At 64.5% G+C, this 57671-nt stretch carries 49 protein-coding genes and 1 pseudogene (2 of these 50 only partly in view); 20 read left to right on the forward strand and 30 right to left on the reverse strand.

What is annotated here, in order from left to right; genetic code table 11:
* On the forward strand, nucleotides 1-299 hold the 3' end of the coding sequence (locus ACPVPU_RS13315) for a TauD/TfdA dioxygenase family protein (protein ID WP_448658437.1). Its footprint begins 514 nt before the window's first position; the window shows 299 of its 813 coding nt (coding positions 515-813); its start codon lies beyond the left edge, outside the window; it ends in the stop codon at nucleotides 297-299.
* A 25-nt stretch (nucleotides 300-324) separates the two neighbouring features.
* On the forward strand, nucleotides 325-927 hold the full coding sequence (locus ACPVPU_RS13320; RefSeq protein ID WP_448658438.1) for a nitroreductase family protein: 603 nt from the start codon (nucleotides 325-327) through the stop codon (nucleotides 925-927).
* 23 nt (nucleotides 928-950) lie between these two features.
* On the opposite strand, the gene ACPVPU_RS13325 is transcribed toward ACPVPU_RS13320, so the two are convergent.
* Both ACPVPU_RS13325 and chrA read right to left on the reverse strand, forming a co-directional pair.
* On the reverse strand, nucleotides 951-2030 hold the full coding sequence (locus ACPVPU_RS13325; RefSeq protein ID WP_448658439.1) for a TauD/TfdA family dioxygenase: 1080 nt from the start codon (nucleotides 2028-2030) through the stop codon (nucleotides 951-953).
* Nucleotides 2031-2166: 136 nt separating this feature from the next.
* Nucleotides 2167-3363 (reverse strand): chromate efflux transporter, encoded by a 1197-nt coding sequence (gene chrA / locus ACPVPU_RS13330; protein ID WP_448658440.1) that lies wholly within the window; start codon nucleotides 3361-3363, stop codon nucleotides 2167-2169.
* A 267-nt stretch (nucleotides 3364-3630) separates the two neighbouring features.
* Here chrA and ACPVPU_RS13335 point away from each other — a divergent pair, with 267 nt between their 5' ends.
* Nucleotides 3631-4602, forward strand: coding sequence for a 3-keto-disaccharide hydrolase (locus tag ACPVPU_RS13335; RefSeq protein ID WP_448658441.1), 972 nt, complete (start codon nucleotides 3631-3633; stop codon nucleotides 4600-4602).
* A gap of 6 nt (nucleotides 4603-4608) precedes the next feature.
* On the opposite strand, the gene ACPVPU_RS13340 is transcribed toward ACPVPU_RS13335, so the two are convergent.
* From ACPVPU_RS13340 to ACPVPU_RS13380, 9 genes are all read right to left on the reverse strand, one after another.
* Nucleotides 4609-5538: an electron transfer flavoprotein subunit alpha/FixB family protein gene (locus ACPVPU_RS13340; RefSeq protein WP_448658443.1), complete on the reverse strand. Its 930-nt coding sequence runs from the start codon at nucleotides 5536-5538 to the stop codon at nucleotides 4609-4611.
* The gene (locus ACPVPU_RS13345) at nucleotides 5535-6302 is read right to left on the reverse strand and encodes an electron transfer flavoprotein subunit beta/FixA family protein (protein ID WP_448658444.1); all 768 of its coding nucleotides are present in this window, start codon (nucleotides 6300-6302) and stop codon (nucleotides 5535-5537) included. Before ACPVPU_RS13345 ends, ACPVPU_RS13340 begins: the two co-directional genes overlap by 4 nt.
* A gap of 29 nt (nucleotides 6303-6331) precedes the next feature.
* Nucleotides 6332-7423, reverse strand: a complete 1092-nt coding sequence (locus ACPVPU_RS13350) for an NAD-dependent epimerase/dehydratase family protein (RefSeq protein ID WP_448658445.1) — start codon at nucleotides 7421-7423, stop codon at nucleotides 6332-6334.
* Nucleotides 7420-8127, reverse strand: a complete 708-nt coding sequence (locus ACPVPU_RS13355) for a fumarylacetoacetate hydrolase family protein (RefSeq protein ID WP_448658447.1) — start codon at nucleotides 8125-8127, stop codon at nucleotides 7420-7422. Before ACPVPU_RS13355 ends, ACPVPU_RS13350 begins: the two co-directional genes overlap by 4 nt.
* Before the next feature lie 60 nt (nucleotides 8128-8187).
* Entirely contained in the window at nucleotides 8188-10566 is a 2379-nt protein-coding gene (locus tag ACPVPU_RS13360; protein ID WP_448658448.1) for a TonB-dependent receptor, read from the reverse strand.
* A gap of 154 nt (nucleotides 10567-10720) precedes the next feature.
* Nucleotides 10721-11281, reverse strand: a complete 561-nt coding sequence (locus ACPVPU_RS13365; RefSeq protein ID WP_448658449.1) for a TetR/AcrR family transcriptional regulator — start codon at nucleotides 11279-11281, stop codon at nucleotides 10721-10723.
* A gap of 137 nt (nucleotides 11282-11418) precedes the next feature.
* The gene (locus ACPVPU_RS13370) at nucleotides 11419-13113 is read right to left on the reverse strand and encodes an FAD-dependent oxidoreductase (protein WP_448658450.1); all 1695 of its coding nucleotides are present in this window, start codon (nucleotides 13111-13113) and stop codon (nucleotides 11419-11421) included.
* Nucleotides 13110-13508, reverse strand: coding sequence for a cupin domain-containing protein (locus ACPVPU_RS13375; protein ID WP_448658451.1), 399 nt, complete (start codon nucleotides 13506-13508; stop codon nucleotides 13110-13112). Before ACPVPU_RS13375 ends, ACPVPU_RS13370 begins: the two co-directional genes overlap by 4 nt.
* Before the next feature lie 16 nt (nucleotides 13509-13524).
* Nucleotides 13525-14391, reverse strand: coding sequence for a hypothetical protein (locus tag ACPVPU_RS13380; protein ID WP_448658452.1), 867 nt, complete (start codon nucleotides 14389-14391; stop codon nucleotides 13525-13527).
* A gap of 69 nt (nucleotides 14392-14460) precedes the next feature.
* On the opposite strand from ACPVPU_RS13380, the gene ACPVPU_RS13385 reads away from it, so the two are divergent.
* Nucleotides 14461-14787 (forward strand): NIPSNAP family protein, encoded by a 327-nt coding sequence (locus tag ACPVPU_RS13385; protein WP_448658453.1) that lies wholly within the window; start codon nucleotides 14461-14463, stop codon nucleotides 14785-14787.
* On the opposite strand, the gene ACPVPU_RS13390 is transcribed toward ACPVPU_RS13385, so the two are convergent.
* The 3 genes from ACPVPU_RS13390 to ACPVPU_RS13400 form a co-directional block, all read right to left on the reverse strand.
* Entirely contained in the window at nucleotides 14760-17105 is a 2346-nt protein-coding gene (locus ACPVPU_RS13390) for a membrane-bound PQQ-dependent dehydrogenase, glucose/quinate/shikimate family (RefSeq protein ID WP_448658454.1), read from the reverse strand. The genes ACPVPU_RS13385 and ACPVPU_RS13390 overlap by 28 nt on opposite strands.
* Before the next feature lie 5 nt (nucleotides 17106-17110).
* A complete protein-coding gene (locus ACPVPU_RS13395; RefSeq protein ID WP_448658455.1) occupies nucleotides 17111-18703 on the reverse strand; it encodes a class I adenylate-forming enzyme family protein in 1593 nt (530 codons plus the stop codon).
* A gap of 86 nt (nucleotides 18704-18789) precedes the next feature.
* The gene (locus ACPVPU_RS13400) at nucleotides 18790-19698 is read right to left on the reverse strand and encodes an SDR family NAD(P)-dependent oxidoreductase (RefSeq protein ID WP_448658457.1); all 909 of its coding nucleotides are present in this window, start codon (nucleotides 19696-19698) and stop codon (nucleotides 18790-18792) included.
* A gap of 96 nt (nucleotides 19699-19794) precedes the next feature.
* On the opposite strand from ACPVPU_RS13400, the gene ACPVPU_RS13405 reads away from it, so the two are divergent.
* Both ACPVPU_RS13405 and ACPVPU_RS13410 read left to right on the forward strand, forming a co-directional pair.
* The gene (locus ACPVPU_RS13405; protein ID WP_448658458.1) at nucleotides 19795-21609 is read left to right on the forward strand and encodes an acyl-CoA dehydrogenase; all 1815 of its coding nucleotides are present in this window, start codon (nucleotides 19795-19797) and stop codon (nucleotides 21607-21609) included.
* On the forward strand, nucleotides 21600-22451 hold the full coding sequence (locus tag ACPVPU_RS13410) for a MaoC/PaaZ C-terminal domain-containing protein (RefSeq protein ID WP_448658459.1): 852 nt from the start codon (nucleotides 21600-21602) through the stop codon (nucleotides 22449-22451). The genes ACPVPU_RS13405 and ACPVPU_RS13410 overlap by 10 nt, the downstream gene beginning before the upstream one ends.
* Nucleotides 22452-22638: 187 nt before the next feature.
* On the opposite strand, the gene ACPVPU_RS13415 is transcribed toward ACPVPU_RS13410, so the two are convergent.
* Nucleotides 22639-23037: a Zn-ribbon domain-containing OB-fold protein gene (locus ACPVPU_RS13415; protein WP_448658460.1), complete on the reverse strand. Its 399-nt coding sequence runs from the start codon at nucleotides 23035-23037 to the stop codon at nucleotides 22639-22641.
* Between the two features lie 4 nt (nucleotides 23038-23041).
* Nucleotides 23042-24202 carry a thiolase domain-containing protein gene (locus ACPVPU_RS13420; RefSeq protein ID WP_448658461.1) on the reverse strand — a complete coding sequence of 387 codons (1161 nt, stop codon included), beginning with the start codon at nucleotides 24200-24202 and terminating at the stop codon, nucleotides 23042-23044.
* A gap of 140 nt (nucleotides 24203-24342) precedes the next feature.
* Here ACPVPU_RS13420 and ACPVPU_RS13425 point away from each other — a divergent pair, with 140 nt between their 5' ends.
* Both ACPVPU_RS13425 and ACPVPU_RS13430 read left to right on the forward strand, forming a co-directional pair.
* Entirely contained in the window at nucleotides 24343-25314 is a 972-nt protein-coding gene (locus tag ACPVPU_RS13425; RefSeq protein WP_448658462.1) for a cyclase family protein, read from the forward strand.
* 252 nt (nucleotides 25315-25566) lie between these two features.
* On the forward strand, nucleotides 25567-26607 hold the full coding sequence (locus ACPVPU_RS13430; RefSeq protein WP_448658463.1) for a LacI family DNA-binding transcriptional regulator: 1041 nt from the start codon (nucleotides 25567-25569) through the stop codon (nucleotides 26605-26607).
* A gap of 19 nt (nucleotides 26608-26626) precedes the next feature.
* Here the strand turns inward: ACPVPU_RS13430 and ACPVPU_RS13435 are convergent, their stop codons facing one another.
* On the reverse strand, nucleotides 26627-28048 hold the full coding sequence (locus ACPVPU_RS13435; RefSeq protein WP_448658464.1) for a carboxylesterase/lipase family protein: 1422 nt from the start codon (nucleotides 28046-28048) through the stop codon (nucleotides 26627-26629).
* A gap of 478 nt (nucleotides 28049-28526) precedes the next feature.
* On the opposite strand from ACPVPU_RS13435, the gene ACPVPU_RS13440 reads away from it, so the two are divergent.
* Nucleotides 28527-29147, forward strand: coding sequence for a hypothetical protein (locus ACPVPU_RS13440; RefSeq protein ID WP_448658465.1), 621 nt, complete (start codon nucleotides 28527-28529; stop codon nucleotides 29145-29147).
* A gap of 73 nt (nucleotides 29148-29220) precedes the next feature.
* Here the strand turns inward: ACPVPU_RS13440 and ACPVPU_RS13445 are convergent, their stop codons facing one another.
* The 6 genes from ACPVPU_RS13445 to ACPVPU_RS13470 are packed head-to-tail and all read right to left on the reverse strand — an operon-like array spanning nucleotide 29221 to nucleotide 35349.
* Complete coding sequence (locus tag ACPVPU_RS13445; protein WP_448658466.1) at nucleotides 29221-29967, reverse strand: restriction endonuclease; 747 nt, start codon at nucleotides 29965-29967, stop codon at nucleotides 29221-29223.
* On the reverse strand, nucleotides 29964-30134 hold the full coding sequence (locus ACPVPU_RS13450) for a hypothetical protein (RefSeq protein WP_448658467.1): 171 nt from the start codon (nucleotides 30132-30134) through the stop codon (nucleotides 29964-29966). The genes ACPVPU_RS13445 and ACPVPU_RS13450 overlap by 4 nt, the downstream gene beginning before the upstream one ends.
* Before the next feature lie 3 nt (nucleotides 30135-30137).
* Complete coding sequence (locus tag ACPVPU_RS13455; protein ID WP_448658469.1) at nucleotides 30138-31955, reverse strand: ATP-dependent helicase; 1818 nt, start codon at nucleotides 31953-31955, stop codon at nucleotides 30138-30140.
* Nucleotides 31942-33711, reverse strand: a complete 1770-nt coding sequence (locus tag ACPVPU_RS13460) for an ATP-dependent nuclease (protein ID WP_448658470.1) — start codon at nucleotides 33709-33711, stop codon at nucleotides 31942-31944. The genes ACPVPU_RS13455 and ACPVPU_RS13460 overlap by 14 nt, the downstream gene beginning before the upstream one ends.
* Before the next feature lie 35 nt (nucleotides 33712-33746).
* A complete protein-coding gene (locus ACPVPU_RS13465) occupies nucleotides 33747-34763 on the reverse strand; it encodes a nucleotidyl transferase AbiEii/AbiGii toxin family protein (protein WP_448658471.1) in 1017 nt (338 codons plus the stop codon).
* On the reverse strand, nucleotides 34756-35349 hold the full coding sequence (locus ACPVPU_RS13470; RefSeq protein ID WP_448658472.1) for a DUF6088 family protein: 594 nt from the start codon (nucleotides 35347-35349) through the stop codon (nucleotides 34756-34758). The genes ACPVPU_RS13465 and ACPVPU_RS13470 overlap by 8 nt, the downstream gene beginning before the upstream one ends.
* A gap of 241 nt (nucleotides 35350-35590) precedes the next feature.
* Here ACPVPU_RS13470 and ACPVPU_RS13475 point away from each other — a divergent pair, with 241 nt between their 5' ends.
* The 9 genes and pseudogenes from ACPVPU_RS13475 to ACPVPU_RS13515 all read left to right on the forward strand — a co-directional run bounded on the left by ACPVPU_RS13475 (nucleotide 35591) and on the right by ACPVPU_RS13515 (nucleotide 47794).
* A complete protein-coding gene (locus ACPVPU_RS13475) occupies nucleotides 35591-36541 on the forward strand; it encodes an ArdC family protein (RefSeq protein WP_448658473.1) in 951 nt (316 codons plus the stop codon).
* A 160-nt stretch (nucleotides 36542-36701) separates the two neighbouring features.
* Nucleotides 36702-37508: pseudogene (locus ACPVPU_RS13480) on the forward strand (ParB/RepB/Spo0J family partition protein); the annotation flags it as partial.
* A 243-nt stretch (nucleotides 37509-37751) separates the two neighbouring features.
* On the forward strand, nucleotides 37752-37973 hold the full coding sequence (locus tag ACPVPU_RS13485) for a hypothetical protein (RefSeq protein ID WP_448658474.1): 222 nt from the start codon (nucleotides 37752-37754) through the stop codon (nucleotides 37971-37973).
* Between the two features lie 66 nt (nucleotides 37974-38039).
* A complete protein-coding gene (locus tag ACPVPU_RS13490) occupies nucleotides 38040-38168 on the forward strand; it encodes a hypothetical protein (protein WP_448658475.1) in 129 nt (42 codons plus the stop codon).
* Nucleotides 38165-38314 carry a hypothetical protein gene (locus ACPVPU_RS13495; RefSeq protein ID WP_448658476.1) on the forward strand — a complete coding sequence of 50 codons (150 nt, stop codon included), beginning with the start codon at nucleotides 38165-38167 and terminating at the stop codon, nucleotides 38312-38314. The genes ACPVPU_RS13490 and ACPVPU_RS13495 overlap by 4 nt, the downstream gene beginning before the upstream one ends.
* Before the next feature lie 14 nt (nucleotides 38315-38328).
* On the forward strand, nucleotides 38329-41670 hold the full coding sequence (locus ACPVPU_RS13500) for a DEAD/DEAH box helicase (protein ID WP_448658477.1): 3342 nt from the start codon (nucleotides 38329-38331) through the stop codon (nucleotides 41668-41670).
* Nucleotides 41671-41733: 63 nt separating this feature from the next.
* Nucleotides 41734-42987, forward strand: coding sequence for a DUF6361 family protein (locus tag ACPVPU_RS13505; protein WP_448658478.1), 1254 nt, complete (start codon nucleotides 41734-41736; stop codon nucleotides 42985-42987).
* On the forward strand, nucleotides 42984-44789 hold the full coding sequence (locus tag ACPVPU_RS13510; RefSeq protein ID WP_448658479.1) for a phospholipase D family protein: 1806 nt from the start codon (nucleotides 42984-42986) through the stop codon (nucleotides 44787-44789). The genes ACPVPU_RS13505 and ACPVPU_RS13510 overlap by 4 nt, the downstream gene beginning before the upstream one ends.
* Complete coding sequence (locus ACPVPU_RS13515; RefSeq protein ID WP_448658480.1) at nucleotides 44786-47794, forward strand: helicase; 3009 nt, start codon at nucleotides 44786-44788, stop codon at nucleotides 47792-47794. Before ACPVPU_RS13510 ends, ACPVPU_RS13515 begins: the two co-directional genes overlap by 4 nt.
* Before the next feature lie 201 nt (nucleotides 47795-47995).
* Here the strand turns inward: ACPVPU_RS13515 and ACPVPU_RS13520 are convergent, their stop codons facing one another.
* Genes ACPVPU_RS13520 through ACPVPU_RS13530 form a run of 3 tightly spaced genes read right to left on the reverse strand, consistent with a single transcriptional unit; the run spans nucleotide 47996 to nucleotide 51397 of the window.
* Nucleotides 47996-48931, reverse strand: a complete 936-nt coding sequence (locus ACPVPU_RS13520) for a plasmid partitioning protein RepB C-terminal domain-containing protein (RefSeq protein ID WP_448658481.1) — start codon at nucleotides 48929-48931, stop codon at nucleotides 47996-47998.
* A complete protein-coding gene (locus ACPVPU_RS13525; RefSeq protein ID WP_448658482.1) occupies nucleotides 48924-49796 on the reverse strand; it encodes a plasmid partitioning protein RepB C-terminal domain-containing protein in 873 nt (290 codons plus the stop codon). Before ACPVPU_RS13525 ends, ACPVPU_RS13520 begins: the two co-directional genes overlap by 8 nt.
* A 29-nt stretch (nucleotides 49797-49825) precedes the next feature.
* Complete coding sequence (locus tag ACPVPU_RS13530) at nucleotides 49826-51397, reverse strand: recombinase family protein (RefSeq protein WP_448658483.1); 1572 nt, start codon at nucleotides 51395-51397, stop codon at nucleotides 49826-49828.
* A gap of 115 nt (nucleotides 51398-51512) precedes the next feature.
* Here ACPVPU_RS13530 and ACPVPU_RS13535 point away from each other — a divergent pair, with 115 nt between their 5' ends.
* Nucleotides 51513-52142: a hypothetical protein gene (locus ACPVPU_RS13535; RefSeq protein ID WP_448658484.1), complete on the forward strand. Its 630-nt coding sequence runs from the start codon at nucleotides 51513-51515 to the stop codon at nucleotides 52140-52142.
* A 210-nt stretch (nucleotides 52143-52352) separates the two neighbouring features.
* Entirely contained in the window at nucleotides 52353-52613 is a 261-nt protein-coding gene (locus ACPVPU_RS13540; protein ID WP_066652196.1) for a helix-turn-helix transcriptional regulator, read from the forward strand.
* Here ACPVPU_RS13540 and ACPVPU_RS13545 read toward each other — a convergent pair.
* The 4 genes from ACPVPU_RS13545 to ACPVPU_RS13560 all read right to left on the reverse strand — a co-directional run.
* The gene (locus ACPVPU_RS13545; protein WP_448658485.1) at nucleotides 52591-53847 is read right to left on the reverse strand and encodes a tyrosine-type recombinase/integrase; all 1257 of its coding nucleotides are present in this window, start codon (nucleotides 53845-53847) and stop codon (nucleotides 52591-52593) included. The genes ACPVPU_RS13540 and ACPVPU_RS13545 overlap by 23 nt on opposite strands.
* 318 nt (nucleotides 53848-54165) lie before the next feature.
* A complete protein-coding gene (gene guaA / locus ACPVPU_RS13550; RefSeq protein WP_448658486.1) occupies nucleotides 54166-55722 on the reverse strand; it encodes a glutamine-hydrolyzing GMP synthase in 1557 nt (518 codons plus the stop codon).
* A gap of 50 nt (nucleotides 55723-55772) precedes the next feature.
* Nucleotides 55773-56375, reverse strand: coding sequence for a hypothetical protein (locus ACPVPU_RS13555; protein ID WP_448658488.1), 603 nt, complete (start codon nucleotides 56373-56375; stop codon nucleotides 55773-55775).
* A 219-nt stretch (nucleotides 56376-56594) separates the two neighbouring features.
* On the reverse strand, nucleotides 56595-57671 hold the final stretch of the coding sequence (locus ACPVPU_RS13560; protein WP_448658489.1) for a prolyl oligopeptidase family serine peptidase. Its footprint extends 1083 nt past the window's final position; 1077 of the gene's 2160 nt are visible here — the last part of the coding sequence; the start codon falls outside the window, past its right edge; the stop codon is at nucleotides 56595-56597.

The raw sequence follows: 57671 nt of genomic DNA on the forward strand, positions 1-57671 counted from the left end.
TCAACGTCTCTTCGCACCCCGTCATCCGCACGCACCCGGTCAGCGGCCGCAAGGCGATTTTCGTGAACAAGCAGTTCACGGCCAGGATCGACGGATTGCCCAAGGATGAGGGCGACGCGCTGCTGCAGTTCCTGGTGCGGCATGTCCAGCGCCCGGAATATCAGTGCCGGTTCCGCTGGCGGCCCAATTCCATCGCATTCTGGGACAACCGGGCCGTCCAGCATTCGGCGATCTGGGACTATTTCCCCCAGACCCGCTCCGGCTATCGCGTGACGATCAAGGGCGACCGGCCGGTCTGATGGCTTATCCTGTTGGAGAACACGCATGAGCGGCTTTGGCGCGCGCGCCCCCGACTATCCCATCGAGACGCTGTTTCTGGACCGATGGTCGCCCCGCGCATTCGATGGCAGCGCGATCGGCGTCAGCGAGCTGATGACCCTGTTCGAGGCCGCACGCTGGGCGCCATCGGCCTATAATATGCAACCGTGGCGGTTCATCTATGCGGTGCGCGATACCCCGGAATGGGACCAATTTCTGGCGACGCTGATCCCGTTCAACCGGGGTTGGGCGGCAAGTGCGTCGGCGCTCGTCTATATCGTGTCCGATGCCTGGACGCGGGATGCGGACGGCGCAGCCAAGGCCCCCGCCTACAGCCATTCCTTCGACGCCGGCGCTGCCTGGTGCCAGCTTGCGCTGCAGGCCGTCCGGTCCGGGCTGTTCGCGCATGGCATGACGGGGTTCGACCAGGAACAGGCACGCACGGTGCTGGGCGTGCCGGATGAATACCGGATCGAGGCGGCGGTGGCGATCGGCCGGATCGGCGATCCTGCCACCCTGCCCGAGAACCTGAGGAACCGCGAGATGCCGAGCGGTCGACGGCCGCTGACTGAACTGGTCTATCACGGCAGCTTTGGCGGGGGCGGCTGAACGGCCTTCCTCCGCCCGTATCCTCACGAAATCAGGCGCGGCACTGCTGCGGTGACGATGTCGAAGCGCGCCTCGGGATGTTCCGCTGCCCCATCGCGCGGCGCACTGCGATGCTGCACGACGCCGTTCTTGCCAAAGTTCGGGACGACCGGCCGATCGGTCTTGCTGCTGAGCCAGAGGCGGAGCAGGTGACGGCGGCGCTGCGGCTCCGGCCAGTCGCTGAACGACGTACGGGCATGAAGCGCGGCGTAATTGGACAGCCACTGGATGTCCCCGGGACGGAAGTCCATCTCGATCGCCATGCCCGGTTCATAGGTGATCTCGTCGAACAGGCGCAGCACCTCGATCTGGTCGGCGGTCAATTGCGGCACGCCCGGATATTCCTGTGCCGTCAGGATATAGAGCGACCCGGCATACATGCTGAACACGCCCTCCGTCATCGAAATGACCGGAGAGGTATAGGTCAGCTCGGGCGATTCCGAATCCTGCCGCCGCCAGTCCCAGTGGAACGGCTCCAGCAACAATGGCGCGAGATCGGGACGGCGGCGGAGGATCTCGTTATAGATCTCGGCCCCCGATACCAGGCAGGACAGGCCGCCCTCCCGCGCGGGGCGCAGGCACATCAGCGCCACGATGTCCGAGCTGTCCGAATGATAGACCAGCTTGTCGCGCACCTTTGACGACCGGGCGGTCGGGTCGTCCATGGTCTTGTCCGAGGTCGCATAGACATGGTCGATCACGTCGCCCATCTCGTTCTGGCGAATGGGATCGCCCATGTGCAGGCCCAGGATGTAGTAGATCGCGGCGGACAGCGCATCGGAATACAGGTGCGTCCGCAAGCCGCGCACCAGCACGAACCCGCGACCGAAGTCGACGGTTTCCCGCCAGCCATCGACGGCATCCGCCGTGGCGACCAGCGGATAGTCGGACGCCTGCACCGTGCGCAGGTCGGGGCTGAGTTCCACAAAGCGGCTGCCGAGCGTTTCCAGTTCCTCGATCTGATCGGGCGACAAGAGGTAGATCCAGTCGGATCCCCCGGCCAGGTGATCGCCGCGCCACGCCGCATCGCCGGACACGGGTTTCAACAGATCGGTGACGGACATGGCGTAACTCCCTTGGGCATCGTTGCCATCGTCATAGCCGAACGCGTGGCGTGCGACTTGTCGGCAAATGCACGATCACTGTGTAAGCGACGCTGTATCGCTCTGCCCGACCCGAGTGCGGGCCTGCGGACACGCGCTAGCCGATGCCGGCCATGTCCACGCCCCAGCCGATCAGGGCGGCAGCGGCGATCACCAGGGGCGCGACGACCGCCCCCTTCACCCGCCAGACGGCGATGGCCGATGCGATGAGGATCATCGCCGCCGCCACCGGCTGGGCCACGGTACCAAAGGTCTGGATGGCCAAATCGACCAGCGTGGCGGCGATGATGCCCACCACCCCGGCCGCCACGCCGTCGAGCAGGCGATGCAGTGCAGGATTGTCGATCAGCGATTCCAGCCGTTCATAGAGGATCATGGAAAAGGCGAATGCCGGCAGGAACATGCCCGCCGTGATGGCCAGCGCGCCGGGCAGCCCGCCAGCGACATAGCCGGCAAAGGTGGCAAAGATCACCAGCGGCGCGGGCAACACGTTGGCAATCGCCACCCCGTCCAGAAACTGCCCGTCGGTCAGGAATCCCCGTCCCACGGTATCGCTGCGGACATAGGGGATGGCGGTGTATGCGCCGCCGAACGTCAGCAGCCCGCCCTTCAGCCCGGCCACGAACAGTGCGATGATCGTCGCCTGGGTCGCAATGGGCAAGCCATCGGCAACTGGCCCCGCCCCGAAATCCATTCCCCAGCGCCAATAGGCAGCCATCGACAGCGCGGCGATGCTCAGGCGCAGCAGCGTCAGCCGCTCTGTCAGCTGAACGAACAACGCAGCGATCAGCGCCATCCAGAACGGCAGCCCGGCAAGGGTCGCCAGAAAGCCCAGCGCCGCGAGCGCCCATGCCATGCCACCCACCAGGATATGTCCGCCGATCCGTTGCACCGCGCGAGCGATGATCGCCAGAATGGCGATCTGCGCCCCCAGCAATGCGTCGTCGATCCCCGGACGCGTTGCGATCAATTTGGTATAGGCCCAGCCACAAGCCACCATCAGCGCAAATCCGGGCAGCATGAAGCCGAGCCCGGCGACAAGGCCGCCGATGCGACCCTGTTTGACCATGCCCAGATGGACGCAAAGCTCATGCGCCTCCGGCCCGGGCAGCACCTGCATCACCGCGAGCAAGCGATTGAACCGTTCGCGGCTGATCCAGCCTTCCTGTTCCACCAGCGCTTCGCGAACCATGGCGATCTGCGCCACCGGACCGCCAAAGGCCCGACACCCGAACCCAAGAAAGCGCAGGAACAGAGACGGTATGGAATAGTCGACGGGACGTGCATCGGTCATGGCCAACAAAGCTCCTCGCCGCAAATGCGACGTTCAAGGAGCGGAGCTTGGGCACGACGCTGCGCCTTTCCGGGCGTCCGCCTTTGCCCGGTTGGCGGGGCCTAGCATATCGAAGCAAGCGACTTAAGCCGGTTTCGAACGACACCAACCCGCCCACGGCGAAGCTTTGTCGACATTCGCATGCCGTTGAAGGACAGCGATTTTTCGCGTCGTGCCAGGTGCGACAATGCGCTAAGGCCATACCGATAGATCGGGATGGGGGATGCGATGACGGTTTGGAAGATCACGCTGGCGGCGGCCCTGCTGGCAAGCGGTGGCTGTGCCGGGACGCAGACCATGCCGACGGACGCGGGGACCGAGGCCACATCGATCGATCGGGCGCGAGCGGTCAGCGGTGGCATCGCAGCCACGCCGCAGCGCCTTCGCCTGGTCGACCTGCCGACCCCGACTGGCCCTGCCCGCAATCTGTTCAACGGCCGCGACCTGAACAATTGGCAGGGCTGGCTGGGCTATCCTGATCCGGCAGTCACCTATCGCAGCGATCCCGGCGCAGCGCCGATCGGCACCGGGCGCGACATGAGCGGCGATTTTGCGGTGCGGATGGTCGACGGCCAACCGGCGATGTGGGTCAAGGGCGAAACCTGGGGCAGCCTGGTCCACAGCGATGTCCTCAGCAATTATCACCTGCGGATGCAGTTCAAATGGGGCGAGGCGACCTATGCCCCGCGCACCACGCTGCCGCGCAACAACGGCCTGCTCTATCACACCCATGGCCAGCCGGGCACCGTCTGGGGCACCTGGTCGCCATCGATGGAGTTCGAGATCATGGAAGGGTCCACCGGGATGCTGGTGGCGGTGGGAACGGCCCTGCGCGGGCGCACGACCGTCGCCCATGACGCCAGCCTGATCGAGCCGCACCTGCGCTTTCAACTGGGCGGCCGCGAAATCGATCTGGTCAACGGTACCCCGACCTGGAATGTCGAGGCGGCGCGCGATGCCGAATTGCCGCGGGGACAGTGGAACACGCTCGACCTGTATGTCGTCGGCGATCGTGCGGTGCACGTCGTCAACGGCGTTCCGGTCGCGCAGATCGGGGACATGGCGACGATCGCCGCAGACGGATCGCGCCAGCCGCTGACCCAGGGCCGCATCCAGCTTCAGTCCGAGGGCGCGGAAACCTGGTTCCGCAACATCACCGTCGAACCGATCGCCAGCCTGCCCCGCATCCTCGCGGAGTGAGCGGGATCACAGTTTTTCGGTGAGTTCGGGGACGATGGTGAACAGGTCTCCGACCAGTCCGATGTCTGCGACCTGGAAGATGGGGGCGTCCTCGTCCTTGTTGATGGCAATGATGGTCTTGCTGTCCTTCATCCCGGCCAGGTGCTGGATGGCGCCGGAGATGCCGATGGCGAGATAGACCTCCGGTGCCACGATCTTGCCCGTTTGCCCGACCTGATAGTCGTTGGGGACATAGCCTGCATCCACCGCCGCGCGGGACGCGCCGACCGCGGCACCCAGCTTGTCGGCGAGCGGCTCGATCAGCGCCTGGAACTGCTCGCCGGAGCCGAGCGCCCGGCCGCCGGACACGATGATCTTCGCGCTGGTCAGCTCGGGCCGCTCCGACTGGGCAAGCTCGGCGGACACGAAGCTGGACAGGCCCGCATCGCCCGTGGCGGCGGCGGGCACCACCTCGGCCGAGCCGCCGTCCCGCGCCGCCTTGTCGAACGCGGTGCCGCGCACCGTGATCACCTTCTTCGCATCGCTCGACTGGACGGTGGCGATGGCGTTGCCGGCATAGATCGGCCGGGTGAACGTGTCGGCACTCTCCACCGACAGCACGTCGCTGATCTGCATGACGTCCAGCAGGGCTGCGACCCGCGGCGCGATGTTCCGGCCCGTCGTGGTCGCAGGGGCCACGAACGCATCGAACCCGCTCATCAGCCCGGCGATCAGCGGCGCGACATTCTCGGCCAGCGCATGGCCATAGGCCGCGTCATCGGCCAGATGCACCCTGGCAACGCCCGCGATCTTCGCCGCTTCGTCCGCGACCGCAGCACAGCCCTCGCCCGCGACCAACAGATGCACCTCGCCCAGCTTCGACGCGGCAGTGACCGCACTCAGCGTCGCATCCTTCACGACCTGACCGTCATGCTCGACCCATACCAGCACGCTCATGCCGCAACTCCCATCGCCTTCAGCTTCTCGACCAGTTCATCGACGCTCGCCACCTTGATCCCCGCAGTCCGCTTCGGCGGCTCGGCAACGCTCAGCGTGGTCAGCCGCGGGGTCACGTCGACGCCGTAGTCCTCGGGGGTCTTGCTGGCCAAGGGCTTGGACTTGGCCTTCATGATGTTGGGCAGGCTCGCATAGCGCGGCTCGTTGAGGCGCAGGTCCGTGGTCACGATCGCAGGCAGCGTGAGCCGCACCGTCTCCAGCCCGCCATCCACCTCGCGGGTCACGGTGACGGCCCCTGCCCCGGCCTCCGAGCCGGGGTCCACCTCGACCTTGCTGGCGAACGTCCCCTGGCCCCAGCCGGTCAGCGCCGCCAGCATCTGGCCCGTCTGGCCCATGTCGCCGTCGATCGCTTGCTTGCCCAGGATCACCAGACCCGGCTGCTCCTCCTTCACGATCCCGGCCAGGATCTTCGCCACAGCCAGCGGCTCCACCACCGTCTCGCTCAGCACATGGATCGCCCGGTCCGCCCCCATCGCCAGCGCCGTGCGCAGCGTCTCAACGCACTTCGCCTCGCCGATCGAGACCACCACCACCTCGGTCGCCGCACCCCGCTCCCGCAGCCGGATCGCCTCCTCGACCGCAATCTCGCAAAACGGGTTCATGCTCATCTTCACATTCGACAGATCCACACCAGACCCGTCAGCCCGCACCCGAGGCTTCACATTGTAATCAAGCACACGCTTGACCGGTACCAGCACCTTCATCGTCATTTCCCTGGATCAGTCGCCAAATCTCAGTCGATCGGCGGCAGCAACCGGTCGGCGCGCAGCCGGGCGAACCATTTGTCGAACATTTCCTCGGTATCGATCGCGCCGCTGAACCCGGCGCGGCGCAGCTTCACCGTCGAGACGATGGAGTCTTCCCAAGCGACGGTGCGGCCATAGCCGAGCGCGAAATCGGCATATTGGAAGGACGATCCGACGAACTTGTCGATGGCGGGCGCGGTCAGGCCGTGACGCTGGCGGATCGCATCCCATTCGGCGGCGGCGGCGGGCATGGCGGTGCTGAGTTCCATCGCCCGGTCCTCGCCCGGCTCCATCCCCAGCGATTGCGCGAGTGCGGGCCACAAGTTTTTCCACAGGAAGATGTCGCCATTGGTGATGTTGAACACCTCGTTCCGCGCAGTCTCCGCGCCGTGCGACCAGTCGATCGCCTCAGCAATCAGGTCGGCATCGACCGCCTCCAGGATACCCATCGGGCCGCCGGGATAGTGCAGCGGCTCGCCCCGCTCGCGCAGGATCGCGGCATAGACACCGAGCGCCGGGATCAGGTTCATCGGCGCGCCGAGCGAATGTCCGAACACGAATTGCGGGCGCAATACGGTGAAGTGCCAGCCGCGCATTCCGGCCAGTTCGGTCAGATAATCCTGCTGTTCCCAATAGAAATTAGGATGCTCCCGCATTTCCGACCGGTTTTCCCGGGCGGGCAGCACCATCGGGCGGATGTGGACGCCGTATGCCTTGGTGCCCTGAAGCAGGGTCACGTGACGGAGCGCCGCGTGATCGGTGATGCCGATTTCCATCAGGTTGCGGAGCATTTCGGCATTGATGCGAATCTGGTCCTGATCCGACCATCCCGCGACCAGGCTGGGCGCTTCGTAGAGCGCGGCATAGATCAGGTGGGTGACGCCGCTCAGCGTCGCGGACGCCGCCGCGACCGATGCCGGATCGCGCAGGTCGGTGGAGACGAATTCGGCGCCGTGCAGGTGAAAGGGCGGGCGGCGCGAAACGCCGATGACTTCGGTGTCCGGCTGAGCGGCGAAATGCGCGATGCAGGACTGGCCGATCAGGCCCGACGCACCGATGACGGCAATCTTGCGCTTCATTGCTCTCCTCCCCTGGCCGGGGCGATGTCGATCGTGACCGCCCCTATTCCCTCGACCGAACAGACGACCCGGTCGCCAGGCACCAGCGGCCCCACCCCCTCCGGCGTGCCGGTGTAAATGAGGTCGCCGGGCCGCAGCGCCATGCTCTGCGAGATCAGCGACACAATGTCTCGCACGCCCCAGATCATGTCGGCAAGGTCCGCCGACTGGCGCGTCTCGCCATTGACGGACAGGTGGATCGCCCCCGCCTCCGGCACACCCGCCAGGCGGTCCGCAGGCAGGATCGGGCCGCAGGGCGCCGACCGGTCGAACGCCTTGCCCCAGTCCCAGGGGCGGCCCATGTCGCGTGCCTTGAGTTGCAGGTCGCGGCGGGTAAGGTCGATGCCGGCGGCATAGCCGAAGATCACGTCCTGCACCGCGTCGGGCGCGATGTTTTCCGCCGCCGCGCCGATAGCGACGACCAGTTCCGCCTCGTAATGAAAATTGGCGGTTTGCGGCGGATACGGGACGGATGCGCCGTCATCGACCACGGCATCGGCAGGTTTGGTGAAGAAGAAGGGTGGATCCTTGACCGGGTCCATGCCCATTTCGCGCGCATGGGCGGCGTAGTTGCGGCCAACGCAGAAGATGCGGCGGACCGGAAACCGGCGATCGTCCCCGACGACCGCAACCGAGCTGACGGGAAGATCGAACAGCAATGACATGCAGCAGTACACCCCGAAAAAATGCGCCCGAACCTGATGGCCCGGGCGCGAGGAGGAATATCAGAAGTCGTAGTTCAACCGGACGCCGTAAGTGGCGGGCCGTCCGACATAGGCCTTGATCGTATCGAACTGCGGCAGGACGTTGTTGAAGTAATAGCTGTTGGTCAGGTTTTCGCCCCAGAAGGTCAGCCGCCAACCCGCCGCTTCATCGCCGAACCCGGCGCGCAGGCCCAGCAGGTCGTAGGAGGGCAGATCGAGCCGCGGATCTTCGCCGAACACCGCCGATGCGGTCGAACGATAGGACCAGCTGGCACCGGCGAAAAAGCCCAGATTGCCCATATCCCAGTCATACTGGCCATCGAAATCCAGCGACCATTTCGGCGCGAAGCTCAGCACCCCGCCTTCATAATCGGTCAGCACACCATTGACGTCCAGCCCGACATATTCGTCGATACGAGTGTCGAGGTAAGCGGCGGCACCGGTCAACTTCAGGCCGGGCGTCGGGACGATCGTCGTATCGACCTCGAACCCGATGATATGCGATTTCGGGATGTTGATCAGCAGGCTGAGCGGGCCGAATACCTCGTCGAGGAAGGTGCCGCGCAGCTGCTTGTCGGTATAGTCGTAATAGAAGACAGCGGCATTCGCCTGAGCCGTGCGACCGAAACTGGCCTTCACCCCGGCTTCATAGGCAAGCAGCTTTTCCTGGGTCGCCGGTTCGTACTGGCGAAAGCCGGTGGCGGCGACGTTGGGGAAGCTGCCCGATTTATAGCCCTGGCTGGCGGAAACATAGAAGAGCAGGTCGTCGACCGGCTTGTAGTTGAGCGCGGCGCGCCACGACACATTGTCCTCGGCCAGCGTGTTGACGCTGAGGCCCGGGGTCGCGGTGAGGTTGATGTCGCCGCGCGGATCGATGAATGTCGTGCAGTTGCCGTTGCTGAGCAGGCCCGGCTGGAACTGGCTGGCCGGCAGCGGGTCGAGGCCCGCCCCTTCGCGGATCAGCCCGCTGACGAACTGGATGATGGGGCTGAGCGTATTGTCGCCCGTGTCGCCGCTGCATCCCTGAAAATCGACCTTGAAATCGGTGTAGCGAGCGGCGGTGGTCAGCGTCAGCTGGTCCGACAGCTGCCAGTCGATCGAGGCGAATACCGCCTTTGACGTCAGGGTCTGGTCGGTGAAGTTCTCCGCCGACTGCACGCCGGAAATCCGGTTGGAACTGGTCTGTCCGGTGCGATAGGTCTGTTCCGCATAGACGGTGCTATGGGAATAATTGCCGCCGACGACCCAGTCGGCCACCCCCTCGAACGATCCGGTCAGGCGCAATTCCTGCTGGAACGAGTTGATCCGGCCAAAGGTGTTGAAGTCGAAGACGGTGACGGGCGTGCCGTCATATTCGTTGAAGCTCTCGTCCTTGAACCGCGCATAGGCGGTGATCGAGGACAGGGTGACGTCGGGGCTGAGGTCCCAGTCGACGCGGCCCGACGTCTGCCAGAACCAGTTGTCGCGGGCGAAATCCGATCCGGCATCCCAGTCGGCGGCGCGCACATCGCCCTCCGGCGCGATCGGATAGGCGGCAAGATCGGGATTGACCGCCTCTGGAAACACCGGATCGACCTGACGGATCTGGGGTACTTGCGTGTCGCTGCGGTCCAGCCAGCCGCTCATGACCAGCGTGGTGCGCAGGGTGGGCGCCGGTTCCCATTCCAGCGTCAATCGACCGCTCTGCCGGTTGACCTGGCCCGCACCGTCGCCGGGGCGAAGCTGGCTGCGCTGCCAGTCATCGGCATTGTCGGTGCGGACGGCCAGCCGCGCCTTCAGATTGCCGGTGATCGGGCCACTCAGATAGCCTGCGGTTTCCACCGCGTTGAACCGGCCGAAGCCGAAGGTCACGCCGCCCTCGACCGTGTCGGTCGGCTTGGCCGCGATATAGTTGATCGCGCCGCCCGTGGTGTTCTGGCCATACAGGGTTCCCTGCGGCCCCTTCACCACCTCGACCCGCTCCAGATCGAGGGTCGCGCCCAGCGTCATCGCTGGAAAGGGGATCGCCACTTCGTCGACATAGACGCTGACCGTGCTGGTGGCCGACAGGCTGGATTCGTTGAAGCCGATGCCGCGCAGGGTATAGATCGGCGTGTTCAGGCCCGATTCCGCCGCCTGAAAACCGGGCACGACGCGGGCCAGATCACTGACATTGGCGATACCGCGCGTCTGCAGATCCTCGGTACCGAAGGCGGTGATCGAGATGGGAACGTCCTGAAGGCTTTCGGAACGGCGCTGGGCGGTGACGATGATGTCGCCCAGCCCGTCCTGCTCCTCCGCCTGCGTCGACTCTGCGGCCTGCGCCGTGGCATCCTGTGCCTGGGCAGTGCCGATGCCGGCGACCGTCAATGCGGAGATGGCAACGCATTGATGCAGCGAACGGATCACGCTCTTCTTCATGGAAATCCCCTCTCCTGTGCGTGGTCGGCTATCCTGCCGATCCATCGCATATATATGAACGTTCGTTAGTTTATAATGCAAGCGCAATGACGCTGCAATAGACTTACAAACGTTCGTCTAATTTTTCTGTTGGGTCGGAGAGGATTGAAAAGGTTCAGCTTTCCTGCGGGATACCGGCCATGCGATGGATCAGGTCGACAAAGCCCTGGGCGATGGCGTCGCTCTTCATCGGGCCTTTTCGGCTGTACCAGCTGGCGACTCCGTTCATCATCGAGAACGCGGCGCGAGTCATGAACCGGACATCGTCGATGCCGACCCCGTGATGGCGGGCGGCATCCAGCATCGCTTCGCTGAACCGCACTTCATAGGCGCGGCGCATGTCGAGGATCTGGTCCAGATGTTCCGGCTCCAGATTGCGAAGTTCCATATTGCCGATGAACACCGCTTCCTTGTTGATCGCATGGAAATGCACATGGGTGCGAATGAACGCATCCAGCCGCTCGGGCGGGGTGGTTGCGCGGTCGACCGCCGCCTGCACCTCGGCCTGCAATTCGTCCATGATCGACCGTAACAGCAGGAACAGAAACTCCTGCTTGTTGGTGATGTGATTGTAGATCGATCCGGCCTGGATCCCGATATGCTGCGCCAGCATCCTCAGGCTGACATTCTGATAGCCATGCTTTGCAAACAGCGTGATTGCAGCATGGCGCAGCATTTCGCGGGTTTCCCGACCCTTCTCCCGCGACGGGCGATCAGTCGATTTGAAAATGCTGTCGCTTTTCGTTGCGGGCATAAGCTGCATTCAACCTTGTTCTTGCGGAAATCGTCGCAACAGTGCTGCCCCAACCGGGTTCAGTTTTCCAGTCCCGCCGCATCCGCAATGGTCCGGGCGGCGATATAGCCGAACGTCATCGCCGGACCCAGCGTGATGCCGCCGCCGGGATAGGCGCCGCCCATCACGCTGGCGGCATCGTTGCCGGCGGCGTACAGGCCGGGCACGGGCAGTCCGGACCGGTCCAGCACCCGCGCCCGTGCATCGGTCGCCAGTCCGGCAAAGGTGCCAAGATCGCCCATTTCCAACCGGACAGCATAATAGGGCGGATCGTCGAGCGGCGCGACGCAGGGGTTGGGCCGGTGCTCCGGATCGCCAAGATACCGGTTATAGGGTGTCGTGCCCTTGCCGAACTGCGGGTCATGGCCCGATTCGGCCGGTCCGTTGAACTCGGCAAGCGTCAGGTTCAGTACCGACGGATCGCAGCCGATCGCCTTCGCCAGATCGCGCACGGTGCGCCCGCGCTTCAGGTAACCGGAGCGGATCCAGCCGCCAAACGGGATGGGAAAGGGTTTGACGATGCCCAGGCCATAGCGCCGCAGCGCCCGGTGATCGGCGATCAGCCAGGCGTGGACGCCGCCCTGGTGCCGGCACCGCTCCAGCATCGCCTGCCCGAAATCATGATAGCTGTTGGCTTCGTTCACGAACCGCCGACCCTTTGGGTCGACCGCGATGATGCCGGGTTTGTATCGGTCGATCAGGTGGGGAAACACGCCCGGCGGACCATCGCGGCGCGGGACCGACGAGACGGGAATCCAGGCGGCGGCATTAGGTAGATCGTCGGCGACACGCGCACCCGCCAACTCGGCCGCCGAAAGGGTGTCGCCGCGGTTCGTTTCCGGCGCTGGCGACAGATGCGCGCCACCGGCCGCTACATGGGGGAACAGCCGCTGTTGGCGGGCAAGCCCGCGGGGGAACCCGCCGGCCGCCAGGACGACGGCATGGCGGGCGAGCAGTCTCTCTCCGCCATCGGTCAGCACACCGGCGATCCGCCCGTCCCGCTCGATCAGTTCGGCCAGGCCGGTGCCCGTGCGGACCTTCACGCCCAGGTCGAGTGCGCTGGCGAACAGGCGGGCGGCCAGCGCATTGCCGTTGGTCAGCCGCATGGCCCGGCCATGGCGCAGCATTTCCCAGCCATGCAGCGCCAGCCGCCGAGCGACATAGACGGCGCTGGTCAAGGATCGGGTGGCGCGAAAGAAATGCTGCACCTCCTGACTGGCGTTGAACATCATGCCGACAAAGGTGATTTCCTTGAGCGGCGGCCGCAGACGGCGGATGTCGCGGCCCAGTTCGCGCCCGTCCATCGGCGCGGCGACGATCGAGCGTCCCCCTGCAGAAGCACCGGGCCGATCGGCATTGTAATCGGGAAAGCCGGGCTGGGCGACGAAGGCGACGCGGGTTTCGCGCTCGAAAAACTCGACCATTTCAGGCCCGGTCGCCAGAAAGGCATCCACCCGTTCGGCATCAAAGCAGTTGCCCGCCATCGCCTGTATATAGGTCCGGGCCGCCGCCACATCGTCGGTGACGCCTGCCCGCGCCGCGACCGGGTTGCCGGGCAGCCACAGCACCCCGCCCGACCGCGCGGTGGTGCCACCGACCAGATCCGATTTCTCGATGACGAGGACCGACAGGCCGAGCCGCGCGGCCGTGACCGCCGCCGACATGCCCCCCGCCCCCGATCCGACGACGATGACGTCGGCATCCGGCTGGCTCACTTCAGCTCCTGGCCGTCATATTCCCCGCCGATGAAGCGGTTGGGCTTCAGGAAGAAGCTGAGCACCAGCGCGCCGTCCGGCGACCGCGCCAGATGCCGGTTGCCGCGCGGACGCCAGACGAAATCCCCGGCGCGCACCTCACCCTCGTCATCGACGATGCTGCCTTCCAGCACATAGGTCTGCTCGACCTCGACATGCTCGTGCAGCGGTAGGGTGGTGCCCGGCTGCCAGCGGAACAGGGCGGTCAGCAGGCCGGTTTCGGGAAAGGCCATCAGCACCTTCATGTCGATGCCGGGCGTCGGCGTCGGCTTCCACGGCAGCGATGCGACATCGACATAGCGCGATGCGAGCGGGCCGAGGCCGTCCGCGGCCAGTTCGGTTTCGGTGGCGGTCATGGCGACGTCTCCCTCTTCAGCCTTCCAGCATCCGGTGCACGGCGTCGCGCGCGCTCATGCCCGGCACGATGCCCATGGCGGCGGCGGTTTCGTTCACCGCCGAGATGATGCCATGCTCATAGGTACTGGTCGGATCGCCGATCCGCGCGCTGTCGGTGCCGACCGAAGCCGCCGCGATCCCGTCCGGGTCCAGCATCGCCAGCCCCTCGATCCCCAGATCGTCCAGACCGCGCCCGGCATCGTTGCAGATCAGCCCCTTTGGCCGGATGCGAAGCGCATAGAGGGCCATCAGTCGCGCACCGTGCGAGGCGACGCAGAACACGTCGTCGGGCGTCGATTCGCCAACGCGGGAGAAGGACCAGCAGGAAAAGATGCGCCCCCCATTCGGCGCGCGGTGGACGATCCGTGTTTCCTCGTCGACCAGCGCATCGACATCGGCGGGCGCACCGTCCGGTCCGTTGGCAAGCATCACCCGTGCAGCCTCCAGCCCGGTCATGCCCGGCACGACGCCGATGGCGGTGGCTGCGGCATTGGCGCGCGATACTCGCCCGGTCAGCAGCGAATCGCCATCGGACAACCGCGCCTCCATGGTGGCGATGGCGGCGGCGGGCACGCCGAACCGGTCGGACAGCGGCAGGCCGGCGATGCCCGCCTCGTCCATGCCCGGCCCGCCTTCATGCGCGATCCAGCCGCGCGCACCGCGCCGAAGCGGAATTGCCCCCGTCGGCGCTCCGGCAAACGATGCGCCCAGCAGCACGTCGCTCCGCCATTCCCCCTCGTCGAAAGAGGTCAGCGAATTGCCGACGACGATACGGCCGCGTCCGGCCTGGCTTTCAAGGATATAGGGGTGAAGGTCGCTGTCGCTGACCATGGTTGCTGCCATTGCATCCTCCGTTTATACGAACGTATGTTTGTATAAAAACAGTTTGCCTGTCAATCACGGAGCGGATGCATGATCGTCGAGGAACGCACCTATCGCCTGTCGCCCGTCCATTCTCTCGCCGACTATATGGAGCCGTATGAACGGATCGGCCTGCCGGTGCAGCGGGCGATCCTGGGCGGGCTGATCGGTGCCTATACGGTCGAGGTGGGCGGGCTGCACAGCCTCGTCCATCTCTGGGCCTATCCTTCGTTCGAGGAGCGGCAGGCGCGACGCGCCCGGCTGGCGGCGGACCCACGCTGGCAGGAATGCCTGGCGATCATCCGCCCGATGATCGCCAGCATGGACAGCCGGTTGCTGGTGCCGACCAGCTATTCGCCGCCGCCCGGCAGCGCATAAGCAATCAGATAGTCGCCCTTGACCGGCGACCGACGTGCCCCGCCCGCTGAAACGACGACATATTGGCGGCCCGATTTAGGCGAGATATAAGTCATCGGCGTCGCCTGCGATCCGACCGGCAGGCGACCGCGCCACAATTCGCGCCCGTCGCTGACCGACAGGGCGCGCAGATAGAAGTCCTGCGTGCCCGCAAAGAAGATCAGGCCCGATCCCGTCGTCACCGAACCGCCGATCGACGGCATACCGATAGGCACGTCCAGCCCGGTGGCAATGCCCAGCGGCCCGGTGTCGCGCAGCGTGCCCAGCGGCCTTTGCCAGACGACCTTCCGCGTCTTGAGGTCGATGGCGGTCATCGTGCCATAGGGTGGTTCCTGGCACGGCACGGCGAGCGGCGAGACGAAGCTTTCGCGATTGATCGCATAGGGCGCACCGGTCTGCGGTCCGATGCCGTCATGGTCGCCCTGGCGCGGGGTCACCCGGTCCACCTCTGCCTGAGGAACCAGTTTCAACAGGATGCCCATGCGCAGATCGTTGACGATCAGCGTATCGTTCGCCTTGTTGATCGCGGCGCTGCCCCAGTTCATGCCGCCATAATATCCGGGAAATTGCAGCGTCCATTCGCGGGTGGTGATGGGCGTGAACAGCCCCTGGTACCGCGCCTGGCGAAAGGCGAGGCGACAGGCGAGCTGATCGAGCGGGGTTGCGCCCCACATGTCCCCTTCGGTCAGCGTCCGGTTGCCGATCTGCGGCATGGCGAGCGAGCGCGGCTGGACGGGCGAGAGCGTCTCTCCAGCCTGAGCGTCCTGCGGCACCGGCTGCATCGTCACCGGGGCGACGGGCTGGCCCGTCCGCCGGTCGAGCATGAAGATGTCGCCCTGTTTCGTCACCTGCACCAGAACGGGGATCGTCCCGCCCCTGCCGTCGGGCAGGTCGTGCAGCACCGGCTGGGCGGGCACGTCATAATCCCACAGGTCGTGAATGACGGTGCGATAGACCCAGCGCGGGCGGCCATCGGCGATGTTCAGCGCGACCACGGCGGCGGAATATTTCTCGGCCGCCTCGGTCCGGTCCGCGCCCCAGAAGTCCGGCGTCTGGTTGCCCATCGGCAGATAGACCAGGCCGAGTGCCGCATCGAAACTGGGCACGGACCACATGTTCGGCGTGCCGGGGGTATAGATCTGCCCTTCCGGCGGGGCGCCGATCCGGTCGGGCGCGCCCATGTCCCACGCCCAGGCGAGTTCGCCGGTGCGGACATCGTACGCGCGCACCACGCCCGACGGTTCGTTCACCTCCTGATTGTCGAACACCCAGGCGCCGACGATGGCGATGTCGCCGATGACGGTCGGGCCGGACGAGGGGATCAGATAGCCGGGCTTGAGCGGCCCCATCTGAACGGAGAGGTCGACCGTACCGTCCGTGCCGAACCCGGCACAGGGGCGACCATTGGCGGCATCGAGCGCGATCAGGCGATTGTCGATGGTGGTCAGCAGGATGCGGCGTTGGCACTGGCCAGCGGGATCGCCCGCCGGCAAAGGCTCTGCCGCCTCATGATAGCCAAGGCTGCGGCAGCGACGCCACAGCGGCGGCGGCACCGGCTTGGGATCGAACGACCATCGTACCGCGCCGCTATCGGCATCCAGCGCATAAACCCGGTTGTTGCGGGTGCAGGCATAGAGCGTGTCGCCAACCTGAAGCGGGGTATTCTGATCCTCCGACAACAGTTCGCCCGCGCCGCTGTCGCCGGTGCGGAACGTCCAGGCGACCTTCAGCCCGGAAACATTGTCGGGCGTGATCTGGCCCGCCGGGGCATAGCGGCTGCCATCGCCGGTGCGGCCATAATGGCGCCAGTCGCCGGGCGCGGTGGTCGCGGTCGTGAACCGGGCGGAGTCGGCCGGGCGGATGCCCCCATGTTCCCAGAACATCGCACCGAACAATGCCGCCGCCCCCACCCCGCCGATCAACAAGGTGGCACCGGCGCCTGCCCGGCTCCGGTTCGGCAGGGCCAGCGCCGCCAGCCCGCCCAGCGCCAGCAGCACCAGCGGCGCGAACATCCGGGCGAACAACGCCCAGAAATCCCATCCCCCTTCCCAGATCGCCCAGGGGAGGGTCAGCGTCACCACCGCCGCCAGCACGGATAATCCGGCATATCGGCGCATCAGGAACAGGAGCGCCGCGACCAGCAATCCGATACCGGCCAGCAGATAATAGGCCGAACCGCCCGCCCCGATCAGAAGCGCCCCGCCCCATGCCAGCAGGCCGCCGACGACGAGCAGCAACAGGCCGAACAGCACGACAGGCACCAAACGCAACTTCGACATGGGACTCAGGCCTCCGCCCGTTCGATCAGGGTATCGCGCAGCTCGCGCTTCAACAGCTTGCCGTTGGAATTGCGCGGCAATGGATCATGGCCGATCGTCCACCCCTCCGGGCATTTGTAATCGGACAATCGCTCGCGCGCGAACTGCGCCATGATTTCCGCATCGGCTGCAGCATCGGCTTTCAGGCAGACAAAGGCATGCGCCCGTTCGCCAAGCACCGAATCGGGACGGCCGACCACCGCGACTTCGGCCACCGCCGGATGTTCGGCCAGTGCGGCCTCCACCTCGGCGCTGTAGATCTTGTATCCGCCGCGATTGACCACGTCCTTCTTGCGGTCGTGCAGGCGGATCAGGCCATCCGCGCCCATCGTCACCACATCGCCCGACCGCCAGTACCCGCCGACAAAGGCCGCACGGGTCGCATCGGGGTTGTTCCAGTAACCGCGCGCGACCATCGGCCCGGCGACCCAGAGTTCGCCCGGCGTCCCCGGCGGCACTTCCCGGCCATCCTCGTCCACCACCCGTACATCGGCACAGGGCAACGGCGCCCCGACCGCATCGGGATTGTCCGGCGTCAGGGCAGCGGGCAACAGCGCAACGGGCGAAGCCGTCTCCGTCGCGCCATAGCCGTTGGACAGGCTGAGTGCCGGCAACCGCTCGCGCAGCTCGGCGATGAAAGCCGCCGGCATTGGCGCGCCGCCGAACGACCCCAGCCGCCAGGACGACAGGTCGTGCAGGGCCAGCGCATCGTTCATCAGGCACAATTTATATTGCGCTGGCACCATGAAGGCATGGTCGATCCGGTGCCTGGCCGCTTCCTCGATAAAGGTCGCCGCCCGGAACGGCGGCATCAGCACGACCGCCCCGCCAAGCCGGAAAAAAGTCAGAAACTCGGTGATCAGCCCGGTCACATTGCAACCCGGAATCGCCAGCAAGGTGCGGCTTCCGCGGGGCAGGCCCCAGCTCCCCTCGAAATGCAGCACCGAATGGATGATGTTGACATGGGCCAGCATCACGCCCTTCGGCGCGCCGGTCGTGCCACTGGTGTAGAGGATGGCGGCCAGCGCCTCCTCGTCGGCCGCATGCGGGGGCAGCACCGGGCGCGGGCCATTGTCGATCCAGGCTGCCATATCCTCGGCCAGCACGACGCGGCGCAGGTCGGGCAGTTCGTCCGAAGCAGGCAGCTTGTCCGCCATCGCCGCTTCGCTCAGCAGCAGGACAGCGCCCGAATGGTCGAGCAGATAGGTCGCCTCCTTGGTGCTCAGCCGGGTGTCCATCGGCACCAGCACCGCGCCCAGCCGCCAACAGGCGAGAAACCAGACCGGATATTCGGGCCGATTGGACAGCCAGGTCGCCAGCCGGTCCCCGCGCCTGACCCCTTCCGCCGACAACCGCTGTGCCAGCGCCTCGGCCCGCGCGATCAGTTGGGCATATTCCAGCCGCCCGTCATCGCCCCAGAGCAGCGCCGGCGCATCCGGCGCATCGGCGGCGCTTTCGGCCGCCATCGCCCAGACATCCGCCGGGCGATCCGCAAAGCACCGCACCAGCCGTTCGCCGAACAACAGTTCGTGGCGCAGTGCCGGATCATTCCTCTCCATCGTCCCCGTCCCCTCTTCGCTTTGCGTTTTTCGGAGGCTCTGTCTTTTGCGACCCGAAACGACCTTCGGGCTATTCCGTCATCGGTTCAATCCGCAGTCGCCGCAGCCTTCATCGTGCGTTCGGCGACATAGGCGACCTCATCCCCCGCGCTGTCGAACAGCACCGGATTGCTGAGGTCGCCGATCCGGTCCCATGCGCCCAGCACCTCTTCCGGGGTGACGGCATCCGCGGTGAACTGGACTCCCGGCGCGCTGACGATGCGGACCTTGGCATAATGACCGGCTGCGGCGGACAGGATGGTGCCGCTTTCGGCAAAGCCCTCGCTCGCCAGCACGGCCATGCCGGCCGAGGCGAAGGCAGGGTCGAACCGGGCAAGCATTTCGGGCGTCATCGTCGCCTCGGTCATTGCCGTTGCCGCCATCGGGGCAAGAGCGTTGACCAGGATGTTATATTTGCGGCCCTCGATCTTCAGCACGTTCATCAGGCCGATCAGCCCGGCCTTGGCCGCGCCGTAATTGGCCTGGCCGAAATTGCCGTACAGCCCGGTGTTCGAAAGGGTCATGACGATGCGGCCATATCCGGCCTGCTGCATCACTGGCCAGGCGGCGCGGCTGCAATAGGCGGAACCGAGCAAGTGGACGCCGACGACCAGGTCGAAATCGGCCATCTCGCTCTTGGCAAAGCTCCTGTCGCGCAGGATGCCGGCATTATTCACGAGGACGTGGAGGCCGCCGAACGTTTCGACCGCCTGATCCACCAGCCGCTGCGCGCCATCGACCAATGCGACCGATTCGTGATTGGCCGCCGCCTGGCCGCCCGCCGCGACGATCTCTTCGACCACCGCATCGGCCAGCCAGTCGCCGGACGCGGTCTTGCCCGGATCGTTCACGATCACTTTCGCACCCCGGCCCGCAAGCATCAGTGCATGCGCACGGCCCAGCCCGCTGCCCGCCCCGGTCACGATCGCCGTCCGGTCGTCAAAACGGATCGCCACGCCAACTCTCCTCTCTTGCAAACTAACGTTCGTTTGTTTAAGTCCGTTGCAACGGCCCCGTCAAGAGCCGTCGACGGATTTCAAAGGGAGCAGGTCATGGCGGCGCAGACGCCCACTTCACCGATCAGCCGCGACGATTTCAATTTTCAGCTTTTCGAGGTGCTGCCGACCATCGGTCTGGCGGATCGCCCACTATTCGCTGACCATGACCGTTCGACGCTGGACGCGACGCTCGATCTGGCGGAGCGTGTGGCCGTCGATCATTTCCTGCCCGGCTATCGCAAGAGCGACCTCAACGAACCCTATGTCGAGGACGGGAAGGTCGTGCTGGTCCCCGAAATCGGCGAGGCGATCCGCGCCTTTACCGAGGCCGGGTTCATGTCGGCCCATCTGCCCTATGAAGAGGGCGGGCAACAGCTGCCCTGGACGGTGCTGCAAAGCTGCTATGCGATGTTCCAAGGGTGCAACATCGGCGCGACCATCTATTATTTCCTGACCGTGTCCGCCGCCAATGTGCTGCGCGCACACGGGTCTCAGGAACAAAAGGAACTCTATATGCGCCCGATGCTGGAGGGGCGCTTCCATGGCACCATGTGCCTGTCGGAACCGCACGCCGGATCCAGCCTGGCGGACCTGCGCACCCGCGCCATTCCCAATGGCGACGGCAGCTATCGCATTCAGGGCACCAAGATGTGGATTTCCGGCGGCGAGCATGAACTGGGCGAGAATATCGTCCACCTCGTCCTCGCCCGGATCGACGGTGCCCCGGCCGGCACGCGCGGCATTTCGCTGTTCGTCGTGCCCAAGCGCCGCCTGAACAGCGACGGGTCGGTGGGCGAGGACAACAATATCAGTCTGGTCGGCCTGAACCACAAAATGGGCTACCGGGCCGCGACCAATACGGTGCTGAACTTCGGCGAGAATGGCGACTGCATAGGCTATCTGGTGGGCGAGCCGCATCGCGGCCTGGCGCCGATGTTCCTGATGATGAACGAGGCGCGGATCTCGGTCGGCGCGGGCGCGACCATGCTCGGCTATGCCGGCTATCGCTACAGCCTCGACTATGCGCGCGAGCGGCTGCAGGGTCGGCTGCCGGAGGACAAGGATCCAGCGACGCCGCCGGTGCCCCTGACCGAACATGCCGATGTCCGCAGGATGCTTCTGATGCAGAAGACCTTCGTCGAAGGGGCGCTCGCGCTGTGCCTTTACGCCGCCTATCTGGTGGATGAGGAACAGACCGCGCCGGAGGAAGAGGCACGCGAGGTCGCCCGCCGCCTGCTTGCCATCCTGACCCCGGTGGTCAAGAGCTGGCCATCCGAATTCTGCCTGGAAGCCAACAAGCAGGCGATGCAGGTGCTGGGCGGCTATGGCTACACGCTCGATTATCCGGTGGAGCAATATTACCGCGACAACCGGCTGAACCTGATTCACGAGGGCACCAACGGCATTCAGGCGATCGACCTGATCGGCCGCAAATTGTCGGCGGAGGGGGGTGCCTATTGGTCCGAACTGACCGGTGCAATCCGCTCGACCCTGGCCGAAGCGCATGGCCATGCCGCGCTGACCGACCATGCCGATGCGCTGGAAGCCACGCTTTCCCATGCGGAGCGCACCGTGGCCGCCGTGCTGGCCGCCACTGCCGACTTGCCGAGCCTGCGCATCGCCAATGCCACCGCATTCCAGGACGCGCTGGGCCATATCTGCATCGGCTGGATGTGGCTGCGCCAGTCGATCGTGGCGCTCAACGCGCTGGACCAGAGGCCGGGCGCCGAGGCAAAGCGTTTCTACGAGGGGAAGCTGGCGGCGACGCGATTCTTCTTCGCCTATGAACTGGGCCGGGTCGGCCCGTGGCTCGACATTGTCGAGCGGCTCGACCGGACCCTGCTGGATGTGGATCCCGCATGCCTTTGACCCTGGAGGCGCTGGCCTCGCCGTTTCCCGAGCGCACCTTCACCTATGATGCCGAACGCACCCGGCTTTATGCGTTGGGCATCGGGCTGGGCCAGACGGGCGCCGTCGCCGATCTGCCCTATCTGATCGGACCATCGCCCCGCGTCGTCCCATCCATGGCGACCGTGGTGGCGTGGGACGACAGCTGGATCGACCGGCTCGGCCTGGATGCCACCCGCATCGTGCACGGCGAACAGCGGATTACCCTGCACCGCCCCCTGCCGCCGGCCGCCAGCATCCGGTCCACCGTCCGCATCGTCGAGGCAGTGGACAAGGGGCCGGGCAAGGGCGCGCTGCTCTATGTGGAGACCGTACTTCACGAGGACGGGGTGGCTGATCCGCTGGCGACCCTGCTCTCGACTGTGTTCGCCCGCGGCGATGGTGGCTTTGGCGGGCCTGCCAAGGGCGGGCCTTCGCCGCATGTCATCCCTGAACGGCCATGCGACCTTCAGCGCCGCTGGCAGGTCGCGCCCAACCAGGCCCATCTCTATCGCCTGTCCGGCGATTACAATCAGCTGCACGTCGATCCCGACTTTGCCGGCGCGGCCGGGTTTCCCGCGCCGATCCTGCATGGCCTGTGCAGCTATGGCATGGCCCTGCGCGCGGTGATCGGCGAGGCGGTGGGTGATAAGCCGGAGCGGGTCGCCCATGTCGCGGGTCGGTTCACTGCCCCCATCTTCATGGGCGAAACGCTTGAGGCGCGCATCTGGATGGACGGCGACACGCTGTCGTTCCAGCTCGTCGTGGTCGAGCGCGACGTGGTGGCGATCGACCAGGGCCTGGTGCAACTTAGAACCGACTAAGCCCTCCCCCCGATCGTTCCATAGCGTGATGACGTTAGACAAACTCGTTTCGTCATTGCGAGCGCAGCGAAGCAATCCAGGGGCGGCGATGGATTGCTTCGCTGCGCTCGCAATGACGTGGATGTGATCCTGATCCCGGAAAATACCGGACCGGCTCAGCACGAGCGGATCGAGGTTAGGCGGTGCCCTAATCGACCACCCGGAACACCGGCACCTTCGGCCCATCCCCCTCGGTCGGGGCGAAATCCACCGTTACGCGCTGGCCGATGCGGATGGCGTCGAAATCGGTGCCGACGATATGGCTCAGCATCGTCACCCCTTCATCCAGCGTCACATAGGCGATAGCATAGGGCACGGGCGCGCGGCGCATCACGCTGAACGAATAGATCGTGCCCGTCCCCGCCGCCTCGCGCCAGTCGAGCTGGTCGGAATGGCAGAAGGGACAGATGGCGCGCGGATAATGGTGCAGCTCGCCACAGGCATTGCAGGTACGCACGGCGAGTTTCCCCTCGCCCGCCGCCGCCCAGTAATGGGCAACCTCGGCACTGATCGCGGGGGCGGGAAGTGTTGGCAAAGCATCGGTCATCGGATCATTCCCTTTCCAGGATCAGCGTGCCGCTGGCGTTGCGGCTGCCCAGCCAGCCGCCCATGCCCTGAGCCAGCGCCAGGTCGCAGTTCGGCACCTGCACCGCAGGATGCGCTTCGCCCCGCAGCTGGCGGACGGCCTCCAGGATCTTGGTCATGCCGCCGCGATTATTGGGATGGTTGCTGCACAGGCCGCCGCCATCGGTGTTGAACGGCAGCTTGCCGACGCCGGAGATCAGGTTCCCATCGGCGACAAAGCGCCCGCCCCCGCCAGGCTCGCAAAAGCCCAGATCCTCCAGCTGCTGCACCACGGTGATGGTGAAGCTGTCGTAGATGGAGGCATATTTGATGTCGGCCGGGGTTACCCCCGCCTGTTCGAACGCGATCCGCCCCGCCTCCCGCGCCGAGCTGTAGGTCAGGTCGATGCGCCCGCCGTTCAGGTGTTTCACCGCCTCGCCAGCGCCGCGAATGGCGATCAGCGGGCGGTTCAGCGACCTGGCGATATCGGGCGAAACGACGACAATCGCGCCGCCGCCGTCGCTGACCACGCAGCAATCCAGCCGGTGGAGTGGATCGGCGATCATCGGCGATTCGACGACCTCCTCCACCGTCACGACGTTCTTCAGCATGGCGTGCGGATTGTGCTGGGCGTGGTGCGATGCCGCGACCTTGACCCAGGCGAGCTGTTCGCTGGTCAGGCCATATTCGTGCATGTGCCGCTGGGCGACCATCGCATACTGGTTCAGCACCATCGATCCGTATGGATGCTCGAAGGCGAGTTCCGGCACGTTGAAATCGGGCTTGGGATCGGCCCCCGCCCCCGCCGCGCGGGGACGCCCCGCCAGCACGACGATGGCGACGTTGCATTTGCCCGCCGCAATCGCTTCTGCCGCATGGGCGACATGCATCTGATAGGCCGAACCACCCGGATCGGTATTGTCCATGAACGTCAGGCGCAGGCCCAGATATTCGGCGATGGACAGCACGCCCAACCCCGGCATTTCGGCGTCGCACAGGAACCCGTCGACCGCATGATGATCAAGGCCTGCATCGGCCAATGCCCAGCGGACGACATCCGCAACGATCTGGGCAGTGGACAGGTCGGTCGCCTTGCGGACCGGATGCTCGGATATGCCGGCGATGTACGCCTTTGGATGGGCGCTCAAATCCCCTCTCCCCAAATCAGTTATTGATACGAACGTTTGTTTGTATAAAGTGGGGATATCGAATTGGTCAATGCTGGATTGCGACGGCGAAACGCCGCATGATCCGGCCAAACAGACCGATAGGGAGAGGAACCGGAACCATGTGCGATACCCATGCCCCCGCCACGCCCAGCGCCAAGGCCCTGCTGGCCGGCCTGCCCACCAACTGGGGCCGCTGGGGCGCCGAGGACGAGGTGGGTGCGCTGAACTTTCTGGACGCGGCTCAGGTGCTGCGCGGGGTTTCGGCGGTGCGCTCGGGCAAGACCTTCACGCTGCAAATCCCGATGGGCCATGAAAAGGGCGATCCGGTCTGGCCGGGCCGCAAACAGGCCCACCGCGTCAACGTGCTGGACAAGGGCGATTTCCTGTCGGGCAAGATGCCCGAAATCCCCGGCGGCACCGAATATTCGGACGACATGATGATCCTGTATCTGCAGGGATCGACCCAGTATGACGCGCTGGGCCATGTCTGGCATGACGACCAGCTATACAATGGATACGATGCGCGCTCGACGATCGGCGCGATGGCCAAGGCGAGCGTGCTGCCGCTGGCCGAACGCGGCATCGCAGGTCGCGCGGTACTGGTCGATATTGCCCGGCATCGCGGCAAGCCCTGGCTGGAGCGCGGCGAGGCGTTCGGGCTGGACGACATCCTGGCCGCCGCCGAGTCGCAGGGCGTCACCATCGAAAAGCGCGACATCCTGATCCTGCGCACCGGCTGGATCGGATCCTATTATCAGCGCGACGCCGCCGAGTTTTACGACAATTACGCCGAACCGGGCCTGTGTTTCAGCCGCGAGCTGGTCGAATGGTTCCACACGATGGAAATTCCCAATCTGGTGACAGACACCATCGCCAACGAACTGGCGATCCACCCCGAATCCGGCGTGTCCTTTGCCATGCACCATTCGCTGATGCGCAACCTGGGCGTGACCTTTACCGAAATCGCTCAGCTCGATCCGCTGGCGGACGACTGTGCCGGGGATGGCCAGTGGACGTTCCTCTATGTCGCCGCGCCGCTAAAGGTTGTCGGCGGCACGGGCGCTCCGGTAAATCCGGTGGTGCTGAAATAGGGCGGGCATCCCCGGTGCGTGCGCCCTCCCCCGCCCTGATCGCCTGGACGGCCGCACGTCTCGGGCGCCCGTCCGGCGGCTCCCGGTGGCAAGCGCCCGCCCCGGTGCCGCCTGAACGGCCGCTGCCGCAGTCCGTCTGGACGCTGCTGATCCCGCACTGACCCGGGAAAGATGCGCTCGATCGGTCCCCGGCCGCCGTCAACCGTAATCAGGTCGTGGACCTGACGCCTTTGGGATGGCTACACGGGCGGAATGACCGGCTCGTCCCCCGATTCACGCAAAGCGCTGACACGCGCTACCCTGGCCGATGTCGCCATGCTGGCAGGCGTATCCCCCAAGACGGTTTCGCGCGTCCTGAACGGCGACGGCCCGGTCAGCGCGGCCACCCGCCAACGGGTTGAATCGGCGATCGTCTCCACCGGATTTCGTCTGAACCATGCCGCCCGTGCCCTGGCCGGGGCACGGTCCTTCCTGATCGGCCTGTTCACGATGAACCGGCCATCCTTCTATTTCAGCGAATTGTACCGGGCTGCGGCACGCGAAGGCAAAAGCCGGGGCTATCACCTGGTGCTGGAAGAGTTCGACCACCGCGACGATTCCTTTCTGCCGCTCTACATGCACGGCCTGCGAATGATCGGCTGCGACGGGATCATCCTGCCCGCCCCGATATCCGACGATCTGGCGTTACTGGATACGCTGGACGGGGACGGGGTGCGATATGTGCGGCTGGCACCTTCGCTGGACATCGGGCGTTCGACCGCCATTTTTCCCGACGACCGGGGCGGTGCCGAGGCGGTTGCGCGGCATCTGTGGGAAAGCGGCCGTCGCCGGTTCACCGTGATTGCCGGTCCGGCCAATCATGCATCGGCAACCGTGCGGCGGGATGCCTTTGTGGAAACGATCGTCGCAGCCGGAGGTGCCGCCGACGATATCCATGTCCTGGCCCTGGATCAGCAGCATGAGGTCGATCAAGTGCCCCGTGCGGTCCGGTCGGCGCTGGACGGTATGCGGCCAGGCGAGGCAGTCTTTGCCTTCAACGACGAAATTGCCCTGCAATTGATGCTCGCGGCCCGTCAGCGCGGGCTGAACCTGCCGGAGGATCTGGCCATCGTCGGGTTCGACGACAGCGACATGGCCCCTCTTGCCTGGCCCAGCCTGACCACGGTGCGCCAGCCCATCAGCGACCTTGCCCGCCATGCCGTCGCTGCCCTGGTCGGCGATGGGCGCAGCCGCACCGAAAGGATCTGCTGTCCAGTGCAGCTGATCGTGCGCGACAGCACCCGTTTGGACTGATCTACAGTCCTGACGGGGATCAGGGCCGGGGCGCGGCCCGCGCCGCGTCGATCGCCTTTGCCCATGGATCGGGCTGAGCCACCGCCTTGCCATCGGCCTGAAAGATCATCAACCGGTCTGCCCGCGCCGAATAGCCCGGCCATTCGGGCAGACCAGGGCCGTTCGGATCGCCGCTGCGCACGAAATTGACCAGATAATCCGCCACCGTCTTGCCCACGGCGCGGTCGAGCGGCGTCGTCTGCTCGCCATACTTCACCGCCACCGTGTCAAAGAAATAGGGGATGTCGGTGGCATGTTGCGCACCAGGCTGATTCAGCGACTGGGCGGCATAGGCAAAACGATAGGACCAGACCGGCACGCCCGCATCCGCGATCCGGGCAGCGGTTGCCCGGGCGCCAGCCACCATCGAGCCAGTCATCCCGCCGATATCCGCGTCTGTCGCGCCGATCATCATCGGAATGCGCGGCAGCTGCGGTCCGGCATAGACCGCCGCACTGTTGGCCAGCACCGTGCCATCGGGGAATGGCCAGCTGAACGGTTGCGGCTTTGCATCAGGCTGGAACAGCGCCATCAGGTTGAGGCCGTCGACAATCCGATCGGCGCTGAGCCGCCGCAACCGGGCCAGCGCATCGGGGGCGTCGGGTCGGATGCCCATGGCTTCGCCGAACCGGGCACCGGTCTGTTCCGCCTGAGCCAGCTGGGCGCGCGGGTCGTCCGCATTCGGCAATGGCGTCAACGGATCGCCGCCCGACATCACCACCGCCTTGTGAAACAGCCCGTTAGTGCGCGGCGAAGTGACCAGCGCGTGAACCGACATGCCGCCCGCGCTTTCGCCGACGATCGTCACATTGCCGGGGTCGCCGCCGAATGCAGCGACATGGCGCTGCACCCATTGCAGCGCGGCGATCTGATCCATCATCCCGTAATTGCCGAGCGGTTCGCGCCCGGCCTGATCCCGGGTCAGCGCCGGATGGGCAAAGGTGCCGAATCGTCCCAGGCGATAATTGAAACTGACGAACACGACGCCGCGACCCGCGACATTCGCGCCGGAATAGGTCGGTGGTGATGCGCCCCCGTTCAAAAAGCCCCCGCCATAGATCCAGACGATCACCGGCAGCCTGCCTCCAGCCGCTTTGGCCGACGAGGGCCGCCAAACATTCAGATACAGGCAATCCTCGGCCGGGGCGGTGCCCAGCGGTGCCGCATCGCTGGGAAACGGCAATTGCATGCAATCGGACGCATAGTCCTTGGCATCGCGAACCCCGGTCCATGCTGCAACCGGCTGGGGCGCGCGCCAGCGCAGCTCGCCGACGGGCGGCGCGGCGAAAGGGATACCAAGCCACTGATCCACCCCATCGCGCTCGACCCCGCGAACGCGCCCGCTGTCCAACGCCACCTCAAGCGACAGGCCGTCCGCCGCTGGCTCAGCGGATACGGGCAATGGGCCAAGGATCGCCAGTGCTGACGCGAAGGCAAACAACGGATTTCGCAGGGACCGGAATCGGATCATGTGCCCATGCTACCGCCCGGAATACAAATTGACCAGCGCTGTCATCGATCGGATGCGCGGTCGATCCAGTGCGATGTTCAGATGCCGGGTTCAGGGATCAGCGCCCAATCATTCCCACTCGATTATTTGCTGACCACATAACGCATTGAAATTAAAGCGAAAAAATATTTTTGCGTCACTTCATACCGTCAGGCATTCCGTCAGAAAAATCCCCTACTGAAAACATTGGCGTTTTCGCCCGCTTTCGCGCAACCCACCTTCCGCCATCTATCGCCAGACGCAGTCCGTAACCACGACGTCGCGACGTTCAGGCCCATCCCGTCGTCTGTACGCGGCGCTACGATGCCTGTTTGCCTGTGCGGTATCGATTATACCGTCAACCCCGATCCCGCCACTCACTGAGGACGACATGAACGACGAAGAGCTGATCGAGCTTTTGAACCAGCGACGCGCCCTCATCGTCCATTGCTCTCGGCCGGGAAAGGGGGATGTCGGCGAGGACGGCTTGCTCTTCCCCGAGGACCTGCAGACTGCCATCCGCATCTGCGCCAACGAGAGCCGCGAACTCAGCTGCTCGCTTGTCTGGCCCGCCCATGTGAAGACATTCGGCGCGATCGGGATCATCCTGCGACCACGCTCGGTCGCGTCCATCACATCCGTCAGCCCGCACGATTCCGGAACCTCGTTCGACGGGACCGGAAAGCGCGCCGGCAGTGGCGTCCCGTTTTCGCGTGACACCGTCGAGCAGACGTTCGCCAACTCCCAGGACTATAATGAGTGGACAGTGACGGACGCCGACACGATCGGCATATTCGTCAACCTCTACGAGCCATTGCAGGTCGCCCGAGAAATCCCATTCGCGGACGTCCCGGGCTACGATCCGTCGATGGGCGATCTAGGCACGACCATCGGGCCCGTCCGCATTACCCTGAAAGAGGTGATTGACGCCTTTGCGCCTTTGCCCGTTTACGGCTTTCTCGGCACCGAGATTGTCAAGATCGACATTGATGTCGCAGCGCTCTACTCCTGACGCTGATCGGGTCCGACCACGAACTTGTGCAACAGGTCGTTGCATCATCGGCTTGGGCCAAAGACGCGCGCCCTCAGTTTCCGCGAAGATTGAGGTCACGCACGGCGACAAACGCGCGGTTCGTCTCGGCTGCCCGACGCTCCTTCGCTTCGAGAACGTCGATCAGCGAGGCTTGGCGCGAGAGCACCTTGTAGAGGTCGAGCCCATCGGCGCATATCAGGTTGGTCTGGCGCCCGCGCGAGAACGCCTCCAGACCATCGGCGGTGAAGCCGGAATTGCTCACGAATAGCCCACGCGACCAGGCCGCCTTTCCGCTGACCTTCCCGGAAAACGTCATCAAATCGGCAAAACCGATCTGCGGCCCGTGCCATTTCGCTTCGACCAGATAGGTCTGGCCGCTCAGCCTGAAACTGCCGTCAATCTGCTCGCCCACGAGGCGGAAGGCGCCGCGCGGTTCCAGCCCGAAACCGGCGAAGAGCTCATTCAGAAAGCCCTCGAAGCGCAGACCCCGCGCCTGGGGATCCAGCTTTGTGATTTCGATCAGCAGCGTGGCGAGTTCCTGCGCCTTCGTCGCGCTCAACGTCGCTGTCGCCTGCGGCGCAGCCTCCGCTACGCTGGCCTCCCCGAAACTGCTCAGAAAGCCCGGATCGAGCAGCTCCGGGATCTTGAATTGCACGCCGGGAAGGAGGCTGTTCAGCCGGTCGATTTCGGCGCGGGTCAAGGAATTACCCTTGCCGCGCCGATAGGTCATCGCCTGCCGGACGACCGCCACGATCAGCTTGGTGAAGTTGGAGCGACGTTGTTCGAGCGTCGCGGTCAAAAGCTGGACGATCGCAGGCCGCTTGCTACCCGGACCCATAGGTCGGCAACGCCAGCCTGCGCGGCCGCGAGCGGAAAGGCGGTCCTGCTGTTTCCGCTTCCCGGCAGGAAGTCATAGAGAAGATCGGCCAGGTCTTCGACCGCCTGGGCTTCGCGAAATGACAGCATGGACTATTCGCCCTCGGCCTCCTTCATCCGCGCTTCCAGTTCATCGAGGAATGGCGAGCGCCCCCAGTGCATCCGTCCGCGGGCCGTGTCCACGTAGCCGGAATAGAGCATATGGATCTCGTCGCGAGCACGCGTGAGGCCGACGTAGAACAATCGCCGGCTCTCGCGGCGGTTGGCCGGCAGCTCGTTGCGCCATGGCAGGCTCCCGAAGTCGAGCCCAACGATGATCACGACATCATATTCGCACCCCTTGGCAGAATGCAGCGTCAGGAGGTTCAGGTGGAGCGGCGAGCCATCGCGGCCGCCAAGGCTCGCCACGTCAAGGTCCGCCAGCGCGCCGCCGGCGGCCAGCGCCGCGGACATGCGCTCGACTTGCTCGCGCTGATCGGCGAGGCTCGGTTCGGTCCCCATCAGCGCATCGAGCATCGCGGCGCGCAGGCGTGTCACGAACTCGCGGGCAAGCCCCTCCTCGACGCGAAGCGACCAAAGCAACTCGGTCAGGCGCTGTGCCTCATCCCGCGCCTGCGCGTCGGAAATTCGGGCGCGATGAAATCCGAGCCAGCGATCCAGCAGACCGCGCAATTGCGGCCGGGCCTCGCGCCAGCCGCCCGCGCACCAGGCGGCGCAGTCCTCGATCCAACTCGTAAGCGCAACCTTCCGATAAGGCGCCGCGGTATCGACGCGGACGAAATCGAGGCCTGCCGCAGCGACGGCCTCCGCCACCACGTCGCCGGCCCGATAGTCCCGATAGAGAATGGCGATATCGCCGAGCGCGCGCCCCGGCTTGGCGGCGAGCGCTGCCGGGATGATCTCGGCGACCGCATGCGCCGCCTGGCCCTCGAGCCCATCGTTGCATTGGACGAATTCGATGACCGCCTGACGGTCAGGGTCGTTGGACGCGTAGCCGCGCGCCTCGCCGAGCGCCAGTTCAGAGGCGCTGACGATACGCGACGCCGAGCGATAATTGAGCTGGAGCTGGACGCACTCGACATCATCGCGCTCGGCCAGTTCTTCAAGCAGGGCCCCGTCCGCGCCGGTAAACCCGTAGATCGATTGATCCGGGTCCCCGACCGCAAAGAGCCGCACTCCGCCGTCAAAGGCCACGCGCTTGACGATGCGATGCAGCGCCACGCCCAGGTCCTGATATTCGTCGACCGCGAGGACCGGGAATTTCGCCTGGAGCAGCGGCAGCACCCAGTCATGCTCCGAAACCAGCCGCTGCCCGAAGATCACCAGATCATCGAAGTCGACCAGACCCTGCCGGCGCAGTTCGGCTTCATAGCCTTCCGCCCATGCCGCAAGCTCCTCCTCGCTGGCCCAGGCGCGCGACCTTCTGTTCAAGACCGATCGCCGATGCCGGCCGAGGTCCATCACCTTGTTGGGGTGGCCGACGCCGAACAGCCGGTCCCCGACCTGCCGCATCGCCTGATCGCTCTGCCGCTGCGTCGCGACGATGAGCGGGAATGGTGCCGGCAAACCCGCGAGTCGGCCATAGGGCATGAGCAGGTGTCGGAGGCAGAACCCATGCACCGTCCCGATGAACAGGTTGGGCGCTTCGCGCAGGCCGAGCCGCTCCAGGCGGCGCGTCAGCTCGCGCGCGCACTCCTGGCTATAGGTGATGCATGCCGCGCCGCGCGGTGCACGCACGTCCTCCGCCATGATCCGGGCGAGCTTGAGCACCAGGGTCTTGGTCTTGCCGCTGCCGGGTCCGGCCAGCACCACGCAGTTGCCCGTGGAATCATAGGCCGCCTGCTGGCCCGGATTGCCCGCCAGATCCGCCGCCTGCGTAAGATAGGCGGCACTGACGCTACGCAACGGCATCGCGGATATGCTCCAGCGCCTGCCGGACATAGTCCGGGCAATTATCGTCGCTGACATGCGGCGCGAGCGCCTGTGCAAAGCGTCCCTTGCCGATCCGCTCGATCAGCGTGAGAAAACGCTCCTCATCAAGCTCCTCGGGATCGTCGACCCATCCCTGAATGCGGTCGCGCGTGGCCTGGTTGATCGCCAGTTCCTGCCCGATGACCTCCTGCATCGCCTCGGCGAGCCCCGCGGTGAAGAGCTCCGGCTCGAGCGTGTTGCCGTTCACGAAATAGCCGAACTGCGCGGCGCGCGCGATCACGGCATCGGCGCCGAGCGCCGTATAGTCCTCGTCCTCTTCGAGGAGCTCCAACAACTTGATCAGCCGGCGGCGAACGAGCGGCGGGCGATCTCCGTTCGGATCTCGGTCGGTCAGGATCACGTGTGGAATGTTGAGGCCCTGCGGGCCGAGAAGCTTGACGTAAGGCGTGAAATTCGTGCCGCCGACCGAGCACACCGTGATGCCCAGCATGTCGAGCGGAATATCCAGCGCCTCGGCAAAGGCCGGCACCAGGAACCGCTCGGCATCGCCTTCGACCAGGATCACGCCCCGGGCGAAGAATATCTCGCCGCGGCTCACATCGATGTAGCGCTGAAGGTCCGCCTCGTCGCGCGCGTCGAGCGGCGCCGCGGCGGTCGAAACCGCGACCGTTGCATCGGCTTCCGCGTCATGACGCAACAGCACGATCGAACGGATCGGCGTGACGCTGGCGATGTGCGGCGAATGCGTCGTCAGAATCGTCGTCAGCGGCGGCGTGTCTTCCTCGTTATCTCCGCCACTGCCTAGGAAGTAGCGATAGACAAGACGCTGGACGTGCGGGTGGAGATGCGCCTCCGGCTCTTCGACCACGAAGAAGGTATGATCTCGCTCGCCATCTTCCACGAGACGATCGAGCTCAAGGCTCTTGAGCGTCAGGAAGATGAGGTTCGCGGTGCCGAGGCTGGCGTCGGGAATGCCGCGCACCCCATTGTCGATCAAGAGGCGCAGGCTGCGCAGCAGCGCATCGATCCGCGTCGGCGCGAGGCCGAGCGTCAAAGGGACGGCATGCTGCTCGCCGGCGATGGCGATCAGCCGCGCGCTGATACGTCCCGCCGTGGCGACCACCTCATCGTGGCTGACGAGCTCAGCCTGCGCCTCGTTCACTTGCTCCTGAATCTCGGCGCGCGCATCCTCGTCGAGCGAGGTCGCCAGTTCCTCGATCAGGGGCCTGAGCGGCGAATTGCGCCAGCTCGACAGGTCCTTCTCGGCATCACGCAGGGCAACCTGCACGTCGAGCGGCAGCATCCGCCTGAGCGAGGAGCCGATCGCCATCTCGGGATCGTCGCCGCCGAAGACGATGTACTCATAGTCGGCCAAGCTCTCGGGATCGCGGCCGAGATTGGCCTTCGGCTGAAAGCGATAAGTGAGCCGCGCGACCATCGGCGGGCCGGGATCGACCACGCAATCGTTGAGATGTGCCATCAACCTCGGATCGTCCGTAAAGTCGGTCAGCTCGACCGCGACCTCGATCTTCTCGCCCAGCTTGTCTTCGCCCAGGCCATCCCAGAAATGCTCGAGCCCGAGCTGCCGGTCGCGTTCGGAGAGACCCGGATCGAGGATCAGCTGCAGGGCCCGGACGAAGTTGCTCTTGCCGACCTTGTTCTCGCCGACGATGACGATGCTCTCGCCAGTCTCGACGTCGATCTCAGAGAAGTTGGCAAAATTGCTGATCTTCACCCGCGATATGCGCACACGTATCTCCCCCCACGATTCTATTCCGCCGCGCGATTGGCTCGCGCGGCGATGTCGGCGCAGCGCGTCATGAGCGCCTCGAACGGCTCTGCATCTTCCAGCAGCAGCCCATCCTCGACCATGCGGCCATAGTCTTCTTCCAGCGCTTTGGCAGCATCGCCGCCGGGCACGAGCTCCAACCCGCCGTTGACGGCAGCCGCATAGTCGATCGGTCTGCGATCGGCCGCCTTCTCGGCGAAGAACATCCCCTTGTGCCGCGCGACCGCATTCGCCAGCACCCGATCCGCCAACGCCGCATCCGCGAGACCAGCTTCGTCCAGGCGCACGACATCATGCCAGTGCCGTGCGAAGCGATCGCCGCGTAGTCGATCCTGAAGGCAGAAAACGTGGATGGCGGTCGCTTTCTCCCAGAAGGTCCGTTCCGCGTGCATGACACGCGGCCGCGCCGTCGGGAATACCAATCCGTCGATCAGACCGGCGGCGTCGCAGGAGACGTCGCGCAGGCTCGCCGGTTCGCCCGTCGAGCGGGCGCCGAACTCCAGCATGACGCTGGGCGCGACATAGCCGGACCCGGCCGCGGTCGCCTCATAGTCGATGAAGAGCTTGTCATCCTCGACGCGGATGGCCGCCGCCAGACCTTCGGCGGCCAGTGCGGTCACGATTACGGGCTGCACAGTTTCCGCGACCCATGTCGGCAACCGCCGACGGACCTCGCTGGACCAGCGCTTTTCCTCGCTCCGCGTTTTCGGCAGACCCTCGCCATTGTCCCCGACCAGATCGGGCGCAATCGCCCGAATGTCGTAGGTCAGATCCACGTCCTCCGAAAACCGGCGAATGACCTGATAGGCTTTCGACAGCGACGTGCCGCCCTTGAACACCAGATGTTCGCCAAGCGGCGCGGCGTAGAGGGTCGCCAACGCCCACACCACCCAGACATCCTTTTCGAGGAGATGGGTGGGACGGCCCGAACGGTCGGCCGCGACGCCCAGCGCGTCGCGACGGTCCTCGGCCGAAAGCTGGAGAAAGACGTCAGCCATACGCCGCCTTTCCGACGCTCTGCGCGAGCCATGTCGGAAGCTGCGGCGCGGCGGCGACCAATTCGCCGAACACGCCCGGCGGCATCTTCCGCTTCAATGTCGTGAGCGCTGCCTCTGCCTTTTCCGGGCCGAGCCAGGCCAACGCCCGCACGGCCTCCCCTGCCGGCCGGTTGGCCAGGGCCAGTTGCCAGCGCGGTGCATGCCGCAGTTCCACGACCTGCTTGCCGAGGTGCATCTTTCGACTGCGCCCGGAGGTCAGATAGACCGAGCGGACGGGCACTTGCGTCGTCAAGCCAAGGGCGTTCGCCGCGGCGGCGCCGTTCGAGACGATGACCTCCCCCTTTTGGGTGGCAAGGGCCTCGACAGCCTGCTCGACCGAAGGCGTGCGTGTGCCGAACCGGCTGGCGATGGGGCGCAGATAGACGCCACGACCGGCGCGGATGAGCTGCCCGCGCTCCGTCAGGCGCGACAACGCCTGATCCACGGCCGCCCGGTTCCCGAGGTGCAGCAGACTCTTGGCGGACACAGGAGCGCCTTCGGGCAAGCCCGTCGAATGCGACAAAATCTGTTCGGTCAGCCGAGTCATACTCTTTCTCCTGTTAGAAACATACGCGGTTTTCTGACATTTTTCAAGGAACCCTTCTGAAGGGACATGACCGGATAAAGGGGGGAAGGCCTTCCCCTGCGGCCGAGCCAAGGTCTCGGCCCACCCCTTCTGCGGGGAAAGCCCCGCAACGCCCCCGGTAGAGTGAGAGTGCAGACCGGGTTTTCCGTGACGGGTTGAGGGCTGGAGAAGAGGTCTCCGGCGCCCGTCGCGGAGAACCGCGATGTTCAGGAATGACCGCAACGGGCGTGCCGGCTCTGACCGAGCGAGCCTATATGACGACATCACCAGCAAGATCATCGCCGAGCTGGAGGCAGGCCGCTTCCCCTGGGTCCAGCCCTGGGGATCGGCCTCGGTCAAGGCGCCCCTCGCCATGCCGAGGAACGCCGCAACCGGGCGGCATTATTCGGGGATCAATGTGCTGATCCTCTGGGGCGCGGTGATCCAGCACGGCTTTCCCGGCCAGAGCTGGCTGACCTTCCGCCAAGCCCTGTCACTCGGCTGCAACGTCCGCCGGGGCGAACGCGGCACCACCGTCGTCTATGCCGACCGTTTCACGCCGGAGGACGAGAAGCGACGCGCCCGCGAGGCCGGCGAGGAAGCTGCCGCGATCCCGTTCCTCAAACGATTCACGGTGTTCAACGCGGCGCAATGCGATGGCCTGCCGGAGGATGTGGCCATCGTGGCTCCCCCACCTCCGCCCGGCCTCATCGAGCCGCAGGTCGAGGCCCTGATCCGGGCCACCAGCATCGACTTCCGCATCGGCGGGGACCGCGCCTTCTATGTCCCCGCGCTCGATTATGTGCAGGTGCCGCCGCCCCAGGCGTATTTCGAGCCGATCAACTGGCACAGGACGGCCCTGCACGAACTGGGGCACGCCACAGGCCACCCCTCGCGCCTGAATCGTGATTTCTCGGGTTCCTTCGGCTCGAAGAAATACGCCTTCGAGGAGCTGGTCGCCGAGATCAACGCGGCTTTCTGCTGCGCCTCGCTCGGCATCACGCCCACCGTCCGCCATGCCGACTATATCGGCTCCTGGCTCGAGGTGCTGCGCGAGGACAATCGCGCCATCGTGCGCGCGGCTTCCCAGGCCAGCAAGGCCGCCGACTGGCTGCTCGGGTTTCTGCCTGGCGCCGATGTCGATGCGGCCGACGACGAACGGCAGGCGGCGTGATGATCTTCGAAGACCGGAAAGGCGTACAAGCGGGCTTCCGGCTTTACGCCTTTCCGCCCGCCTGGCGCTGCCCTCCGAGAGTGAGAGGGCGGCGCTTCGCTTCGTGACGGGTTGGAGGTCGAGAGAGAGGCTCCCGGCCGCCCGTCGCGGAGTAACGAACATGGCGACTGCCATTCAGAAGATCACCCTGTCGTCGGCGCGCGACATCCCATTCAACAAGCTGGTGCTGAGCCAGTCCAATGTCCGGCGCGTCAAGGCCGGCGTCTCGATCGAGGAGCTGGCCGAGTCCATCGCCCGGCGCGGTCTCATCCAGAGCCTCCATGTCCGTCCCGTCCTCGACGCCGATGGCGCCGAGGGCGGCATGTTCGAGGTGCCCGCCGGCGGCCGCCGCTATCGGGCGCTCGAACTGCTCGCGAAGCAGAAGCGCCTGGCCAAGACCTCGCTGGTGCCCTGCGTCGTCGGCGACGCCAACAGCGACATCCTGGTCGACGAGGTCTCGCTGGTCGAGAACATGGAGCACGCGCCGCTGCATCCACTCGACCAGTTCCGTGCTTTCCAGGCCATGCGCGAAAAGGGCATGGCCGAGGAAGCCATCGCCGCCGCCTTCTCCGTCGGCGTCAATGTCGTGAAGCAGCGCCTGCGTCTCGCTTCCATCTCGCCGGCGTTGCTCGAGATCTATGCCGAGGATGGCATGACGCTCGAACAGCTCATGGCCTTCACCGTCAGTTCCGACCATGCCCGCCAGGAACAGGTCTGGGACGCGATCAAGGATGGCTGGCAGAAAGAGCCCTATCACATCCGCCAGATGCTGACCGAGACCACGGTGCGGGCTTCCGACAGACGGGCCGTCTTCATCGGCGTCGAGGCTTATGAGGCGGCCGGCGGCATCGTGCTGCGCGACCTGTTCCAGTCGGACGATGGCGGATGGCTGCAAGATCCGGCCCTGCTCGACCGCCTGGTGGCCGACACCGGCTGGCTGCCGGAGCCGCTGCGCCTGGTCGACCTCGATGATGGGCAGACCATCGAACCGGGCACGGAGGCAGACGCCGGAGACGATGCCGCTTTGCCGGACTTCCTCAGCAAGGATGGCGACGACGAGGAAGCCGACGAGATCGAGGACGACGACGCCCTGACGATCGCGGCCGAATGACCATCACGGCGGGGAAGTGGCTTGAGGTCGCTTCCCCGCATCGTCGCAAGGAGACCCTCCATGATCGAACCCGCCCCGTCCGCCGCGCGCCGCGTCGTCTTTCAGTATCTCGTGCCCGTTCAGGTCGAGGTCGAAGACGGTCTCGTCGTTTGCGTCACTGTCATCGACAAAACGCCGGTGCGCGATCCATCCCTGGTCGAAGGCGATGCCGGCTACCTGCCGGAAGCCGTCGCCGCCGACGACGACGGCCAGCCCTGGCCATCCTGGCGGTTCGGCTACTGACCGCCTTCGATTCCCCCCAATTCAGTCCGGCCATCGCGCCGGGCTTTCTCGTTTCAGGAGCCTGTCATGGCCGACTATTTCACCCATTTCTCGTGCCTGCTCGACGTCGGCACGCCCGAGAACGCTGCCCGAGCGCTCGATCTCTACAACCGCCTGGCCGCCCGGTCGTGGTCGTCGACTGGAAGAGCGACGTGAACCCCGACGCTCAGACGCTCGACCACTATCGGGCTCAGGTCCGCGCCTATCTCGATATGACCGGCGCCGAACGCGGACTGATCGTCCTGATGACGAGGGGAACGGCAGTCGCCGTCTCGCCCTCGCCGCAGACGGTGGCGGCCTGACGGAGGGAGAAACAATGGCCTCCCGCAAGCGCCCCACCGGCTCCAACCAGGACGATCTCTTCAACCCCGAGATCGAACTCCTGCTGCCGGCTCGGCTTGCCATTGACGGCAAGGTGCTGGAAAGCCCTGTGCGCCAGTTGGCTGTTCCAGCGCGGCGCGTGCGTTGCCGACTGCGCCCCTTCGCCATCCGCCGCGTCAATGGTCACGAGACGACCCTGGAATCCGGCGAGATTCTGAAGGTCATCAGCGCGAAGACGGCCACGCCATTGGAAGCCGATCTCATTCTCCTTGTGCCCGGCGCAACGGAGCCGGAACGGATCGCCGCGGCGCTCGAACTGGGTGAAGGCCGGTGGATGAATGTACCGCCCACCAGCATCGACACGCTGGATCGTTCCGCGCGCAGCGAGCGCCTGAAGGCTGTCTCCGCTTCCTGGGTCGACGCGCTTCATCTGCGCGAGGGGCGAGCCGCGGCGGACGGCCAGCCCGCGCAGCCTGGCTTGCGGCGTCCACAGGTCGGCGCGCTTCATGCCGCGCTTGCCCATGCAACGCGATCGACGGATCCGGCCACCATCGTCATGCCGACGGGCACGGGCAAGACCGAGACAATGCTGGCGCTCAATGCCAACCGGCGGTTCGAACGCCTGCTGGTGGTAGTGCCGACCGACGCGCTACGCGAGCAGATCGCGGGCAAATTCGAGACCTTCGGCGTCCTGAAACAGCAGAAATGCCTCGATGAGACCTCAGCCTTCCCTTTGGTCATGCGGCTCTCGCATATTCCGACCAGCCAGGCCGAAGTCGACGAAATCTTCGACAGCGCCAATGTCGTCGTCACCACGATGCAGATCGCTGGCCGCGCCGAGGCGCCGGTGCAGGAGCGGATGGCGGCCCGCGCCTCAGCGCTCTTTATCGACGAGGCGCATCATATCGGGGCACGGACGTGGAAGTCCTTCCGCGGGCTCTTCGTCGAGCACGAGCCACCGATCCCGGTGATCCAGTTCACCGCTACGCCGTTTCGCGAGGACGGAGGCCGTGTCGATGGCGAGTTCATCTACACCTACCCGCTGAAAAAGGCGCAGCAGGAGGGCTATTTCAAGCCGATCCGCTTCGAAGCCGTTTTCGGTCTGGACCAGCCTGACACTGACCAGGCCATCATCCACAAGCTCGGCGAAGTGCTCGCCACCGACCTGGACGCCGGCCTCAATCATCTGGCGATGGCCCGTTGCAACACGATCGAACGGGCCAAGCACCTCCACAGCCTCTATGCAGCGATCTATCCGGATTTTCGGCCAGTCATCGTCCACAGCCAGCAATCGCTGAAGGAACGGCGCGAAAATCTGGCCGCGCTACGCCGTTTTGAGAGCCGGATCATCGTTTGCGTCGATATGCTCGGCGAGGGCTTCGACCTGCCCGAGCTGAAGATCGCTGCATTGCACGATCATCACAAGAGCGTCGCGGTGACGATCCAGTTCGTCGGCCGCTTCACCCGCCAGGACCCGACACTGGGTGATGCCACGGTGATCGCCAATACCGGCATCGACGATGTCGATCGCGCGCTGGCCAAGCTCTACGCCGAAGACGCCGACTGGAATGCGTTGGTGGAGGCGCTCAGTTCCGCAAAGATCGAACGCCAGGTTCGCCGCGCGGAGATGTTCAAGGGCTTTTCGGGGGATCTGAGCGACATTCCGCTCCAGACCCTCGAACCAAAAATGAACGCGGTCCTACACCGGACCTCTTGCGACGCTTGGGATCCCTTTCGCGCAGAGGAACTCTACGACCCCGGCGTATATCTCGGCATGAAGCTCAACCCGCATCAACGGGTCGCGATCTTCGTGACTCGGGCGGAGGAGCAGGCACGCTGGACCTCCGCGCAGCAGGCAGTGAACGTCACCTGGGACCTGCACATGCTTCACTGGGATCAGGCAAGCGGTGTGCTCTATATCAGCAGTTCTGCCAAGGGGCCGTTTGACCGGCTCGCAAAGGCGGTTTGTGGCGATACGACGCGCCGCGTGGAAGGCGAGGAAGTGTTCCGCAGCCTCCACGGGTTCAAGCGGCTCATCCTGCGCAATCTCGGCCTCACCCACCATCAGGGACGAGGCGTCCGCTATTCGATGTATATGGGCGTGGATGTCGCCGATGGGCTCGACAGTGCGAAGTCCCAGTTGAGGATCAAGAACAACATCTTCGCCACCGGCTTCCTCGACGGCCTTCCTGCCTCACGTGGATGCTCGGCCAAGGGCAAGTTCTGGTCCAGCGCCAAAGTCAATGACCTGACCGACTGGGTGGACTGGTGCCAGGATGTCGGCCGCACCGTGAACGATCCCAGCATCACGACCGACGGCGTCTTCAAGAGCGCGATGCGCCCCCACCAGATCAGCCAACGACCGGCTGTTCCGCCCGTGGCGATCCATTGGCCTGAATCTCTGATCACACAGTTCGAGGAGCGGATTGAGATCTCGTTTGGCGATGTGCCGGTAACCTTCGCCGAATGCGATATCGAGTTGCTCGATAACGCGCGCACCGGGCCGCTGCGCTTCGCCGTGCGAAGCGACGACCACGCGGCCGAGTTCGAGATCGTCTTCAGCGACGGCCACGCCCGTTACCCCCAACGCGCCGGCCCCAAGGCGACGATCAAGATCGGCGGCAAGGTCCAGACGCTCTCGGAATCCTTCGGCGAGGACTCGCCTCAGATCGACTTCGGTGATGGCTCGCTTCTCATCTACAGCCATCTCTACACCCTGCCCGAGGGCGAAACGATCGAGCCGTACCCGTCAGACAAGATCGAGGCATGGGATTGGTCGAAGGCCAATATTTGCGTCGAATCGCAGGGCAAGGACAAGCGCGCCGACTCTGTCCAGCGTCTGGTCATCGACACCCTGTTGGCCGACCCAGATCCCTATGACGTGATCTTCGACGATGATGGCAAAGGCGAAATCGCCGATGTCGTGGCGCTGCGCATAACCGACAGCGTCGTTTCCGTGACCCTGTACCACTGCAAATATTCAGGGGCGGATACGCCAGGTGGGCGCCTCGGAGACCTTTATGAGGTTTGCGGACAGGCTCAGAAATCCGCTCGGTGGCGCGACCGGCCAAACCGCATGCTTCAACACATGCTGCGACGCGAAAAGATGCGCCGCGACCGTGGTCTCAGCTCGCGAATCGAGCAGGGCTCAGCCGCCGCGATCAAGAAGCTCAAGGTCGGGTGGCAAGATCACCGCTTCGAGTTCGACGTCCGCATTGTGCAGCCGGGGCTATCCCGACAAGCCATCGGCGAAGAAGGCCTGCATCTGCTCGCCGGCGTCGAAACCTACCTACTCGAAACCCGCGCCATGAGGCTGAAAGTTATTGGAAATGAATGATGCCTAGGGGCATCGGAAATCTTCTTATGCTGTGAATTTTCTCAAGCCTTGGGGGCAGGCTTCGTGTCAACTTTTGGGTTCACTTTTTTATCGCGCAAAGCGCTGGGCCAGGCCGAACAGATGATGTTCGGCGGCGCGGCGGGAGTGCGCGATGAGGTTGGTTTCCTCATCGTCCACCAGCGCTACGCAGATCACTTCTTCCCCGGCACATCGGTTCTGCACACACGGCTGCGCTACGCGCTTCTCATCCCCTGGCTTTACCAAAGCCTGCGGACGAAACGCCCTGTTCCCAAGGATTTTGGCCAAGCCTTTTCTGATCTCGAACATGAGCTGACCGGCCGGCTCAAATATGTCGAGGGCGTGGGCGGCGAGAAGGATGGCGTGATCGGAGGGGAGGTCTTCCCCCGCACGATCAGTCAGCCGCCAGCCTATGTCTATTGGACGGCGCTCACCAAATGGGGACTGATCGGCGCCCGCCCCGATGGCCGGCCGTGGAGCCGCCCGGACATGGCGAAGCTCCTGGCAGCGTCCAGCAAGCGCGCGCACCATGACGATGACGGAAAGCCCCTAGAAACAGTCGCCTGGCCCATCTCGGGGCTGATCGATGCACCCAAGGACTGGGATTCTTGGGGTGACTGGAATGACCGGTATTCCCAGGATGACCAAGGAAAACTAGCGCTCGACCTTTCACCCCCAGAGCAGATCTATCTCGCGACCAAACTTCGCGCCGTTCGCTCGCCGACCGATCCAAGTGAGCCGTCGCTCTTGTCGAAATTGGTTGGAAAGCCACTCGGCGGGGCAGATCACTGCTGGGACAACGAAATCCTAGCCCTCGCCGGCAGGGAAGCCGCCATGCTGAAGCGGGCCGGCCAGGCTGCCGCGCTTTCGGCCATCGGCAGGGCGATCTATGCGGCTCAGGTCGAGACGCTCAAGGAAACCCGCGACAAGCGGCCACAGCCAAATTTGCACCGCGCCGAACTGAACGACGCGATCGAGCAATGGGGCAAGCAGGCCGCTCGGCTGGATATGGACCTGTTTCTCGCCGAAATCGGCCACCTCCCGCCTGCGGTGGAGGGTGTGTTGAAAGAAACTTCGGCCTGGGTCAGGGCGAATGGCAAGGACCCCATGCAGCTTCTCGAGGTGTACGCGCGGGCGGAAGTCAGCAGGAAAGACAATCGCGCGCGTCTCGCCAGCAATCAGTTCGGGGTCGACCGGCGTATGGAATGGCAAGGCGAGCACCATGGCCGCGCCGAGCCGCTCCATTATCGCTGGGGGAATGTGAAGCGGCTCCTGCGCGATCTGGAAGACGTCGCATGAGCGATCCTCAGGCATGGTCCGGTCAACCCTATCTCGACGAGATGCGGCCTGGGCGACTGGAGACGGTCAAGCTCGCATTGTTTGCGACCTACTCAGTCGATCTGTCGGCGGTCGCGGCGGCGTTGCTCGCCCTGATTGCTCGCAACAATGACAAGGGCAGCGGCACGGCGGTCGATTTTGCCGAGGCGATCGACAAGCTGCGCGATCGCGTCAGGATCATAATCCAGCGCGGTCGGATAGCCCGGCCGATAGCGCTTCCCCGTATCGCGGGCATCCTCGATCAGTTCATCGTCGAGCAGCCTTACGATGAACGAGAGCGCAGCTGGCATCCAAAGATTGCTTTGGTCGCCTACAACGGTCCCAAAGGGGAAACCCGCTGGAAGCTCTGGATTGGCAGCCGGAACCTCACCCGATCGCAGGATCTCGAGGCGGGCGTTTTGCTGGACGGCAGCGAAAAGCGCGCGAAAGGACGAGTTCGGCTCCCAGGCATCGGAGCACTGGGGGCCACTCTCGCGCGCTCCGCGTCGCGCAAGGATGCCGATGGCATCGCGGAGCAACTGGAGGCGGTCTGGTGGGATGCCCCAGACGGGTTTCAGCTGCGCAGCCTGCTCAATGGACTGGATGGAGGCGTTGCCCTGCCATCGGAACCACCAGCCGGCGCGGTCGATGGCATAACGATCATCAGTCCGTTCTTGTCGCCCGATTTTCTGAAGAAGGCAGGCAACTGGGGGACGGCTGCTTCCAGAACGCTGATCTCGTCGATGCCGGCCCTCACAGACATGGCGAGGCGGCCCGGCAAGCCGCTGGCCGGATTCTCCAAAATCCTCGCCTATGCTGCGCCAGACGTGCTCGCTGACGAAGCTCCGCTTGCGCTGCCAGGCGTCGAGCCCGCGCCCGAGGATGATGCGGAGCCGGTCCCCCTTGCTCTGCATGCCAAGATTTTTTGCTTCCACTCGGGCGAGAAGACCATCTTGAGGGTCGGGAGCGCCAATGCGACCGAGAGGGCCTGGTCGGGGCGCAACGCGGAAATCATGGTCGAACTCGAGGCAGGCGAAGCGTTCGCCTCCGGCCTGGCATTCCTGATCGGTAAAGCGACGCCGGTCACCATCGAGGATCTCGCCGTCGCCGATCCGTCCAGCACGAGCGCGGCCGATGCCCTGGAAGAGTCGCGCAAAGTGCTGATGGCATCCTGGAACCCGGTTCTGCGACGCGACGGGGAGCGCTTCTCGATCGATGCGGGGGCAGTTCCCTCGCTTGCCTATCCCGAGCACGTGCTGCACGCCGGACCTGCAAATGGCGACCTGCTGGCTTGGCCGACCGACGCCGTCCGCCTCGATCTTGGCACGATCCCCTTGTCACTCCAGTCCGCCTTCATTCAGGCTCGGATCAGCGGCCCGGACGGCGCTTTGCGATGGATGCAGCGTGTCACCGTCGATCCGCCTCTCGAAGAGCAGCGTGATCTGGCCGCGCTGGCCAGCCACATGGGGCTTCGTGCATTTCATGACTGGATGCGCGCGATGCTTAGCGGCGACACACTGCCCATCGGCGGTGGCGCATGGGATGAAGACGCCGGGGTGCAGAGCAACCGCCCCCAGAGCCTGGGATACGACCGCCTCACGCTCGAGGATATCCTCACGGCTTGGGCACGCGACCGCAAAGCGTTCGGTCGGGCCGATCGTCATTTTGCGCCCTATGTCGACGCCCTTCTCGCCCACGGTGAGAATCTGAGCGAAAGGGAGAAAGCTGACTTGAACGAACTCGCGCAGATCTGGGCCATCGCGCGGACCCAGCTTGCCTCATGAGCGCCAGATCGAAACCCTTCCAGGCCGCAACGGTCAGGGCTGCAACGGCCGCGCTGTCAGGAGGCAACCCGCTACGCCGGTTCCTGGTCGCGGACGAGGTCGGCCTCGGCAAAACCGTCGTCGCCCGTGACACGCTGGCAGCCCTGGCGAGCAAAGCGCGCAAGTTCACGGTCTATTATATTACGAGCGGGCTCAAGGTCGCGGACCAGAACAAGGTCGAGCTGCTCCGGTTCCTCGACAAGAACGAAGCCAAGGACGCACTCTCCACCATCGACCGCGTCGGCCTCATTCCGTTTGAGGAACGGCGCAAGGGGAAGATACGGCTCTACGCCTTTACGCCCACCACATCATTCTCCAGTTCGCAGCGCCTCTACGGCGGAAAGGCTGTCGAGCGTGCGTTCATCAAGCTCCTGTTGGATGAGCTATACCCCGGCCTGACCGATGCCTTTCCTGAAGGCTATATCGAATATGGCGCGACCTCAGGCTGGCCATGGGCGTGCGAGGAGGCTCAGGGCAAATTCGACAACGTCTCCGCCCTCTTCAAGACGGCCTATGGCCGAGCGCTACGCACGGAATTTGGCAAGCCGGCCCGCGAGAACATTCTGCGTGCGATCGCGACGAGCAAATATGGTCAGAGCTTGGGCCGGATGCGAAAGGCGCTAGCTCAAGCCGCTTTGGATTCCGCCCCGCCCGACCTCGTGATTTTCGACGAGTTCCAATGCTATCGCGAGTTGCTCGACGCAGGCGCGGATAACCCTTTAGCGCGCCAACTTCTGGCGGGTAACGATGGAGAGGCGCCGCCGCCGATCCTCCTCCTGTCCGCCACGCCCTACCGCTTCTATGCGGAGCGCTGGGAAAGCGGCGTCGGAGCCGCTCCCCATGTCGAATTTTTCAAGATTATCGAGTTTCTGGGCGGGGCGGCTGCACGCGCTGAGGCCGAAACCCAATTTCGTCGGTTTGGTGATCTCTTGCATTTGATCGGTCATCTGCCGCCCGACAGTCGGCAGGCGGCGATCGAAGAGGCCCAAGCCCTCAAGCATCATCTGGAGACGCTCCTCACACCGCTCATGTCGCGGACCGAGCGCCCGGTTTCCGACCATACCGGAGAGCCTGCGCCGCCCTCAGTAAGGATCGAGCCGCACGATCTCGACGTCTATCGCCATTTTACCGACCACGTATCGCCCAAGCTCGCAGGCAGCGCGGTCAGCTATTGGCTTTCAGTGCCGCTCCCTGCGCAGGCGCTGGGGGACCGTTATCAGATTTCTCGCGATATAGACTTTCCCGCCACGCGCAGCGTTCCCCGCCTCGGGGTCACCAATTGCTTCAAGCCGCCAAAGGATGGCTGGGGAAGCGCCAAGCTCCGAGCCCTCAATAGCCTTGTACCGACAGAGGTGCTTGCGCTCCCTTGGGTGTTGCCATCGCTGACCTGGTGGACGCCTTCAGGCCCATGGGCGAAGATGACGCAATCGCCCAAGATGCTGATCTTCAGCAGGTTCAGAGCAACACCACAAAGTCTGGCAGCCCTCGTCAGCCTCGAGGTCGAGCGCAAATGCGTTGGAAAGAGCAATCTTCCCTACACCGCCGCGTGGAAGAAGCGGCACCTTAACCCGAAGCCTAACCAAGGCCCCACGCTCGCCCTGTTTCACCCGAGTCCTTTCCTAATCCGAGCTGTCGATCCCCTCGATGTGAAGGGGAAGGCGACCGTGAAGCAGATCAGAGCCAGGACGCGGCAGCAGATTATTAGGGCGCTGCCCGCGTCAATCGCGCCCGAGGCACCGAATGCGCGCAGCAACCGGCGGCGCAAACCGGCCTGGGCGATCCTCGCGGCCATAGAACGCGCGCAGAAGGCGCCGCTGGCTCGGGAGTTCGCAGCGGTCCAGAAGAGCTGGGGCCGGGTCGCGCCGAAGGACGCAACGCTTCAAACCTTGCTCAAACAGCGCCAAGAGGCCGACCCGATTACCTGGCTGAGCCGATGGGAACTCGACGCCCTGGTCGATATGGCTCTCGGCGCTCCCGGGGTCGTGACGGGCCGAGCACTCTATCGCCACCTTCCAGAGCTTTTCGATTTCCAGGAGCAGCATTTCGCACGGCTTGTGAACTTCTGCTGGACGCGGCTGCGCACCTATCTGGACCGCCCTGTTTTCTGGTCTGTTTTGCCCGGCGAAGACGCGACGCAGAAATATCAGAATGCGTGCGTTGATGGCTGCTTGGAAGCGGTCCTGGATGAACATTTCTGGCTACGCAAATCTAAGGTCAACCCCGATGGGCTGATCGAGGACTTGTCGGCCGCGCTCGCAGCAAACGTCGGCACCTTCGGGTTCAAGGGCGCGAAGAAAAAGGACAAGATCCGTATCCGCTGTCACGCCGCGGTGCCGTTTGGCGGCACCGAGACGGAGACGCATCGACAGGACCATGATGTCGATGAACCGCCACCAGCGCGCTCTGAGGAAATCCGCAGCGCGTTCAATACACCGTTCTGGCCCCACGTCCTGGCGACGACCTCCGTCGGACAGGAAGGTCTCGACTTTCATAGCTGGTGCGACAGGCTCGGCCACTGGGATCTTTGTTCCAGCCCGGTTGACCTGGAGCAACGAGAAGGCCGCGTTCAGCGCTTCGGTGGGCTGACTGTGCGCCAACCACTCGCCCGAAAGCTAGGCGAACAAGCCTTGGCGCAGGCACGAGGCCAAGCATCGTCACCATGGGACATCATCGCACGCGACGCCGACAAGGCGTTCGAGGATGACAAAACCGGCCTCAGCCCGTGGTGGACGATGGAAGGCGCGGACCTAAAGCGGCATTTGTTCGCGCTTCCCCAAAGTCGCGACATTGATCGGTTCGCGAAGTTGCGGACGCAAAGGCTGCTCTATCGCCTTGCTTTGGGACAGCCGGACCAGGAGGACCTGGTCGAGCTGTTGACGCATCACGACGTGGAAACGACGCGGTCGCTGCAGGCGTTGACCCTCGATCTGTCCGCATTCTCACGAGAGAAGCGCCTCGATGAATAGCGGGCGTGCCGGCCGGCGCTCCCGGCACGCCCGTCCTGTTCATGCGGGGCAAGCAGCCCCTCACGCGGCCGGATCATATGACGACCGGCCTAGTGGGCTTCATGCGGGTTCGCCGCCATTCCCACCACCATGCTTGATCCTCCCCACCGTGCGGCTTCTCCCATGGTCCCCGCGCTTTTCGGGTCCGGGTCCCCATTCTGTTCAGGCGCCCGGCGTTTCGCCGATTGGACCGAGCGTGTCGATCTCGGCGATCTTCTGAAACTCGCTGAGATAGTCCTGCTGGTAGGTGGCCAGCCAGCGAACCACTCGGTTGTTCGCGAGGAGCTTAGCGATGTATCCGCGCGCAACGGTCAGATGCAGGTTGTCGATACCGTAGGTTTCCTCGATTGATTTCACCTGAGTTTGAAGCGTCGCCAGCTCGCGCTCCATACGGGCAATCTGTTGACCCGAAGGCGTCGGCTTCCCGGCGCCCTTGCCCTTCTTGGTCGTAGCGAGCTGGTTCTCGGAGGTGGCTGCGCGCAGAGCGCGGGCAAACATGACCGTGAAATTGTTCTGACCGATCATCAGATCAGCGGCTTCAAACTGCCTGACGGCCGTCATTTGACGCAGAATGTCGAACACCTTCATCGAGCAAGGCGTGTCCTTCAGCATCTCTGCGGCCTCCGGGCTGATCCCCTCCAGAAGCCGGAAACGCCGCAGCACGGACTCGACCTGAAGGTTCAGGGCGGCGGCGATGTCGGCGGATGACACGCCCCGATCCATCGCGCGCGCGATCATCCGATGCTCCTGGATCGGGGGGATGCGGTTGACGCGCTTGTTATAGGTATAGGTGTCGTCGTCAGCGGCGAGCAGGCATTCGACCTCGGCGATGCCGAGTTCTTTCAGTGCCTCCAGCCGCAGATGGCCGTCCAGAAGGAACCAGGTTCCGGCGTTCTTTGCGTCCGCCATGACGACGGGCGCTTCGATCAGGCCGATCGCCTTGATAGAACTCAGCACCTGTGAATAGGACCGGCTCGCCCGGGCGCCATCCGGCAACGCCTTGAGCGGAACGATCGCCGCGACGGGAATCGTCAGAAAATCCCGGTCGAAGGCGAGGTGAATACGACCGTCCTCCCGGTCTTTCGGTTCATCAGCCATGATCGTCGCCCGATACGCGGGCTTTGAGCGCCCGCGGCATGGTCGCCAGCCCCTCCGCCCTCAGCAGATTGATGAAGCCATCATTGCCGAGCAGATCCTTCAGCGCCTCGACAACGAACAGCAGCCGGATCTGGGTGAAATCCGACTTTTTGACGAGGAGACGCTGCTTTTCGGCTTCGCGTTGATAGACCTGCATTAGATCGGCGGCCGTCATTCGTCGACTGCTCGTCTTCCGGCCCAAACGTCCGACGGGCAATCCGCCCTTGCGCTGACTCCGCATACGCATGTCGAGCAGGCGGCGGACGGCGGCGAGCTTCTTGCCCCTGAGTTTCCCGGTCTCATAGGCGTCGAGAAGCAGATTCTGCGCCTCTTCCGTCTCGGCCTTGGAAATCTCCATCGCCAGGGTGATCGGAATGAGTCCGGTTTCGACCGCGGCCACCAGCCGCTCCTCGCCGCGCTCGAGGAGCGAAGCGATCATGTTTACCCAGGATGCCCCGACGCCGATCTTCTCGGCGATGGTCGCATCGCTATAGCCGCGGGACCGTAGAGCACCGATTTCACGAATAAGGTCGATGGGGCGCGGCGTGCGTCGTGCGATATTCTCGACCAGGCTCATCACGAGGCATTCGCTCTCGCTGGCCTCGATCACCACGGCCGGAATCTCAGTCTGGCCCAGCATCTGGAAGGCTTCCAGCCGGCCTTCACCGCAGACCAGATCATATCGTGGGCCGCCAGCTCCATCACGGCGGCTCACCGTGATCGGCCGCTTGAGGCCGATGACCTCGATGTTGTTCACGATCTCCCGATGCTGGCGCTTGTTGCGCGCGCGTGGGTTCAGAACCGTGATCCGGGAGATGGGGATCATTTCGATCCGGTTCGGTCGAACGGCAGGCATCAGGCAGCCTCCGCAAGAGGAATGGGCGTAGCGATGTCGTAGAGAAGGTCGAGGTCGTCGAAGCGGTAGGCATCGAGCCCGAGCGCATTGTCCTCTCCCAGCCGCAGCTTTTCGGAGAGCATGTCGATGCGCGGGAACAGGTAGTAGTCGAGCGGCGCCCGATTGGCGCTGTCCATCCGCACGACGATGGTGATGTCAGGCGCGAGCGAGGTATCGAAGCGCAACTGCCAGCGCAAAAGCCCGGTCGGCGTCTCGATGCACCGGGCCACCACCACGGAAAGGCTGAACTCGCCGTTGACGATCACCCGGTCGGTCTCAAGATCCTGCCAGGCAGCGCTGCCCGTAGCCTGCAATCCGTCGAGCACCTCACGGAGAATGCCGGGATGGAGCTTACGCAGCTCGCGGTTGATTTCGACGTAGCGGTAATCGCGATCCGGCGTGAAACCCACGAGGCTGTAGGCGCGAAGTAGGCTGCCAAAGCGGGAGCTGTAGGCGCTGCTGGACTGCATCCCATCGCATTCGTCGATGACGATGCCGGATAGCAAACCCCTTTGTTGGTACAGCTTCCTCAGAGATTGCAGCATCTCCTCGTCGCTCAAACGAAAGGAGCGCGCGCCGATGATGGTCCTTGCCGCCTCGAACAGTTCGCGCTCGACGACGGCCGCGAAAGCATCCTGCGCCCTGATCCACATCTCCGGATCGTTCTGGACGCGCTTTTTCTTCAGCTTGAAGGACCGGCGATTCCATACGTTGTCGCCGACGTATTTCTCATTGATCAGAATCTGGTGGACGGTCCCCCTGGTCCAAGGGCGTCCGAGATCGGTCGGAATGCCCCGTTCATTGAGATCAGCCGCAATTCCCCGCTCGCTGTATCCCTGATGGACGAAGGCGCGGTAGATGCCGCGCACCAGATCGACTTCTTCCGCCGGGCCAAGCGTTAGGATCACCCGATCGGTCTGGATGCTCTTTTGCTCACCCCGTTCGAGGAGGCCCTTGGTGGCGCCATGCTCGTCGATCAGGGTCCGTCGCAGGCCGAATCCTGCCGGCCCACCCTGACGATAGCCCTTCTCGATCAGCCGGCCCTGACCCGCGAACACCTTGGTTGAGAGTTCACGGCTGTATTCGCCGGCCATCGCGCGCTTGACGCCTTTGACGATGGTGGAGATCGGGCTGCCATCGTTGTCGAATTGCTCGGCGCAATACTCCATGGCGATGCCGGCGCGTCGGCAGATATATTCGTAATAGGCGCTCTCGTCGGCATCCGGAAAGCGGCCCCAACGGCTGACGTCATAGACGAGCACCAATGTGAAATCAGTGCTCCCGGACTGCACGTCCTCGATGAGCTGCCTGAGCGCATCGCGCCCCTCAATCTTCAGGCCGCTCTTTCCCGCGTCCGCATAGGTCCGGACGATCTCTATCCCGCGAGCTTCGGCATATTTCTTGATCGCGTCGGATTGGTTTTCGGTCGAATATTTTTGATGGTCCGTCGACATGCGGACGTATTCGGCAGCCCGAAGAAGACGTTCAGGCTGCCCGGACCGATCGTCGTCGTGAAGTCTCCGGCTCGTCACATCACGCCCTCCTGAAATCGACTGCGGCGGTCCGGGCGACCTACCGCCGCAGCGCATGACGGGCCTCAGCCGTCACTCCGCACTGAAGCCAGTGTAACTGCGGAGAATACGGAAGATGTTGCCGAAAAAGGGCAGGAAATTACCCCTATGGACAGGCGTCCTCGGAGGGCGAGAAATCTACGCGCAGACCATCGCGGAGCTGCTGCGCAAGGAGCATGGCGACAGCCATCGCGCGATCAAGCAGCTCATGCGCCAGACCGAGGCGAGTGAGAGGACCGTCAAGCATTGGCTCTCAGGGCAACACGGGCCGGATACGGTCTATTTCCTCCGTCTCGTGGTTTCGTCACCTGTCATCAGGGCCTTCGTTCTCGGCCTGATCGAAGGACCTGCGGCAACCCCGCTGACAGATCCGGTGGATCGCATTTCGCTCGCAAGAGCCCGGGAAGCCTACGTGGCCGGCGGAGCCGCTGGCGGAAGGCCAGCAACAGGCGCGCAACATAATGACCGTGATCGTGTCCCTGAACGCGACCCTATAAATGTCCCTGATCGGGCGGAACTCAACGAGCGACAACGCTGGTTCCTGGACCGAGTCGCGGACAGCCGGTGCGGCGCCAACGAGATCGCGGCGGCTTGGACGGTGAGCCTGAAAACCGCGCGCCGGGACATCGCCTCCCTCAAGGCAGCTGACCTCATCAGCTATGTCGGATCGCGGCGGAAAGGACGGTGTCGTAGGACGCCGGGATAACAGAAGCCGCATTCGGGGACAGTCGCTGCATGATTGCCGGGGAAGAGATGCAGTCGCCGTGCTCTTCGGGCTTGTCCGATTTGCACGCCACGATACGACGCTCTGCTACGCTCGTATATTCGAGCTTCCATTCAGCATCATCTATCGCCTTCTATCCTTTTAGATAGGCGGTTGAAGGAAGTTGAAGTGAGGCAGCAAGTCGAACCCGCTATGAAGCGCACCATCCGGCGGCATCAACTCCGGGAAATGGTCCCTCTCGCAGACACCACGATCTATGACATGGAACAGCGCGGCGAATTTCCCCAGCGCTTCTATCTCACGTCCCGCTGCGTGGTCTGGGATCTGTCCGAGGTCGAAGCCTGGTTGGAAGAACGGCGCCGAGCTTCACGCGCCAAGGCGGTGAAGCGCGCGCCCATTCCGGACGTTCAGCTCCGCAAGACCCGCCCCATCAAACATCCGGCTCGGGCGTAAGCAGTTCCGTCGTCGGCGGATAGAGGGTCGGCGTGTATTTCTGGCCGGCGACCCAGGCGTCCACCAGGTTGGACCATTCCTGCATCATATGCCGGCGCTGATGCTCGTATTCCGCCTTGTTGTAGATGCCCCGTGAGGACCGCCCGTCCTCATGCGCCAGACACTTCTCAATCCAGTCGCTGTTGAAGCCCAACTCGTTCAGAAGGGTCGAGCCGGTGCGCCGGAGATCGTGAACCGTAAAGGACTTCAGCGGCAGCCCTTCCTTCTTGGCCCGCTCCACCACCGCCGTCGTGATCCGATTGAACGTCGCTCGCGACATCGGAGCGTCAGCGTCGTAGCGCGACGGCAGGACGTATTCCGAGTTACCCGCGCAGGTCTTGAGGGCGATGAAAATATCGAGCATCTGCTGGGACAGATAGACGTTATGCGCCTTCGAGCGCTTCATCCGCTCCTTCGGGATCGACCAGACGGCGTTCTCGAAATCAACCTCATCCCAAACCGCGTCCTGCAATTCGCTCTTTCGTACCATCGACAGCAGGATCAGCTTTATCCCGAGCCGAATCGTCGGCAGCGTCGCCACATGCTCAATCTGGCCGAGCATGATGCGGATCTCCGCCGGAGACAGGGATCGGTCCTTCGGCACGAAGGTCGCGATCGACGCCGGGCCAACTTCGTCAGCCGGATTAGCGACCTTCTCGCCGTGCAGGATAGCGAAGGCGAACACGAGCTTCACGATGTCCCTGACGTGGACCGCCGTTGCCGGAGCTCCACGCTCCTTCACCTTCGCGCACAGCCCGCGCAAATCCTCCGGCAGGATCTCCGGCAGCAGCCGGTTGCGAAACGCTGGAAGAATGTCGCGCTCGAAGATTGATCGACGCATGGCGCGCGTGCTGTCCGCCATTCGCGCTTCCTGAAGCCAGCGCTCACCGAACTGGCCGAAGCTCTTGGCCTCCTGGAGGCGGCGCTTCTCGCGCTGCTTCTCCTGCGCCGGCGAGCGGCCTTCCGAAATGGCCCGGCGGGCATCGACCACCTTCTCACGCGCCCGAGCCAGGGAAAGCCCAGCGGGACCGTAGCGCCCCAGCGTCAACGTCTCCCGGCGGCCGTTCAGCCGGTAGTCCAGGCGGAACACGATCGCGCCCGAGGGTTGGACCACGACATACATACCGTCACGGTCCACGATCTTGTATAGTTTATCTTTCGGTTTCAGAGCCTTAATGGCGGCGTCGGTCAACATCCACACCCTCCAGATTGGTCAAAACATGCCGGAGAGCGCCCAATTATACCGTCAGGCCATAAGTGGCCCTTCTGATCGGATATTTTGCCTGTTTTTACAGCGCGTTACGCCAAGAAATATACCGTCAGAAGCTCTCTTGGCCCTGACGGTATATGCGATTTTGGACTGAGACAAGATGCGCCATACCGTCAGCCATACCGTCATTCCGGAGGCTAACCCAGCGATAGACGCCGAAAGATTCTGCGATATTTATTTATATATTGCAGTCACTTATGTCGCATCATAGCGCATTTTTGGATACGCCCGGATGGGCAAAAATCATTCCCACTCGATCGTGCCGGGGGGCTTGCTGGTATAGTCATAGGTCACGCGATTGATGCCGCGCACTTCGTTGATGATGCGGGTGGCGACGCGGGGGAGGAAATCGCCGGGAAAGCTGAACGCCTCTGCCGTCATCCCGTCGGTCGAGGTGACGGCGCGCAGGGCGAGCACATTGTCATAGGTGCGGCCGTCGCCCATCACGCCGACGCTGCGCACCGGCAGCAGCACGGCGAACGCCTGCCAGATGGCGTCATACAGACCGGCATTCCGGATTTCCTCCAGATAGATCGCATCCGCTTTGCGCAGGATATCGCAGCGCTCCTTGGTCACCTCGCCAGGAATGCGGATGGCCAAGCCGGGACCGGGGAAAGGATGCCGTCCGACGAAGATATCGGGCAGGCCAAGCTCGCGGCCGAGCGCCCGCACCTCGTCCTTGAACAGTTCGCGCAACGGCTCGACCAGCTGCATGTTCATCCGCTCGGGCAGGCCACCGACATTGTGGTGGCTCTTGATCGTTACCGACGGCCCGCCGGTGAAGCTGACGCTTTCGATCACGTCGGGATAGAGCGTGCCCTGGGCCAGGAAATCCGCGCCGCCGACCTTGCGCGCCTCATCCTCGAACACGTCGATGAAGGTCTTGCCGATGAACTTGCGCTTGGCTTCCGGGTCGGTGACCCCGGCCAGACCGGACAGGAACAGCGTCTCCGCGTTCACATGGACCAGCGGGATGTTGTACGCCCCCCGGAACAGCGAAACGACCTGATCCGCCTCACCTGCCCGCATCAGGCCGTGGTCGACGAATACACAGGTCAGCTGTTCGCCGATCGCTTCGTGGATCAGCACCGCCGCGACCGCCGAATCGACCCCGCCCGACAGGCCGCAGATCACCCGGCCCTTGCCCACCTGCGCCCGGATTTCGGCGATCTTGGTCGCGCGGAACTCCGCCATCGACCAGTCGCCGGAACATCCGCAGACATGGCGGACGAAATTGGCGAGCAGCTTCGCGCCATCGGGGGTGTGCACCACCTCCGGGTGGAACTGCATCGCATAATAGCGGCGATCGTCATTGGCGATGACGGCAAAGGGGGCGCCGGGCGAGGTGGCGACGACGCGAAAACCATCGGCCAGTGCCGTCACCTTGTCGCCGTGACTCATCCAGACCTGATGCGTTTCGCCGGTCGTCCACAGACCGTCGAACAGCGCGCAGCCATCCTGGATTTCGATGAACGCGCGGCCGAATTCGCCGCTGTCGCCCAGCATCACCGTGCCGCCCAGCTGATGCATCATCGTCTGCTGGCCATAGCAGATGCCCAGCACCGGTACGCCGCTGTCGAAAATCGCCTGGGGCGCGCGCGGGCTGCCATCCTCCAGCACCGACGCGGGCGATCCGGACAGGATGACGCCGGCGGGCTGCATCCGTTCGAACGCCTCGGCGGCGCTGGTGAAGGGGGCGATTTCGGAATAGACCCCGGCTTCGCGCACGCGGCGGGCGATCAGCTGGGTGACCTGGCTGCCGAAATCGACGATGAGGATGGTCTGGCTGGGCTGGCTCATGGCGGGGCGATAATCACCCCGTTCCAACCTGTCCAGCCAGAGCGCCTAGTTCAAATTCCGTCGATCCGCACATTGGGCTGGCCATCGCCCGGCATCATGCAGCGGAAGCGATAGCTGCGGGTCGAACCGCCCTGATACCCGTCGCGCAGACCGAGCGTTCCGGCGACATACCAGCCGCCGCGATTGTCGGGATCGACGGCATCGATCGACTGGACCTGCGCCACCCGGGCAAAGCCGCGCCCTTCCGCTTCGGCAGCGGTTGCGCAAGCGTCGGTCGCGGCATCGGCATCCCCGCCGGCAAAGCCGCCGGGCGTCCGGTCGCCATAGGGACCCTGCGGCACATCGGCATAGCCATCATCGGCATAGCCGCCCTCGTCCGAATAGTCGCGATTGTCGTAGTCGGGACGCGGCGGGGGCGGCGGGGCGTCGCGATAGACCGGCTGCGGTTGGCGCGGCCGGGAAATGGCTGAGGCAACCGCAATGGCACCACCCGCCAGCAGCGCGCCCAGCAGGACGTCGCCGCCATCGATCCGGTCGCCGCGATGCCGGTCGTGACCCCAGCCGCCGCGACCGCGCCAGTCGCGTGCCTCGGCCGGGGCAGCCATGCTGGCCACCGCCAGCGCCGCCGCCATCCCGCCGCCAAACCGCATCATGCCGCTCGCCATTTCCGTCTTCCCTCTTCCCGCCCATCCAGGATGGGCCGCGCTTGTTCTGACGCCGGAATGGACGAGTCGTGCTGTCCGAAGGCTGAATGGCCAGCGTATCATGGCCGTTCGTGCCGAGCCTGTCGAAGCACCGCCTTCTTCAGTGCGCGCACTGCACCGGAAGAACAGGGCAATGCTTCGACAAGCTCAGCATGAGCGGGTTGGGGCTTAGCGGGATTTTACCTCCAGCCCGGTCCATTTTGCGGCAAAGGCCCAGAGGTCGGCATATTCCTCGATCACCTTGTCCGTCGGCTTGCCCGACCCGTGTCCGGCGCGGGTTTCGATGCGGATCAGGTGCGGCTTGTCGCCAATGTCCGCCGCCTGGATCGCGGCGGCATATTTGAAGCTGTGGCCCGGCACCACGCGGTCGTCGGTGTCGGCGGTGGTCACCAGGATCGCCGGATAGTCCTTGCCGGCGGCGATGTTGTGATAGGGCGAATAGGCGCGCAGCACTTTCCAGTCCGCTTCCTTCGATGGGTAGCCGTAATCATCCACCCAGTAGCGCCCGGCGGTGAACCGGTCGAAACGCAGCATGTCCATCACGCCCACGGCGGGCAGCGCCGCGGCGAACAGGTCCGGCCGCTGATTGGTGACGGCACCGACCAGCAGGCCGCCATTCGATCCGCCCTGGATGACCAGCCCGTCCTTGCCGGTGATCCCTTCCGCCTTCAGATATTCGCCGGCCGCGATGAAGTCGTCGAAGACATTCTGCTTGTTGGCCAGGCGTCCGCCGTCATGCCAGGCCTTCCCATATTCGCTGCCGCCGCGGATGTTGGCGACCGCCAGCACCCCGCCCTGTTCCAGCCAGGCGATGCGCGCCGAGGAGAAGCTGGGCAGCACCGGAACGTTGAACCCGCCATAAGCATAAAGCAGCGTCGGCGCTGGGCCGGTCACGTCCTTTTTGCGGACGACGAACATCGGCACCCTGGTCCCGTCCTTCGACGCATAGAAACGCTGTTCGACGGCATATTGCGCGGGGTCGAAATCGACCTTTGGCTGTGCCCAGGGCGTCGCCTTGCCGCTGGCGACATCGTAGCGGAAGATGGTGGTGGGATAGTTGAAGCTGGTGAAGGCGAAGAAGGTCTCGCCATCCTTCGAATCGCCGCCAAAGCCCGATGCGGTGCCGATGCCGGGCAGCGCGACGGTACCGTCCGCCGTGCCGTCCAGCGCATAGCGGCGGACCTCTGTCTTGGCATCGACCAGATAGCTGAGCATCAACCGCCCGCCGACGATGCTCGCCCCGCC

This window comes from Sphingomonas paludis (assembly GCF_053502515.1).

Bases quoted from the DNA above. Each gene is read 5' to 3' on its own strand.
- ACPVPU_RS13485 (WP_448658474.1), top strand. From the start codon at position 37,752: ATGATCGAACCCGCCCCGTCCGCCGCGCGCCGCGTCGTCTTTCAGTAT.
- ACPVPU_RS13380 (WP_448658452.1), bottom strand. From the start codon at position 14,391: ATGGCAGCAACCATGGTCAGCGACAGCGACCTTCACCCCTATATCCTT.
- ACPVPU_RS13385 (WP_448658453.1), top strand. From the start codon at position 14,461: ATGATCGTCGAGGAACGCACCTATCGCCTGTCGCCCGTCCATTCTCTC.
- ACPVPU_RS13415 (WP_448658460.1), bottom strand. From the start codon at position 23,037: ATGACCGATGCTTTGCCAACACTTCCCGCCCCCGCGATCAGTGCCGAG.
- ACPVPU_RS13355 (WP_448658447.1), bottom strand. From the start codon at position 8,127: ATGTCATTGCTGTTCGATCTTCCCGTCAGCTCGGTTGCGGTCGTCGGG.
- ACPVPU_RS13440 (WP_448658465.1), top strand. From the start codon at position 28,527: ATGAACGACGAAGAGCTGATCGAGCTTTTGAACCAGCGACGCGCCCTC.
- ACPVPU_RS13465 (WP_448658471.1), bottom strand. From the start codon at position 34,763: ATGGCTGACGTCTTTCTCCAGCTTTCGGCCGAGGACCGTCGCGACGCG.
- ACPVPU_RS13520 (WP_448658481.1), bottom strand. From the start codon at position 48,931: ATGGCTGATGAACCGAAAGACCGGGAGGACGGTCGTATTCACCTCGCC.
- ACPVPU_RS13325 (WP_448658439.1), bottom strand. From the start codon at position 2,030: ATGTCCGTCACCGATCTGTTGAAACCCGTGTCCGGCGATGCGGCGTGG.
- ACPVPU_RS13395 (WP_448658455.1), bottom strand. From the start codon at position 18,703: ATGGAGAGGAATGATCCGGCACTGCGCCACGAACTGTTGTTCGGCGAA.
- ACPVPU_RS13335 (WP_448658441.1), top strand. From the start codon at position 3,631: ATGACGGTTTGGAAGATCACGCTGGCGGCGGCCCTGCTGGCAAGCGGT.
- ACPVPU_RS13425 (WP_448658462.1), top strand. From the start codon at position 24,343: ATGTGCGATACCCATGCCCCCGCCACGCCCAGCGCCAAGGCCCTGCTG.
- ACPVPU_RS13540 (WP_066652196.1), top strand. From the start codon at position 52,353: ATGAAGCGCACCATCCGGCGGCATCAACTCCGGGAAATGGTCCCTCTC.
- ACPVPU_RS13500 (WP_448658477.1), top strand. From the start codon at position 38,329: ATGGCCTCCCGCAAGCGCCCCACCGGCTCCAACCAGGACGATCTCTTC.
- chrA (WP_448658440.1), bottom strand. From the start codon at position 3,363: ATGACCGATGCACGTCCCGTCGACTATTCCATACCGTCTCTGTTCCTG.
- ACPVPU_RS13545 (WP_448658485.1), bottom strand. From the start codon at position 53,847: ATGTTGACCGACGCCGCCATTAAGGCTCTGAAACCGAAAGATAAACTA.
- ACPVPU_RS13515 (WP_448658480.1), top strand. From the start codon at position 44,786: ATGAGCGCCAGATCGAAACCCTTCCAGGCCGCAACGGTCAGGGCTGCA.
- guaA (WP_448658486.1), bottom strand. From the start codon at position 55,722: ATGAGCCAGCCCAGCCAGACCATCCTCATCGTCGATTTCGGCAGCCAG.
- ACPVPU_RS13490 (WP_448658475.1), top strand. From the start codon at position 38,040: ATGGCCGACTATTTCACCCATTTCTCGTGCCTGCTCGACGTCGGCACG.
- ACPVPU_RS13535 (WP_448658484.1), top strand. From the start codon at position 51,513: ATGTTGCCGAAAAAGGGCAGGAAATTACCCCTATGGACAGGCGTCCTC.
- ACPVPU_RS13360 (WP_448658448.1), bottom strand. From the start codon at position 10,566: ATGAAGAAGAGCGTGATCCGTTCGCTGCATCAATGCGTTGCCATCTCC.
- ACPVPU_RS13405 (WP_448658458.1), top strand. From the start codon at position 19,795: ATGGCGGCGCAGACGCCCACTTCACCGATCAGCCGCGACGATTTCAAT.
- ACPVPU_RS13450 (WP_448658467.1), bottom strand. From the start codon at position 30,134: ATGCTGTCATTTCGCGAAGCCCAGGCGGTCGAAGACCTGGCCGATCTT.
- ACPVPU_RS13345 (WP_448658444.1), bottom strand. From the start codon at position 6,302: ATGAAGGTGCTGGTACCGGTCAAGCGTGTGCTTGATTACAATGTGAAG.
- ACPVPU_RS13455 (WP_448658469.1), bottom strand. From the start codon at position 31,955: ATGCCGTTGCGTAGCGTCAGTGCCGCCTATCTTACGCAGGCGGCGGAT.
- ACPVPU_RS13390 (WP_448658454.1), bottom strand. From the start codon at position 17,105: ATGTCGAAGTTGCGTTTGGTGCCTGTCGTGCTGTTCGGCCTGTTGCTG.
- ACPVPU_RS13350 (WP_448658445.1), bottom strand. From the start codon at position 7,423: ATGAAGCGCAAGATTGCCGTCATCGGTGCGTCGGGCCTGATCGGCCAG.
- ACPVPU_RS13555 (WP_448658488.1), bottom strand. From the start codon at position 56,375: ATGATGCGGTTTGGCGGCGGGATGGCGGCGGCGCTGGCGGTGGCCAGC.
- ACPVPU_RS13340 (WP_448658443.1), bottom strand. From the start codon at position 5,538: ATGAGCGTGCTGGTATGGGTCGAGCATGACGGTCAGGTCGTGAAGGAT.
- ACPVPU_RS13430 (WP_448658463.1), top strand. From the start codon at position 25,567: ATGACCGGCTCGTCCCCCGATTCACGCAAAGCGCTGACACGCGCTACC.
- ACPVPU_RS13320 (WP_448658438.1), top strand. From the start codon at position 325: ATGAGCGGCTTTGGCGCGCGCGCCCCCGACTATCCCATCGAGACGCTG.
- ACPVPU_RS13470 (WP_448658472.1), bottom strand. From the start codon at position 35,349: ATGACTCGGCTGACCGAACAGATTTTGTCGCATTCGACGGGCTTGCCC.
- ACPVPU_RS13365 (WP_448658449.1), bottom strand. From the start codon at position 11,281: ATGCTGCGCCATGCTGCAATCACGCTGTTTGCAAAGCATGGCTATCAG.
- ACPVPU_RS13410 (WP_448658459.1), top strand. From the start codon at position 21,600: ATGCCTTTGACCCTGGAGGCGCTGGCCTCGCCGTTTCCCGAGCGCACC.
- ACPVPU_RS13475 (WP_448658473.1), top strand. From the start codon at position 35,591: ATGTTCAGGAATGACCGCAACGGGCGTGCCGGCTCTGACCGAGCGAGC.
- ACPVPU_RS13525 (WP_448658482.1), bottom strand. From the start codon at position 49,796: ATGATCCCCATCTCCCGGATCACGGTTCTGAACCCACGCGCGCGCAAC.
- ACPVPU_RS13375 (WP_448658451.1), bottom strand. From the start codon at position 13,508: ATGACCGCCACCGAAACCGAACTGGCCGCGGACGGCCTCGGCCCGCTC.
- ACPVPU_RS13510 (WP_448658479.1), top strand. From the start codon at position 42,984: ATGAGCGATCCTCAGGCATGGTCCGGTCAACCCTATCTCGACGAGATG.